At 70.0% G+C, this 57,671-nt stretch carries 43 protein-coding genes and 1 pseudogene; 17 read left to right on the plus strand and 27 right to left on the minus strand.

The window, feature by feature from the left end:
• Nucleotides 1-656 precede the first annotated feature (656 nt).
• The 7 genes from ACZ6S0_RS43450 to ACZ6S0_RS43480 all read right to left on the minus strand — a co-directional run bounded on the left by ACZ6S0_RS43450 (nucleotide 657) and on the right by ACZ6S0_RS43480 (nucleotide 9,190).
• Nucleotides 657-1,493: a transposase family protein gene (locus ACZ6S0_RS43450; RefSeq protein WP_465925190.1), complete on the minus strand. Its 837-nt coding sequence runs from the start codon at nucleotides 1,491-1,493 to the stop codon at nucleotides 657-659.
• On the minus strand, nucleotides 1,423-1,944 hold the full coding sequence (locus ACZ6S0_RS43455; protein ID WP_465925191.1) for a hypothetical protein: 522 nt from the start codon (nucleotides 1,942-1,944) through the stop codon (nucleotides 1,423-1,425). The genes ACZ6S0_RS43450 and ACZ6S0_RS43455 overlap by 71 nt, the downstream gene beginning before the upstream one ends.
• Before the next feature lie 143 nt (nucleotides 1,945-2,087).
• Nucleotides 2,088-4,052, minus strand: coding sequence for a hypothetical protein (locus ACZ6S0_RS43460; protein ID WP_465925192.1), 1,965 nt, complete (start codon nucleotides 4,050-4,052; stop codon nucleotides 2,088-2,090).
• Nucleotides 4,049-5,167 carry a 5'-methylthioadenosine/S-adenosylhomocysteine nucleosidase family protein gene (locus ACZ6S0_RS43465; protein WP_465925193.1) on the minus strand — a complete coding sequence of 373 codons (1,119 nt, stop codon included), beginning with the start codon at nucleotides 5,165-5,167 and terminating at the stop codon, nucleotides 4,049-4,051. Before ACZ6S0_RS43465 ends, ACZ6S0_RS43460 begins: the two co-directional genes overlap by 4 nt.
• The gene (locus tag ACZ6S0_RS43470) at nucleotides 5,167-5,898 is read right to left on the minus strand and encodes an NUDIX hydrolase (protein ID WP_465925194.1); all 732 of its coding nucleotides are present in this window, start codon (nucleotides 5,896-5,898) and stop codon (nucleotides 5,167-5,169) included. Before ACZ6S0_RS43470 ends, ACZ6S0_RS43465 begins: the two co-directional genes overlap by 1 nt.
• A 235-nt stretch (nucleotides 5,899-6,133) precedes the next feature.
• A complete protein-coding gene (locus ACZ6S0_RS43475) occupies nucleotides 6,134-7,021 on the minus strand; it encodes a phosphorothioated DNA-binding restriction endonuclease (RefSeq protein WP_465925195.1) in 888 nt (295 codons plus the stop codon).
• A 168-nt stretch (nucleotides 7,022-7,189) separates the two neighbouring features.
• Entirely contained in the window at nucleotides 7,190-9,190 is a 2,001-nt protein-coding gene (locus ACZ6S0_RS43480) for a hypothetical protein (RefSeq protein WP_465925196.1), read from the minus strand.
• Nucleotides 9,191-9,551: 361 nt separating this feature from the next.
• Between ACZ6S0_RS43480 and ACZ6S0_RS43485 the strand changes: the two genes are divergently transcribed.
• From ACZ6S0_RS43485 to ACZ6S0_RS43505, 5 genes are all read left to right on the plus strand, one after another.
• Nucleotides 9,552-11,684, plus strand: coding sequence for a hypothetical protein (locus tag ACZ6S0_RS43485; RefSeq protein ID WP_465925197.1), 2,133 nt, complete (start codon nucleotides 9,552-9,554; stop codon nucleotides 11,682-11,684).
• A 214-nt stretch (nucleotides 11,685-11,898) separates the two neighbouring features.
• A complete protein-coding gene (locus ACZ6S0_RS43490) occupies nucleotides 11,899-13,107 on the plus strand; it encodes an RNA ligase RtcB family protein (protein WP_465925198.1) in 1,209 nt (402 codons plus the stop codon).
• The gene (gene prfH, locus ACZ6S0_RS43495) at nucleotides 13,104-13,727 is read left to right on the plus strand and encodes a peptide chain release factor H (protein WP_465925200.1); all 624 of its coding nucleotides are present in this window, start codon (nucleotides 13,104-13,106) and stop codon (nucleotides 13,725-13,727) included. Before ACZ6S0_RS43490 ends, prfH begins: the two co-directional genes overlap by 4 nt.
• Nucleotides 13,728-13,876: 149 nt before the next feature.
• Complete coding sequence (locus ACZ6S0_RS43500; RefSeq protein ID WP_465925201.1) at nucleotides 13,877-14,470, plus strand: hypothetical protein; 594 nt, start codon at nucleotides 13,877-13,879, stop codon at nucleotides 14,468-14,470.
• Between the two features lie 264 nt (nucleotides 14,471-14,734).
• Entirely contained in the window at nucleotides 14,735-15,982 is a 1,248-nt protein-coding gene (locus ACZ6S0_RS43505; RefSeq protein WP_465925203.1) for an OmpA family protein, read from the plus strand.
• Nucleotides 15,983-16,006: 24 nt separating this feature from the next.
• Here the strand turns inward: ACZ6S0_RS43505 and ACZ6S0_RS43510 are convergent, their stop codons facing one another.
• Nucleotides 16,007-19,078 (minus strand): AfsR/SARP family transcriptional regulator, encoded by a 3,072-nt coding sequence (locus ACZ6S0_RS43510; protein ID WP_465925205.1) that lies wholly within the window; start codon nucleotides 19,076-19,078, stop codon nucleotides 16,007-16,009.
• A 76-nt stretch (nucleotides 19,079-19,154) separates the two neighbouring features.
• On the opposite strand from ACZ6S0_RS43510, the gene ACZ6S0_RS43515 reads away from it, so the two are divergent.
• Nucleotides 19,155-20,519: an FAD-binding oxidoreductase gene (locus ACZ6S0_RS43515; RefSeq protein ID WP_465925207.1), complete on the plus strand. Its 1,365-nt coding sequence runs from the start codon at nucleotides 19,155-19,157 to the stop codon at nucleotides 20,517-20,519.
• Between the two features lie 10 nt (nucleotides 20,520-20,529).
• Here the strand turns inward: ACZ6S0_RS43515 and ACZ6S0_RS43520 are convergent, their stop codons facing one another.
• Nucleotides 20,530-21,468 (minus strand): zinc-binding dehydrogenase, encoded by a 939-nt coding sequence (locus tag ACZ6S0_RS43520; protein WP_465925209.1) that lies wholly within the window; start codon nucleotides 21,466-21,468, stop codon nucleotides 20,530-20,532.
• 76 nt (nucleotides 21,469-21,544) lie between these two features.
• On the opposite strand from ACZ6S0_RS43520, the gene ACZ6S0_RS43525 reads away from it, so the two are divergent.
• Nucleotides 21,545-22,120 carry a TetR/AcrR family transcriptional regulator gene (locus ACZ6S0_RS43525; protein ID WP_465925211.1) on the plus strand — a complete coding sequence of 192 codons (576 nt, stop codon included), beginning with the start codon at nucleotides 21,545-21,547 and terminating at the stop codon, nucleotides 22,118-22,120.
• A 110-nt stretch (nucleotides 22,121-22,230) separates the two neighbouring features.
• On the opposite strand, the gene ACZ6S0_RS43530 is transcribed toward ACZ6S0_RS43525, so the two are convergent.
• The gene (locus ACZ6S0_RS43530) at nucleotides 22,231-23,892 is read right to left on the minus strand and encodes a caspase, EACC1-associated type (RefSeq protein WP_465925213.1); all 1,662 of its coding nucleotides are present in this window, start codon (nucleotides 23,890-23,892) and stop codon (nucleotides 22,231-22,233) included.
• Entirely contained in the window at nucleotides 23,889-24,239 is a 351-nt protein-coding gene (locus ACZ6S0_RS43535; protein ID WP_465925215.1) for an effector-associated constant component EACC1, read from the minus strand. Before ACZ6S0_RS43535 ends, ACZ6S0_RS43530 begins: the two co-directional genes overlap by 4 nt.
• 340 nt (nucleotides 24,240-24,579) lie before the next feature.
• On the opposite strand from ACZ6S0_RS43535, the pseudogene ACZ6S0_RS43540 reads away from it, so the two are divergent.
• Nucleotides 24,580-25,134 (plus strand): annotated as a pseudogene (locus tag ACZ6S0_RS43540) (MsnO8 family LLM class oxidoreductase); the annotation flags it as partial.
• Nucleotides 25,135-25,262: 128 nt separating this feature from the next.
• Here the strand turns inward: ACZ6S0_RS43540 and ACZ6S0_RS43545 are convergent.
• The 9 genes from ACZ6S0_RS43545 to ACZ6S0_RS43585 form a co-directional block, all read right to left on the minus strand.
• Nucleotides 25,263-27,989 (minus strand): glycosyl hydrolase family 95 catalytic domain-containing protein, encoded by a 2,727-nt coding sequence (locus tag ACZ6S0_RS43545; protein WP_465925217.1) that lies wholly within the window; start codon nucleotides 27,987-27,989, stop codon nucleotides 25,263-25,265.
• A 256-nt stretch (nucleotides 27,990-28,245) separates the two neighbouring features.
• The gene (locus ACZ6S0_RS43550; protein ID WP_465925219.1) at nucleotides 28,246-29,181 is read right to left on the minus strand and encodes an RNA polymerase sigma factor; all 936 of its coding nucleotides are present in this window, start codon (nucleotides 29,179-29,181) and stop codon (nucleotides 28,246-28,248) included.
• A gap of 150 nt (nucleotides 29,182-29,331) precedes the next feature.
• Nucleotides 29,332-30,015 carry an alpha/beta fold hydrolase gene (locus ACZ6S0_RS43555; RefSeq protein ID WP_465925221.1) on the minus strand — a complete coding sequence of 228 codons (684 nt, stop codon included), beginning with the start codon at nucleotides 30,013-30,015 and terminating at the stop codon, nucleotides 29,332-29,334.
• Nucleotides 30,012-30,956: an alpha/beta fold hydrolase gene (locus ACZ6S0_RS43560; RefSeq protein WP_465925223.1), complete on the minus strand. Its 945-nt coding sequence runs from the start codon at nucleotides 30,954-30,956 to the stop codon at nucleotides 30,012-30,014. The genes ACZ6S0_RS43555 and ACZ6S0_RS43560 overlap by 4 nt, the downstream gene beginning before the upstream one ends.
• A 62-nt stretch (nucleotides 30,957-31,018) precedes the next feature.
• Nucleotides 31,019-32,779 carry an outer membrane protein assembly factor BamB family protein gene (locus ACZ6S0_RS43565; RefSeq protein ID WP_465925225.1) on the minus strand — a complete coding sequence of 587 codons (1,761 nt, stop codon included), beginning with the start codon at nucleotides 32,777-32,779 and terminating at the stop codon, nucleotides 31,019-31,021.
• 12 nt (nucleotides 32,780-32,791) lie between these two features.
• Nucleotides 32,792-33,841 (minus strand): hypothetical protein, encoded by a 1,050-nt coding sequence (locus ACZ6S0_RS43570; RefSeq protein WP_465925227.1) that lies wholly within the window; start codon nucleotides 33,839-33,841, stop codon nucleotides 32,792-32,794.
• A gap of 130 nt (nucleotides 33,842-33,971) precedes the next feature.
• The gene (locus tag ACZ6S0_RS43575) at nucleotides 33,972-36,539 is read right to left on the minus strand and encodes a polysaccharide lyase family 8 super-sandwich domain-containing protein (RefSeq protein WP_465925229.1); all 2,568 of its coding nucleotides are present in this window, start codon (nucleotides 36,537-36,539) and stop codon (nucleotides 33,972-33,974) included.
• An 80-nt stretch (nucleotides 36,540-36,619) separates the two neighbouring features.
• Nucleotides 36,620-37,141: a phospholipase gene (locus ACZ6S0_RS43580; RefSeq protein ID WP_465925231.1), complete on the minus strand. Its 522-nt coding sequence runs from the start codon at nucleotides 37,139-37,141 to the stop codon at nucleotides 36,620-36,622.
• 159 nt (nucleotides 37,142-37,300) lie between these two features.
• Nucleotides 37,301-37,942, minus strand: a complete 642-nt coding sequence (locus ACZ6S0_RS43585) for a tetratricopeptide repeat protein (protein WP_465925233.1) — start codon at nucleotides 37,940-37,942, stop codon at nucleotides 37,301-37,303.
• A 171-nt stretch (nucleotides 37,943-38,113) separates the two neighbouring features.
• Between ACZ6S0_RS43585 and ACZ6S0_RS43590 the strand changes: the two genes are divergently transcribed.
• Together ACZ6S0_RS43590 and ACZ6S0_RS43595 are read left to right on the plus strand one after the other, a co-directional pair.
• Nucleotides 38,114-39,427 (plus strand): cytochrome P450, encoded by a 1,314-nt coding sequence (locus ACZ6S0_RS43590; RefSeq protein ID WP_465925235.1) that lies wholly within the window; start codon nucleotides 38,114-38,116, stop codon nucleotides 39,425-39,427.
• Between the two features lie 121 nt (nucleotides 39,428-39,548).
• Nucleotides 39,549-39,986, plus strand: coding sequence for an anthrone oxygenase family protein (locus ACZ6S0_RS43595; protein WP_465925237.1), 438 nt, complete (start codon nucleotides 39,549-39,551; stop codon nucleotides 39,984-39,986).
• A gap of 20 nt (nucleotides 39,987-40,006) precedes the next feature.
• Here ACZ6S0_RS43595 and ACZ6S0_RS43600 read toward each other — a convergent pair whose 3' ends face one another.
• Complete coding sequence (locus tag ACZ6S0_RS43600) at nucleotides 40,007-40,450, minus strand: hypothetical protein (RefSeq protein WP_465925239.1); 444 nt, start codon at nucleotides 40,448-40,450, stop codon at nucleotides 40,007-40,009.
• Between the two features lie 298 nt (nucleotides 40,451-40,748).
• On the opposite strand from ACZ6S0_RS43600, the gene ACZ6S0_RS43605 reads away from it, so the two are divergent.
• Both ACZ6S0_RS43605 and ligA read left to right on the plus strand, forming a co-directional pair.
• Nucleotides 40,749-41,216: a PPOX class F420-dependent oxidoreductase gene (locus tag ACZ6S0_RS43605; protein ID WP_465925241.1), complete on the plus strand. Its 468-nt coding sequence runs from the start codon at nucleotides 40,749-40,751 to the stop codon at nucleotides 41,214-41,216.
• Between the two features lie 98 nt (nucleotides 41,217-41,314).
• The gene (gene ligA, locus ACZ6S0_RS43610; protein ID WP_465925243.1) at nucleotides 41,315-43,408 is read left to right on the plus strand and encodes an NAD-dependent DNA ligase LigA; all 2,094 of its coding nucleotides are present in this window, start codon (nucleotides 41,315-41,317) and stop codon (nucleotides 43,406-43,408) included.
• A gap of 128 nt (nucleotides 43,409-43,536) precedes the next feature.
• Here ligA and ACZ6S0_RS43615 read toward each other — a convergent pair whose 3' ends face one another.
• Complete coding sequence (locus ACZ6S0_RS43615; protein WP_465925245.1) at nucleotides 43,537-44,448, minus strand: class I SAM-dependent methyltransferase; 912 nt, start codon at nucleotides 44,446-44,448, stop codon at nucleotides 43,537-43,539.
• Between the two features lie 370 nt (nucleotides 44,449-44,818).
• Between ACZ6S0_RS43615 and ACZ6S0_RS43620 the strand changes: the two genes are divergently transcribed.
• Nucleotides 44,819-45,481, plus strand: a complete 663-nt coding sequence (locus ACZ6S0_RS43620) for a restriction endonuclease (RefSeq protein ID WP_465925247.1) — start codon at nucleotides 44,819-44,821, stop codon at nucleotides 45,479-45,481.
• Between the two features lie 461 nt (nucleotides 45,482-45,942).
• On the opposite strand, the gene ACZ6S0_RS43625 is transcribed toward ACZ6S0_RS43620, so the two are convergent.
• Nucleotides 45,943-46,989 carry a tartrate dehydrogenase gene (locus tag ACZ6S0_RS43625; RefSeq protein ID WP_465925249.1) on the minus strand — a complete coding sequence of 349 codons (1,047 nt, stop codon included), beginning with the start codon at nucleotides 46,987-46,989 and terminating at the stop codon, nucleotides 45,943-45,945.
• 69 nt (nucleotides 46,990-47,058) lie between these two features.
• On the minus strand, nucleotides 47,059-47,934 hold the full coding sequence (locus tag ACZ6S0_RS43630; protein WP_465925251.1) for a LysR family transcriptional regulator: 876 nt from the start codon (nucleotides 47,932-47,934) through the stop codon (nucleotides 47,059-47,061).
• 103 nt (nucleotides 47,935-48,037) lie between these two features.
• Between ACZ6S0_RS43630 and ACZ6S0_RS43635 the strand changes: the two genes are divergently transcribed.
• Nucleotides 48,038-49,636, plus strand: coding sequence for an SLC13 family permease (locus ACZ6S0_RS43635; protein ID WP_465925253.1), 1,599 nt, complete (start codon nucleotides 48,038-48,040; stop codon nucleotides 49,634-49,636).
• Between the two features lie 30 nt (nucleotides 49,637-49,666).
• Here the strand turns inward: ACZ6S0_RS43635 and ACZ6S0_RS43640 are convergent, their stop codons facing one another.
• A complete protein-coding gene (locus ACZ6S0_RS43640; protein WP_465925255.1) occupies nucleotides 49,667-50,389 on the minus strand; it encodes a Clp protease N-terminal domain-containing protein in 723 nt (240 codons plus the stop codon).
• 64 nt (nucleotides 50,390-50,453) lie between these two features.
• Between ACZ6S0_RS43640 and ACZ6S0_RS43645 the strand changes: the two genes are divergently transcribed.
• Nucleotides 50,454-51,959: a serine hydrolase domain-containing protein gene (locus ACZ6S0_RS43645; protein WP_465925257.1), complete on the plus strand. Its 1,506-nt coding sequence runs from the start codon at nucleotides 50,454-50,456 to the stop codon at nucleotides 51,957-51,959.
• Here the strand turns inward: ACZ6S0_RS43645 and ACZ6S0_RS43650 are convergent.
• Entirely contained in the window at nucleotides 51,917-53,740 is a 1,824-nt protein-coding gene (locus tag ACZ6S0_RS43650; protein ID WP_465925259.1) for an ABC transporter ATP-binding protein, read from the minus strand. The two genes, ACZ6S0_RS43645 and ACZ6S0_RS43650, sit on opposite strands and share 43 nt — an antisense overlap.
• The gene (locus ACZ6S0_RS43655; protein ID WP_465925261.1) at nucleotides 53,740-55,587 is read right to left on the minus strand and encodes an ABC transporter ATP-binding protein; all 1,848 of its coding nucleotides are present in this window, start codon (nucleotides 55,585-55,587) and stop codon (nucleotides 53,740-53,742) included. Before ACZ6S0_RS43655 ends, ACZ6S0_RS43650 begins: the two co-directional genes overlap by 1 nt.
• A gap of 169 nt (nucleotides 55,588-55,756) precedes the next feature.
• On the opposite strand from ACZ6S0_RS43655, the gene ACZ6S0_RS43660 reads away from it, so the two are divergent.
• Nucleotides 55,757-56,371 (plus strand): mycothiol-dependent nitroreductase Rv2466c family protein, encoded by a 615-nt coding sequence (locus ACZ6S0_RS43660; RefSeq protein WP_465925263.1) that lies wholly within the window; start codon nucleotides 55,757-55,759, stop codon nucleotides 56,369-56,371.
• An 80-nt stretch (nucleotides 56,372-56,451) separates the two neighbouring features.
• Nucleotides 56,452-57,516, plus strand: coding sequence for a hypothetical protein (locus ACZ6S0_RS43665; protein ID WP_465925265.1), 1,065 nt, complete (start codon nucleotides 56,452-56,454; stop codon nucleotides 57,514-57,516).
• Nucleotides 57,517-57,671: the final 155 nt, after the last annotated feature.

Below are 57,671 nucleotides of genomic sequence, written 5' to 3' on the forward strand. Positions count from 1 at the left end.
GCTACCTCAGCCCAGTCGACTACGAGCAGCAGACCACCGCTAGAGTGCTGCTCGCCGCATAACAGCCCGGTGTCCACGCTTCGGGGCGAGCCCCCTAACTTAGAGCTGTATGACCTGGTTCGAGCTTCCAACCATGCCGAACACGCATGGCAAGCTCATCAGATATCCGCCCTCTGACTCGGCCAGGAATCGTGATCGTGGCGTGGCAACCGGCGGGCCGACACCGTTCCACGTGCGGCGCATCGGCAACCGCATGCCACGCCCAGCACGGGCGGCCCGCTGTCCGCTCGCCGCCGCTCCCGCCAAGAGGCGCGGGCCGGGGCCAGCTATCAGACGCTGGCAACGGTAGCCCCGGCCTGCGCCTCGCTTCTTGCCGCCTGCCTCAGCGGGCAGGTGGCCCGGAAGATGGGAGAGAAGAAGTCACAACGGCGTTCTCTCCCTCTGTGCTGCTGCGGATCAGGGCCTGCCCTCCGAGGCCCGTGGCCGCAGCACATCCCCCGCTGGGATAGATGAACACCTGGGAGTACGGCCGGGGGCGGGTCGAGGTGGGGAGCACGTTCTCTGAAGGAGTGACCTCGCCGAGAATCTCGATCGTGCCGGCGGCGTAATAGGTGGGGCGGAACTGGGTGCGTTCCGGGTGGAGCAGTGACGTGATCTCAGCGAATTGCCGGTAGGTAGTTGTGCTCGAAGTGGGTGAGGACAAGTGCTGCGCGGGCGATGTCGCCGATTCTGCTGGGGCTGATGGTGATGTGCTGGAGGGTCCGCCAGCGGCCTTTGAGCAGGGCGAAGCCGCGTTCGCCGAGACAGCGCAGGGCTCGTAGAAGCTGGTTGTAGGTGCGGTTGTCCGGGCTGAGGATCTGGTTTCCTTCGGGCTGCTTGATCGGCGTGTGGATGCCGATTCCGGCGCCGTCGTAGCCGCTGTCGGCGAGGGTGGGCAGGCCGGCTGCGGCTGCGGCGTACAGCGCGCCCAGCACGTGCGCGCGGGCGGCGGACAGGTCATGGACGGAGCCGGGTTCGACCTCGCCGATCCACAACGGCAGGCCGTCTGGTGCCGAGAGGGCTTGGAGGTTGCCGGCGTGCTGGTGGGCCTTGCCTGAGTACCAGGCGTCGATGGGTTCACCCTTGACGCTGATGGTCTGCTCGGCGCAGCGGTCGATGGGGATCAGGGTGCCATCCAGGATCACGTAGGCCAGTCCTTCGGTGTGGGCGCGGTCCAGAGCTTCGGAAAGATCAGGGGCTTGAGCTGCGAGAACCTCGATTCCCTCGTGGATGTAGCGGTAGGCGGTGGCCCGGGAGACGCGGTGATCGCGGCCGAGCTTGGGGATGTCGTGCTCGCCACGGAACCAGCGCACCACCATGACCGCTTGCCGGAAGGGGCTCAAGACCTGGCTGTCTTTCGGCGTGCCGCGCAGTCGGCGTTCTTCATGCAGAAGGCGGGCGACGTGCTGAACGAGTGCGCGGGAGACGTCGAGCGTGGCACGATGAGCAATCACGTGGAGCCTTCCGGCGGCTGGGATTTCTTGTGGTGAGAGCTCTTCTACCGGGGGCTCCACGTCTGTTTCCGGCCTTCGGCAGCTCGTGCTCGAAGACCCTCGTCACAAGGCCGACGGATTCGCCGGTGTTGGTGACGATCACCACGCCAACCTGGATCTTCGTACCGCTCAGGAGGGGTACGGCGGCAAGCGTCCCATCGGAGGCGGCGACGATCCCGGTGCGTAGGAGATGCTTGGCCCATTGCATCTTCTCGGGCGACGGACGGCGTATTTGGGCACTTAAATGCGGGTTCTCCGCCAATATCTCGGCACGGAGCTGCTCCCGCCGCGCATGCGAGGCCAGCACGGCCGAATCAACCCGATCCCGCAGGTGGTCGACATACTTTTCGAGCTCCATCCATGGCGCAACCGACAGGATGTCGGCAAGGCTTTGCGCGTCACGCTGTTCCACTGGACCTCCAGCTCCTCCAGTGACGCTTCGCAACCGATCACCACACCCTGTTGCAGGGTAGCCACGAGACCGACGGAGTTCCAGGCCTTATAAGCACCGGGTCACCGTCGGCGGAAGCCACACGCAGGAGTGTTTGCGCTCGCCTATTCGGAGTCATTCAAGGCAGCCGAGAGGTTTCCCGTGCGCAGCTCTTGCTGTTCGACCCATCTCTTTCCCTCGGCGGCGATCCCTTCCAGAACGTGGAGGGTGTGGGGAATGCCTGCGGCGTCCAGGGAGACCTTGGACACCGCGCCGGGGCTCTCGCCCTGTTGCAGCTCCTCGAACCCGGAACTGACCTCGACACTGATTTCATGACCGTTGACGAGCGTGAGCTGGAAGGTGCGTTCGTCGTTGTCCGACTGGCTGACCCCTACGGAGGCGACCGCTTCGAAGCGGTAATTGAGCCTCTGCCAGTCGTGGAAGGTGCCCTTCAAGAAGTCGAGCGTGACGGTGAGCTGGCGAATGCCTTCCTGCGTGATGAGGAAGACCAGGAGCTGGTACTTCTTGTAGCGCCACGGACCGCCACGCAGCCGCGCGCGCTCACTCGACCGAACGGGAGCCTCGATGAAGGCGTGCGCGATGACATCGCTCATGGTCAGCCTGTAGTGCCGCAACGCCTCCTCGAGGAGCACCTTTCTGTCGCAGTCCAGCCAGCCGGCCATCTCCGCGTCGCGGGGCTTGTCCTCCATCCTCGCTCGCCACAGGGCCAGGGCTTCCAGGTCGGACTCCAACGTCCGGTCACTTTCGGCTGCGTCCGCGGTGTACCGGCGGCGCTCCAAGACGAGGTGCAACCACGAGTGGGCGCCGACCCATCCAGAGATCAGCAGGAGAAGGATTGTGACAGTCGCCGACGCAGGCTCGACCGGCACGGAGCTGACCGCTGCCCAGCCGCCTGCGCTCGCGAGGGTGAGGAGTCCAAGAATCGCCAGAGCTTTGGTGCGTCCTGGGGTGACGAGTTCCGTGCGGTAGCTCCACAGCGTGCCTTTCCTGCGGCGGGCGGCGGCCTTATGTGCGCGATGCCGGATGAGCCAGGCGATCTTTTCGATTCCGACCCCTGTCCCTCCATAGACCGCCGCGATCTCGTCGCGCAGGCTCTGGCGGATCCCCTCCGTTTCAGCCAGCCAATTGTCACGGTCCACGCCCGGCGGAACGTATCTGGCGAAGTAGTAATTGATCCGGTGCTCGGCCCTCTTCGCGAAGCTGCCCCGCTCGGCCTTGGTCCTGGGGCCCATGTACTCCCTGTCCTTGGCGCGGCGGCGTACGGCGCAGAAGCGCCAGTCCGTGACATTCCGTACACCGACAGAGGCGCCCGCGATGCCCAGCACGTAGGCGAGCATGAGGAGGATGCGACCGCTCTGCAGGATCAGGTAGCCGAGGTACGCCGCCGCCATACCCAGCACAACCGTCGCCGTCACGGCTTGGGCCCAGATCCCCAGAGGCGTGTCGGGTGACTGCGGGACCCGCTGCCGGGGCTCTGCCGGGGCCGGATGGAAGAACTTCCAGATCCGGTCCTTCCGATCAGCGGCCATCTGATCCGTCTGCGCCTTCGTCAGCGCGAGATGCCACAGATGGTCCTCGATCGGGCCGTCGAGGTACAGCTCCAAATGCTCGAGAATCAGGCTGCGTTGCGGTTCACGGAGCGCGTCGAGGTCTTTGACCACGACACGGATGTCCTCCTCGGTCTTACCCACTGATTCCAGCAGACGGTCGACGATGCGTACGCCGTCCCGCCACGGGTCCTCACCCGCGAGCCGCATGATGACGCGCCGGTCCCGTAGCTGGGCGGTCTCGTCCTTGGTCAGCTCATGCCGTGTCCGGCCGCTCACCATGGCGAGCAACCAGTAGAAGTAGACCTCGTTGGTGGCGTAGCCGACCATGGCCTCGTTGATGAGTTGCCGAGCGGGTGCAGGCATGCGGCCTTTGAGGAAGTGAACACCGGCCCGAAATTTGGTCTCGGGCGGGTCCTGCGGGGTCGTCATGTAGATGACGTCGCCGTGTACTGTCCCTGCCTGCACACCGACGTGGGAGTCTGTGGCCGCGTTCTCGACGCGGTGCCCTGAATCGTTCATGACAGGGACTGCACCAGGGCGATGATGACGGTCAGCTGAGCTGCCAGGTCGGCCACGTCGCCGACGAGCCCACGGAGCTTCTTCAGTGCCAGCGTCAGCGTGTTTCTGCGATCCGGCGTCTTTGTCTCCAGCGCCTGGTCGGCCGTGACGAGCTCCGCCTCGGCCGCCTTGTACGTCGCCTCGTCCAGACGTCCATCCGCCCACGCCTGCCACAGGCGGGTGCGGAATCCGGCCAGTGCCTCGGGCAGGTCCGCCGGCCGGGACGTCTCAGGAGTGATTCGGATACCGCCGTACACGGTGCCTGCCTGTACTCCCACGTGGGCGTTTCCCTTGGCGATGTTCCTCGTCGTCTCGGGCATGGCTGACCTCCCTGTCGCACATTCTTCGGTGGACAATTCCTCGGCCAGAGCCGCGGCGAACGCAGCCGCATTCGCGATAGCTCGCGGCTGCCACTGTTCGCGGTCCGTGACTTCCTTGGTGCCGTCGGCCCGGTCACTGATTGCCCGAATGACGACAACCGGCAGCGCCCGGTTCAGGTGGCCCGCCTGTGCCACACCGGCGCCCTCCATCTCGATCGCACGCGCGTCGTTGTAGTGGTCGCGAATCCATCGGGCATGCTCGGAAAGCCGGGAGTTCAGCACCACCTCCCCCGCGACGATCGGCCCGAAGTGCACTTCCGGGCGCGGGTCGAGACCTTTGGCCCAGGAGCCCGTGCGGTGCAGGTGCCGAGCGATCTGGTCCGCGGCGTGTGAGGTCTCCCAGACCCGCGGACGACTCTTGAAACCGTCGTCCTCACTGGTGCCGCCATGGAACGCGTAGACGTGCGTGGCCACCACGACGTCGCCCAGAGCGATGTGCGTGTGGAGCGCCCCGGCCACGCCCACGAAGAGCAGGGCGGCCGGTCGGAACTCGGCGACGGCACGTTCCGCCAGCACCGCCGCGGAGAGATTGCCCTTGCCGACGTGCCCCAGGACCACCTGGCACCGGCCGTCCGCTATTCGGCCCACCTCGAAAAGGGTGCCTTGAGGATGCCGGTGCCGGCGCAGACCGACCAACTTCTTTCGGACCGCCTGGTATTCCAGGTCTAGTGCGGTGAGGATCACAACTGGGCTCACTACGCCGGCTCCTTTCCGTTCGGCGAGTCGACAGGACGAATCATCGGGGGGTACAGGGCCTCGCGAGGGCCCGCCCTGAACAGCCGAGCTGGTCGCCCGGTCGCGGGCTTGCGGGCTGAACCGGCCGGGATGATGAATCCATCGGTTTTCTTGATCTTCCGGTAGAAGTTCCGCGGGTCGAGCGGCATCCCCCAGACCGCCTCGTACACGTCCTGGAGGTCCGTGATCGTGAACGTCGGCCCGCAGAAGGCCGTGGCGAGCGCGGAGTGCTCGAGCTTGACACGGGCGCGCTCGACTCCGTCCGTGACGATGCGGTGGTGATCGAAGGCGAGCCGCAACTCGCCGGAGAGCACCCGATCCGTGGGCTGCCAGCCGGCGTCGGCGGCGTCGGTGCCGGCGGTGGGCTCGGGCAGCCTTGGGGCGATGGCCAGGAAGGCGACGCTGACCACCCGGCCGCGCGGGTCGCGGCCTGGGTCGTCGTAAACACCGAGCTGTTCCAGCCGGAGTGTCTCGACGTCCAGGTCGGCCTCCTCCGCCAACTCCCGATGAGCCGCGGCGACGAGGCCTTCTTGGGAGTGCTGCAGGAACCCGCCCGGAAGCGCCTGGGCGCCCTTGTACGGCTCGATGCCGCGCTCGACGAGCAGCACATGCAGGCGCGAGTCACGCAACGTGAGGATCACCAGGTCAACGGCGAGCAAGATGGCGGGCGGCTCCCATCGATCATCGCTCATGTACCTGACTCTAGATTTTTGTCAGACTGACAAAAAGTAGCGCCGTGGTTAGCTTCGCCATCCACCGGCGATGCGCGGGGATGAGACTTTTCCGCGCGTGCAGTGTTCCAGGGTCGGCATGCCGGTGACAGTACGCCGCCCTTCCGACAATTTCGGTGTCAGCCGTGCTGACGATCGGCTGGTAGGTCGCGGGATTACGCCAACCCGGCGGTGCGTACGGACTCCACAGTCGGACTCAGCCGCGGGCGGGCGTGCGGAACACCTGGTGACTGTGCCAGTCGATGTGGTCTTGTTCGACTTCGTCCAGGCCGGGCTGGGGAGGTCGAGCGGGCCGGCCTGCCAGGGCGAGCACCATGTCCAGGGCAGACTGCGAGCGGCCGACGAACCTGGCCGAGACGGTGATGGCGCGCTCCGCGGTCAGTCCGAGGACGCCCTTGTCGAACAGTTTGTGGTGGATCGCGCACAGGCACAGTCCGTTCGCCACGTCGTCGGGCCCGTCGAAGGCCCACCAGCGCACGTGCGCGGCGTCCAGGCCCACCGCCGCGCCGTCCAGCCAGCCGTCGTACGAGCAGAACGCGCAGCAGTACTCGTATGCCATGAGCACCCGGTCGCGGAAGCCCGGGTCACGGCGTGCGGCAGACAGCTTCTTGGTCTCTGCGGCGGTTTCGAGGTTCTCCAGGTCCAGGCCGGCCAGCAGGCACAGGTCGGTGTGCAGGGACGGCGCGAAGTTGGAATCCAGGAGATACCGGGCCATCCGCCCCAGCAGACCGGGCTCCTCCGCCAGCGCGCGGGCCAGGTCGGGATGCAGACGGCCGGCGGCCTCGCTCTCGCGCAGGCGGCCCAGCTCCGGGCCTGGGCTGCCAGGGCCATGGCGGGTGTCGACCAACCAGAGGCCGTCGTTCGTCAGGTGATGAAAGGGGTAGCCCGGGCTGGTGTCACGGGGCGGGCCGTACTCCTTGAGCAGTTTCTTCAGCTCGGCCTCGGCGGCGCTGAACGGGATGGCGCGATTGCCGTGCCGCTGGAAACGGCCCAGGGCGTACAGGAGGAGGAGCGGCTTGTGCGGCGCGCGCTCACCGCCTCTGCTCCAACGCCGGATCTCGGCGACCCGCTCGATCCAGTCCACGATCGGCCAGTGTAGGACGATCTTTCCGGTCTCGGCATACGTATTCCGCGTTGGCAGGCCGCGCCTTGTAGTCGCCCGGTGAGCGATCTTCAGCCAGGCGTCTGGTCACTCGTGAGCTGGATGGCCACCGGGTCACACCGCCAGCGTGTGGCGTAAAAGGATCAAGGGTCAGTGCTTGCGCTTCTTCCTGCGGCCTCGGGCTCCCGGCGGCCGAGTGGGGACGAGGCGGAGGGGGTGGTGGCGGGCGGTCTTGCGGAGCGGCTCGGCCACCAGCTCGCGCAGCTCCCGCAATCCCACGACGTCGGGGTGCCCCGACGCCAGGATCGCCTCCACGAACTCGTACGCGTCCCCGCCCCCCATCCTCTTGAGCTGCTCGACAAGCCCCTCAGGCCCCGCGAGCTCCAGCACCGACAGGAAGCTCTCCGCCCCCATCAGCAGGTTCTCCCGCTCACTCAACGACCCGGGCTTCATCTCCCCGGCATCGATGAGCTGCGTCCACACGGCAGGCCCGAGGACCGGGTCGCGACGCAGGTCATGCAGAAGCCGCCTTTCGGGAAGGGCCTCGGCCAGAACGCGCAGCATCGCCCCCACCCGCGTACGGAACGGGCAATCCCGCACGGCCTGCAACAACGTCTCGACGTTATGCCCCGGCCAGGCCAGCCACCCCTGGAGCTCCGCGACGGCGTCCTCCGGCGGATAGTGCTGGGCGAGCACCCCGAGCAGCTCGGCCGGCGGGGCGGTGGCCAGTTCGCCGATGAGGGGAGCGTCGCGACCCTCGGCGAGGAGGCGGTCACGGACGCCGCGCACGCCGAGCGGAGTGAGGCGGACCAGCGGGAGGTCGGGCTGGGCGAGGGCGGTGCGCAGGCGTTCGACCGCGTCCGGTGGCAAGGGCTGGTCGTCGTGGTCGAGGTCGCTCGCGTAGAGGGGGTCGGCGGGGCCGCGGGTGAGCGCCACGGCCCCGAGGTCGGACAGGACCTCGAACATGCGCCCCAGGTCCCGGGCGGTCTCGCGGCGCCAGAGATCACGCAGGCGTTCTTCCTCCTGGTCAAGAACGAAGTGCTCTCGGCAGGCCAGCCACACCGTCTCTTCGAGCCGGGCCACCGGCATCTCGTCCAGCCCGTACATGGAGTTGAGCACGTCCGGCAGGATCTCGTCGAAGATCCCGGCCAGGATGGGCTCGGGCCGCCACGTCGCGGCGGGTACGGTGATCACACGGCCCAGCTCCGGCAGCACCTCGAACGCGCGTCGCCACAGCGCCTGCGGGTCGCGCAGCAGGGGTGCGGCCTTGGCCACGCGGACGAGCCGGCCCTTGCTGGTGCGGGTCAGACGCAGCTTCTTGGCCCAGGCGAGCAGCAGGGTGAGCTGCGGCAGATCGGTGGCGCTGCGGACGCGTAGCTGGTCCTCGCCGGTGCCCAGCAGAGCCGACACCTCGAGGGCGTCGGCGACGCGGAGGTTGCCCGCGTCGGTGAGGACGCGGCCGTCCTTGCCCACCCAAGCCGCCAGGGCGATGAGACGCTGGATGGTTTGGCTGCGCGCGGCGGCCTCCATCAGCTCGGACGCAGGGGGCAGGGAGGCAGGCGGCTGAGGGAAGGCGCGTTCCTCGCTGATGCCGCCGTTCACGAAGCGGTTCTGCATGATCTTGTCGAGCACCTGCTCGTCATACGGAACGCGACCGGCGTCGAGATCGCGTTTGAACTGCTCGAACGCCCCCGGAACGGTGAGATCGACGCCCTGGCCGAGAGCCGTGTGCGCCCAGAACGTCGCCACCCCGCGCAGTGTGGGATCGTCGAGCGCGGCCGCGTACTCCGCCCGCGCCCCGGCGATGATCTCCTCCGCCTCGGCGAGCGTGACGCCGCGCGGGTCGCGCAGGCCCGTGACGTCGAGATAGCGCAGGTACGTGGACAGCACCTCCGGGGCGAGGTCGAGCTCCTCCCGCAGGGCCGTCACCTTGTACGGCACGTACCGCAGCAGGAAGAACCTGATGCGCGCACCGTCCCAGTACGCCAGCCGGCCGTCACGGCTCTCGTGCCGCGCGTCGACGGCGGCGGAGAGCAGCAGGTCATCGACCGGACGCCCGTGCTCGTCCGCCCAGGTCACACACCGCCGGATCAGCAGGTCCTTGGCGGCCTCGAACTCCTCGGCCTCTTCGGGCTCGAACCAGGTACGCACAATCCAAGCCTCCCATCCCTACAGAGTCACCGTCTCGCCTGTCAGACGGGAGTTCTCAGTGGCCCAGGCGATGAGACGGCTGTGCAGGCTCCCGCCGTGCGAGGAGAGGATCGCGGCGCGGTCCCTGGAGGAGACGGCCTTGATCACCGCCCCTACCGTGGCATCGCCCGTGACCTGGTGTCGAGGGTCTCGACCTGGCCAGACACGAGGTCGGTGATGGTCAGCAGGTGCCGTCGCCCTTGCACGTGGATCGCTACCGGCTGCGGTTGGCTCCGGTCCGACCACCAGTCGGCCATGCCGAGCAGACTGTTTCCGGCAATTGGTGAGCGAACCCACGAAACGCCCTGTCACCATGTGGCCCGTGACCTCGCTGGAGCCGGTGATCTCCATGGCGCACGTCGAACGGCTGCGCAAGGACGGCGTGCCGTTCCGGAGTTGTCTGGACGCCGGGCGGCGCCTGGTGCGGCTCGCGCTGCCCGGTCTGCTGGTGCACGTGCCGCTCGCCACCCTGTCCCTGCTGGCGCTGATGATGACGGCCGGCGGCTCGGCGGCCCTGGTCAACCAGCGGTTCCAGCTCATCGGGACGTCCGACGCCCCGTTGCTGACCTGGACGGTCGTGCTGGCGGCGGTCGCGCTCGCCGGGGAGATCGTGGTGTTCCCAGCGACAGTGATCATCGCCGCGGGCGCCCTGGTCGACCGGCACGTGTCGCCCGTCGAGGCGCTGCGGGCGACAGTGCGGCGGCTGCCGTCCCTGCTCGTCCTGCCCGTGGTGGCCGCGGCGGCGTTCGGGGCGGTCTGGGCCGTGCGGGCCGGCGTGCTGATGGCGACTGGTCAGCGGTGGCCGGCCGACGCGGTGCTGGTGGCAGCCGCGTACGCGACCATGCCGGGTCTGCTGGCCGTGCCCGGCATCGTGCTGCACGGCTGCTCGGGACCGGGCTCGATCCGCCGCGCCTATCGCCTGACCGAGCGGAGTTTCCTGCCGACCGCGTTGACGCTGGCCTTTGGGGTCGTCCTCGTTCCCGGCGCGGCGACGTGGGCTCTCGAATCAGGGCTGCGCCTGCTCCCCGGCCCGCTCACGACCCTGGGATGGGGCCTGGCCGGAACCGTGCTGGCACTGGCCATGACGCCCTTCCAGGCCGCCGTGGTCGCGCGCCAGTTCCTCCACCGCATGGCCTGGCGCACCGAGGTGGACGACTCGGACCTGGCGCACGGCCTGCCCGACGGCCCGCCGCCGCGCCCGGTCAGGCCGAGCCTCCTGTCGGCGGCGCTGCTGCCCGGACTGCTGTTCAGCGGAGTCGTGCTGGTCAACCCGTTCGGGTGGCCGGAGATCGCCGAGACCAACGTGACGGAATCCTGGGCACCGCAGGAGTTCTCCGCCTCACCCCGCGAACCGGTGCTGGGTCCCTTCGACCTGCAATCCCTGCACACCGGTCGCGGCGCGCGCCTGATCGTGGTGGTGGACGGCTCCGAGGACCACTCCAGCCTGCTGGCCTGCGCCGACCCCTCGTGCCAGAAGACGAGTTTCGTGTGGGCCGAGCCACAGGACCCCGGCACCCGATGGGAGACCGGCGCGGCCGGCGCCCGACTGCCCGACGGACGCCTCCTGCTGACCACCTGGACCTCCGCCGGGCTCGGACTGCTCACGTGCGAGGCGACCACGTGCGTACGAAGCGGCGGGACCGTCGCGACGACGCGCTCGCGGCCGGAGTCGGTGGGGGTGGCACTGGCCGTACGGCAGGACGGCGGCCTGGTCGTGGCCTACGCCGACGAAGATCCGGCGGACGGTGACAGGCCGACCCACGACCTCGTCTCCTTCGTCTTCTGCGCGGACGCGAACTGCGCGCGCCCGGAGCCCAGGCAGGTCGCCCGCCTGGAGACGACCGCGTATTCGTCCACCGACCACAACCTGGCCGTCGCCGTCGGGCAGGGGGACCGTCCGGTCGCCGCCAGGTACGACCCTGCCAACGGTCAGATCCAGGTGATCTCCTGCCTGGACGTCGCCTGCCACCAGCCGACCGTGACCAGGCCCGTGCCTCCCTCCCCGTCCAGCCCCGACGACCTGCCCTGGACGTTCGGCCTGTCCATGGCGGTACGCCCCGACGGCCGCCCCGTCATCGCCTACCGGGACCTGCGCGACCAGGCGAACAAGCTGCTCGACTGCCGCACCCCAGACTGCGCCCGGGCCGACGTGCTTGCGCTGGGCCCCGGCTCCGAGTACCACGCGGTCCCGGCGCTGGTCCTGGACCGCGCAGGGCGGCCGCTGGTGGCGTTCGAGAGCCGCGAGCACCAACGGCTCATGCTCGCCGTCTGCACCGGCAGCCGCTGCGAGAGCATCCCCGTGTCCAGGAACGGCGGCGGCTTCGGGGAGAGACTGGCCATGACCGTCAACGCCGAGGGAGACCCGGCGATCGCCTGGATCGACCACGAGCTCGCGCCGCCCGGCCTTAGCTGGAACCTGCACGTCACAACCCCGCTCAACCTCACCCCGGACTAGGGAGGACCTCACCCGGACCGGCGAAGGAGGAACCCCGCCGTAGCCCCGAGCCCGTACGGTCGAAAACCACTTGCCTCGCATGGTGGGCTCCGGGGAACGTGGTGTCCATCATGCTCTGACGGACAGCACCCGCTTTTTCCAGATGCCACGGCGCCTGCTCGCGCCGTGATGCCGCCCGCCCATACCTGTTCCGCGAATCAGCGAAGAGAGCGTTTTGTCGCAGCACCACTCCCGGCAGGAGTTCCCGCCACCATCCACCACGGCCACGGGTACGGCCACCGTCACCGTGTTCGCCTCCTCCACAAGCTGGATCGAGTCCGACGCCGTCGCGCAGTGCCACCAGGTGGCCGCCCTCGACGGCATGGTGCACGTCGCCGCCATGCCGGACCTGCACCCCGGCAAGGGCGCCCCCATCGGTGCCGCCATGGCGTCGGCCATCTTGTATCCGTTCCTGGTGGGTTCCGACATCGGATGCGGCATCGCCGTGTTCCCCGTCAAGCTCAAGCGCGCCGTACCCGAGAAGCTGGCCGCCCGGTTTCCCGATCTCGATCGCGCGCTGCATCCGGAGCAGGATGCCGACGACCCGGCCTGGGCCGTGGTGAAGGGTGAGATCCCCGCTGGTCATGTCGACGGCCTCGGGACGGTCGGCAGGGGCAACCACTTCGTTGAGCTGGCGCGAATCGGGACCGTTTTCGAGCCGGGGCACGCGAGCCGTCTCGGACTCGCCGCCGACGACCTGGTTCTCGTCGTCCACAGCGGTTCCCGAGGGCTGGGCGAACGGATCCTGCGGGCGCACACCGAGGTCCACGGCGCCGGTCCGGCCCCCGATCCCGGCGCCTATCTGGCGATGCATGACGACGCCGTACGCTGGGGCTCGCTCAACCGGCGGCTGCTGGCCGCCCGGGTCGCCCATGCCCTGGGGACCGAGCCCACCGAGCCGATCGTCGACCAGTGCCACAACCTGGTCGAGCTCCGCGACGAGATCTACCTGCACCGCAAGGGGGCGGCGCCGGGTGACGGCCGCGACGTGCTCATCGCCGGTACGCGAGGCACCCCCTCCTACCTCGTGGCCGCCCACGCCGGGCCGGACGCCGGCCACTCCGTGGCGCACGGCGCGGGCCGCAAGATGTCGCGTTCGGACGCGCTGCGCCGGGGGCGGGCCAAGCACACGGTCGAGGAACTGCGCCGCACGCCGGTGGGGTCGCTGGTGGTGTGCGGCGACCGGCAGTTGCTCTTCGAGGAGGCGCCGACGGCCTACAAGCGCATCGAGCAGGTGATCTCCGACCTCGTCGACCACGACCTGGCCACGCCCGTGGCCACCACGATCCCTCTGGTCACGTACAAGACGCCCGACCTCGGATCGGCGCCCCAGAAGGACCGCCCGGAGCACCGGGAGCGCCGCCGCAAGCGGGGGCGTCCATGAGCGTCCACCTGCTCCTGTCGGCCGGGCGCGGCCCGCAGGAATGCACCTGGGCGTTGGCCCAGTTGCTGCACCGCCTCGAAACCGACGCCACCCGGCAGGATCTCGAGACCCATCGGGCCCAAACCGTCCCCGGCGACCGGCCCGGCACCTACCGATCGGTCCTCGTCCGCATCACCGGAGCCGCCGCCGACGCGTTCGCCGCCTCGTGGACCGGAACCCTGTGCTGGCAGGCCCCCAGCCCATACCGGACCAGCACCGGCCGGAAGAACTGGTACGTCATCGCCCAGCCGTGCCAGGTCGACACCCCACGCACGCCGTTCGCGGAAGCGGACGTCGACATCGTCGCCTGCCGCACCGGCGGCCCCGGCGGTCAACATCGAAACAAGGCCAGCACGGCGGTGCGGGCGACCCACCGGCCCACGGGGATCGTCGTCGTGGTCGACACCGAGCGGCAGTTCAGCCTCAACCGCCGCATCGCCATGCGGCTGCTGCGCCAACGCGTCGAACGCGGCGACGAGGCGGCAGAACTCGCCGTCACCACAGCCCGCTGGCGCATCCACGACGAGCTGGTACGCGGCAACCCCACCCGCATCGAACGCCCGCTCCGGTCTCCACACTGACTCACGAGCCGGACCGCCAGGCGCGCGGCGGCGGCCTACTCCGAGCCGTGCGCGTAGGCGAGTGCTGCCGCACAGTCGTTGAAAGGTGTCAGGAAGATCTTTTGGCCTTCTCCTGACCGATCGTATTAACGGCCGTCACACTAAAGGCCGTGACGAACGATCTCACCGATGCGCAGAACCGCCTGGTCCCGCTCCGCCAGCTCCACCAGGTGGCGGCTCTGCTCAATATGCCGTACCCGGGTGAGACGGCCATCCACGACGATTCTCCGCAAACCAAACAGCAGGCGGCGCTGTACGCCGGCATCGCCGACTGGGCTCGACTGTCGGCACAGGCGGCCGAACAACTTGGCAAATCGAATATCCCCGAGATTACCGACAAATTCGCCTATCTCGTCGAATACACCGACCGGCACACAAAAGGCTGGCACCAAGCCCCCAGCGAGCAGTCCCAGGGGATCACCCTGGGCGCCACGGCCGAGACGGTCGCGCAGACCGTGCTCCCTCGCTACATCACCCACCTGGCCGAACACCGCGACGAATACGAGCTGTGGCTGGTGGCTACGCTGTCCCTGCGTGCGAGCGTGTGGCACGTGGACACCGCCGTGGTGCGCCCCCGTCGCGGCCGCCCCAGCGCTTCCTCATCAGCGCTCGCGTTCAAAGACGCGGAGGTTCCTCCGCACGCCGTCGAGATCCGCACACCCACCCAAATCTATCGGCTCATAGATCACCAGCTCGCCCTGTAACCGAGAGGGCGGGGGTCGTGAGACTGCCGTGAGACGTCTGTGGAACGTCGGGCTCGCAGGCTGGACGGCATGGCATTGACTGACAAGAGCCGGAGGACGGCGTACGGCGTGGCGCTCGTGCTTGTCCTCTCCGCTTGCGGACCGCGTGGTCAGGCAGCTCAGTATCCGGACGCGGCCCCGGACCCGGTGGAGCCTCGGGCGGCGAGTCCGTCCCCTCCGCAGACCGCTCCGCCCCCGCAGGCTCGTGGGATCGTGGCCGGTCCCGTGTCGACGGCCTTCGCGGTCGAGGGCAGGGACCTGCGCCTGGTCAGGTCGGGCGAGAAGGAGCTGGCGCTGCAGTTCGAGCTGTACAACGGCACCGGCGAGGAGGTCTCGCTCGGCACGCTGGGGCTGGACAGCCGCGAGCAGTTGACGGCGCTGGTGGACCTGCCCAGGGGCACGGCGTACGGTCTGGTCGGCGGTTCGGGCCCGGACGGGCGGATCAGCGAGGACGTCGACGTCGAGCCGGGACAGTCGGCCCCGGTGACGGCGGTCTTCACCGCGCCGCCCGAGGAGGCCACCGAGATGCTGGTCGTGGTGAACGGCCTGCTTCCGGTGACCGTACCGATCACGGAGGGTGAGCTGGACGACGATCCGGCCTTGTCGGGCCCGTACGGTGCGGCCCAGGTGGGCCCGCTGGTCTGCAAGACGGAACAAGGCGGACGCGAGAAGTTCCGGCTGCCCAGCGACGTGCTCTTCGAGTTCGGCAGCTCCAAGCTCTCGACCTCGGCCCGATCGAGCATAGAAGGGCTGCGCGAACGGATCTCCGCCGCGTCGGGTTCGGTGACCGTGAACGGGCACACCGACGGCATCGGCACCGACTCCGCCAATCAGACCCTGTCGGAGGAACGCGCCGCGGCCGTCAGGCAGGTGCTCCAGCCGTCCCTCGGCGACGGCTTCACGTATCAGGTGAAGGGACACGGTGAGAGCGAGCCCGTGGCGCCCAACACCAAACCCGACGGCAGCGACGACTCCTCAGGGCGGGCGCAGAACAGGCGGGTCGAGGTGCAGGTCGAAGGCGACTCGACCGTGCGGCCCGCGGAGACGGGCGGCGAGCTGTCGGACGCGGGGCTGGCGGCCCGGGTGGAGAGCGTACGGCGGCTGTCGGGTTACCTGCTGGCCAGCGTCAAGATCACGAACTCGGGCTCCGAGCCCGCGCCCCTGCCGTACGAGAACCATTTCACGCCCGACGAACTCACCACCGGCCAGCTTTCGATCACGGGCCAGAACGAACAGCACGAGCTGTGCGGCTTCGCCGAGCCCACCTACTTCGACTTCATCGGCACGATGAGCTCCGGGTTCGCGCCGGGCAAGCTCGACTCGGTCCCGGGGGGCGCCGAGGTGACGTTGTGGGGGCTGTTCCCCGCGCCGGTTCCGGCGGCGGCGGGGCAGGGCTCGACGGGGGCGTCGGTGCAGGTGCGGATCGGCGGGTACGCGGAGCCGCTGGACGCGGAGGTCACCGCCGCCGGTTGAGCAGCCCGGCGGGCGCGAGCGGGCTCAGGGTGTGCTGAGGGCGGAACCCACCTCGGCCAAGCGGGCGGCGTATCGGGGCCATCCGAAACCGGAGGCGGCGTAGGCCGAAGCCGTCGACTCCACCAGCTCCGCCGCCCGCCCCGCGTCCCCCTCCGCGAGCGCCAGCGCCGCCGACACCGACCGCGCCGCGAGCCAGGGAGTGCTGTGCTCGGGCGTGTCGGCGTAGACCTCCGCCAGCAGGGCCGCGGCCTCGCTCAGTTCCCCACGCCGGATGAGTACGTCGGCCAGGTCGACGTGCGCCATGCTCGGCCCGGAGCCGTCGGACACGGCGTAGCCGACGGCCACGCGCATGTGCCGCTCCGCCCGCGCCAGGTCCCCCTCCATGACGGCGGCGGCTCCCCTGATCAGCTCGTTCAGCGGGAGGATCTGGCGGTCGTCCAGGCGTTCCGCGTAGTGATCCGACTCGGCGGCGCAGGCCACCGCCTCCTGGACGCGTCCCATTCCCAGCAGGGCCTGCGCCTGGTTGCTGAGGCCGCGCGCCAGCCCGTGCTCGTCGCCCTTCTCCAGGTCGAACGCGTTGGCCGCGGCGTAACGTTCGAACGCCCGCCGCGCGTCGCCGCAGAAGAGGTGGAGGGTGCCGAGCGCGTCGGCGAAGGCGGACCTCCGCTGCGTGTGAGCGAGCCTTTCCGCCTGCTCCATGCCCTGCAGCAGCGGTGGGAACGCGTCGCGAAAGCGGCCCCGTTCGATCTCCACGATGCCGCGGTAGTACAGGACGTTCATGGTCACGAGGTCGTCCGACGCGATCTCGGCCAGTGGCGCGGCCCTGGTCAGGAACTCGGCCGCCTCGTCGAACCTGCCGACCATGGTGGCCACGAAGGCGTGATCGCTCAGCGCGGTGGCCTGCTCGGTCGGCGTGCTGCCCGGCGCGTCGGTCAGGGCCGAGAAGTGCCGTCGCGCCTCGCCGTACCAGCCGCGGATGAGCCACGGCGTGTGCAGTTCGAGCGCCAGCCGCAGCCCGTCGGCGGCCCTCTCGGTGGACGGGGCCCGTTCCAGCGCCTCCAGGAGGTTCGGCCACTCCGCGAACACGGCCGTCACCTCCTCCGCCGCGGCGAAGTCGCTCGGCTCGCCGATCCGGCGGACGAACGCCAGGCACCAGTCCAGATGGGCCGCCAGCGTCCGCTCCGTCTCACCTGCGGCGGACAGTTCGGCCCAGGCGTAGTCCTTCACGGTCTCCAGCAGCCCGAACCGTCTTCCGCCGCCCGACGCCTCCACGGTGACCAGGCTTCGGTCCGCCAGTTCGGCCAGGGCGGGGGCGACGTCCGCCGTGACCACCATGGCGTGGCCCGTCGCGTCCGGGACGACGTGTTCGGCCGCCTCCAGGTCGAAGCCGCCGCTGAACACCGACACCCGCCGCAGCACCGCCCGCTCGCGTTCGGCCAGCAGGTCGTGGCTCCAGTCGAGCGCGGCACGCAGGCTCGTGTGCCTGCCGCCCGCGTCGCGGCCGCCGCCCACCAGCAGGCGCAGCCGGTCCTCCACCCGGGCGGCCAACTGGGCCACGGTGAGGGTACGGGTGAGACCGGCCGCCAGTTCGATCCCCAGCGGCAGCCGGTCGACGGCGGCGCAGATCGTGGCGACGGCGGCGGGCTCGGCACCGGCCTGGTCGGCGGCACAGCGCTGGGTGAACAGCGTCGCCGCCGCCCCCGCCGCCAGCGGCCCGACCCGGATCAACCGCTCCCCCGCCGCCAGCAGCGGGCGCTGCGAGGTGACGAGTACGGCCAGCCCCCGGGTACGGCCCAGCAGCCCGATGACCAGCTCGGCCACCTGGTCGACGAGGTGTTCGGCGTTGTCGAGCAGGAGCAGCCCGCCCTCCAGCCGTGCGGCCAGCTCCGGCACCGGGTCGTCGGAATCCGACTCCAGCCCCACGGCCGCGGCCACCGCCGCCTGTACCGCTCCTTCCCTGCGTAACGGCGCCAGCTCCACCACCGTCACCGTCACCGTCCTGACCGCGACACCGGAGCCACCGGACGTGGTGAACGCGGTGCCCGAGGCCACGGCTCTGGCCGCCTCGATGGCCAGCCGCGACTTCCCGCTGCCTGGCCCGCCCGTCAGCGTGACGAGTCCCGGCCGGCCGAGCCGCGCCAGCAGCGCGGCCAGCTCACCGTCCCGGCCGACGAAGCTCGTCGCGGGACCCGGGAGCCGGATCGGCCGCGGACCCGGGTCCGTCGCACTCGCCTCCGGCTCGATCGGGCCCGCCGCCGCGCCGGCCCCCTCGCCCTGCGCGACCCGCGCCACCCGCGCCACGCCGCTCAGCAGCAAGGACGGATCCTGGCGGAGGATGCGCAGCTCCAAGGCGGCCGTCTCCGGGACCGGGTCCACGCCGAGCCCGTCGGCCAGCCTGCGGCGTAGCCCGGACAGCCGGTCGAGCGCGTCGGCCTGGCGTCCGGTGCGGTACAGCGCGAGCGCGAGCAGCCCGGACAGCCGTTCGTGCAGCGGGTGCTCGGCGGCCAGTCGTTCCAGCTCCACCACCACCTCGGCCGCCGCGCCCAAGGCCAGGTCGGCGGTGAGCCGCCGCACGAGCAGGTCCAGCCGCCACGCCTCCAGTCGTTCCCCCTCCGCCTCGGCGTAGGGGATCGCCCGCAGGTCGGCCAGGGCCGGCCCACGCCACAGGCCGAGCGCCCGCGCCGCCGCCGCGCGAGCGCGTTCGTGGTCACCGGCTCTGGCGGCGGCGTGCGCCTGCTCGGCGTCCGACCTGGCCGCGGCGAGGTCGGCGGCGTGCGCGTCGAGCGCGTACCCGCCGGGCTTCCTGACCAGCGGCGACGGGCCCCGCTGCGGACGACCGCCATCCTGATCGGAGCCGGACAGCAGGGCGGCACGCAGGCGGGAGGCGAGGACCCGCAGGCGTTCGGCGGGACGGGCCAGCTCCGCCTCGCCCCACAGGTCCGCGGCCAGCCGTACGTCGGGAACCGCGGAGCCGCCCGCGAGCGCGAGCCGGGCCAGCATGGCGCGCTCCAGGAGACGATCCACCGCGATCGTCGCGTCTCCGGCACGGACGGTGATCGGGCCAAGCACGAGAACGTCGAGGCCGAAGGGGGACATGGAGGAAGTATCGCAGCAGCGACCATGAGATGCCCGTGAAATAGGCGTGCAAGGTCACCCGCCCAGGCTCGAGGTCATGGAACGAGACATCACAGGCTTGCGTACCGTCGTACAAGGCGAGGTTCTCACCCCGCGCGACGGCGGTTACGAGGACGCGCGGGCCCTGCACAACAGCCTCATCACCCGCCGGCCGGCCGCGATCGTACGGGTCAGCGGCACCGCCGACGTCGTCACCACGCTGGCCTACGCACGAGAGCACGCCCTGGAGGTCAGCGTACGTGGTGGCGGGCACGGCCTGTCCGGGCGAGCGCTCGGCGGCGACCTGGTGATCGACCTGTCGGCGCTGCGCGGCGTCACCGTCGACCCGGACGCCCGGACCGCCGTCGTACAGGGCGGCGCGACCTGGGGCGACGTCGACCAGGCCACGCAGGCACACGGGCTGGCCGTGCCCGGCGGGCGGATCAGCCACACCGGTGTCGCGGGGCTCACGCTCGGTGGCGGCGAGGGCTGGCTGTCCGCGAAGCACGGGCTGAGCTGCGACAACCTGATCGCGGCAGAGGTGGTGACCGCCGACGGCAGGGTAATCGTCGCCGACGACCGGAGTGAGCCCGAGCTGATGTGGGCGTTGCGCGGCGGGGGCGGCAACTTCGGGGTGGTCACGGCGTTCACGTTCCGGCTGCACCCGGTGGGGCCGCTCGTGCTCGGCGGCTTCATCGGTTACCGGGTGGCCGACGCGCCCGCCGTGCTCGGCGTACTGGATCGCGTGCACTCCGCCGGGCACGACGCCTTCGCCGGCGCGGCGGTCTTCCTGACGGCGCCTGCGGCCCCGTTCGTGCCGGGGCACGTGGTCGGGCGGCCGATCCTCGCGATCGCGCCCGTCTGGCTCGGCCCGCTGGAGACGGGCGCCGCCGTGGTGCGCCCGATCCGCGAGGCGGCCACGCCGCTCTTCGACGCCGCCGGGCCGATGCCGTACCTGGCGCTGCAGTCGATGCTGGACGATGGCGCGCTGCCGGAACGGCGCAACCGGTGGTCGGCGGAGTACGTGCCCGACCTCACGCCACGCCTGATCGCCGACCTCCAGGACGCCGCCATGACCGCGCCGAGCCCGCTGTCACAGGTGATCGTCTCCCCGCTGCCGGACGCGGTCAGAACGGCACCGGACTCCGCGTTCCCGAGCCGCGACGGCGGGCGCTGGCTGGTCCACCCGGTGGGCGTCTGGACCGACCCGGACGACGACGACCCCAACTTCGCCTGGGTGGACAAGGTCACGTCCGCGGTACGGGAGCACGAGGTCACCGGCACCTACCTGAACCTGGAGGCGCCCGACGACGACCGGGTGCGCTGGGCGATGGGAGAGGCCAGGTACCGCAGGCTGCGACGGGTGAAGGCGGCCTGGGATCCGGACGACGTGTTCCGGCACTGCGCCCACGTGAGCCCCTAGCATCCCGGGTTCACCCGGAGCCGGCCGGGCCCCCGGCGACGACGTCGAGTACGGCCTTGCCGGGAACGCGACGGCCGAGGAGGGCGGCGATCGCCTCCTCCACCCGGTCCCAGGGACCACGCCAGCCGATCTGCGGATCGAGTTCGCCCTTCTCCAGCAGGCGAACCAGGTAGGCCGACCCCGGCCCGAAGGGGGCGGCCACCGTGAAGGGTTCGACCCGCTTGTGAACGCCTCTCATCCGTTCTTCCTCGAAATCGATGACGGTCGGCTCGCGGGACGCCCATCCGACGGACAGGGCGACACCGCCGTCCTCCAGGATCCCGAACGCCTCGGCCAGCAGCTTGCCGCCCACGTTGTCGAGCACGCCGAACACGGGCTCGGCAGGCATGGCAGGCCCGACCAGGATGTCGCGGGCGCCCAACCCCCGCAGTCCGGCGGCACGTTCGGCACTGCCCACGGAGGCGATCACGTACGCGCCTGCCCGCGCGGCGAGTTGCACGGCGAATCGTCCGACACCACCCGAGGCCCCGGTCACCAGCACCCGGCGGCCGAGCACCGGGCCCAGCCGGCGCACCGCCTGCAGAGCGGTGACACCGGCCGCGGGAAGGGCGGCGGCGGCGGCGAGGTCCACCGAAGGGGGCACGACGGCCAGGTCCGCCGTGTCGACGGCGCGCAGCTCGGCCCATCCGCCGGTGCCCGCGAACGAGGTGACACGCGCACCCTCCGGCGGCCCCGAGCCGTCGGCGGCGGCCTGGAGCACCGTCCCCGCCGCGTCCTTGCCGAAGACCGCGCCGGGAGGGAGCTGCCGGGCGGCGAAGGCGAGTTCGCCGAAGTTCAACGAGGCGGCCTCCACCTTGATCAGCGCCTGGGACTCACCCGGCCGGGGCTCGTCCACCTCACCGAACCGCACGCCGCGTGCGGCGTCGGGATCGTAGATCAGGGCACGCATCTCGGCTCCATTCTGAACTAACCAACTAGTTAAGTGGGGAGCATAACAGACTGAACTAACCAGTTAGAATGCTTCCATGCCGCGCACATCACCCGCTCGCGACCGCCTGCTGAAGGCGGCCCGTGAGCTGTTCTACGCCGAGGGCTACGGCGTCTCGATCGACGCCGTCACCGAACGCGCGAAGGTCGCCAAGCCGACCGTGTACGCGCACTTCAAGTCCAAGGACGAACTCATCGGCACCATGCTCACCGCGGCGGGCGAGGAATGGTTCACCGAACTGGACGCCGAACTGGACCGGCGCGGCGGCGACCCCCTGGCGCAGCTACTGGCGCCGTTCGACCTGCTGGCGGCGAGCCTGCCCGACCCCGCCTATCACGGTTGCATCCTGGTGAACAGCGCCGCAGCCTTCCTCGCCGCCGACCACCCCGCCCATCGGGCTCTGGCCGTACACGACGAGCGCATGCTGGCACTCTTCGAACGGCTGGCCGCCAACGCGGGCGCCGCACGACCGTCCGATCTGGCCCGGCAACTCCTGGTGCTCTACGACGGGGTCAAGACCCGCGGCCTGGTCGACCACACCGGCAGCGCAGCCCACGACGCCCGCACAGCAGCGACCGCCCTCCTACACGCCCACGACGACGCATCTCCGTGAGAGTCGAGGTCGTTTCCCACGTGGTGATAGGCACTTCGTCGCCAGATGTTCAGTGATCTTGGTCCGGCACGCGGCATGGCTATGAACGTACTTTCTGAAATGCGCCCTAGCTAGTAGTCCAGTTCGTCGGTGAGTTTACGGTGGCTGAGGGTGTGATGCTGACGGTGGTACTGAATGTGGGCCCGATCGAGGTCATGCTTCAGCGTGAGCTTGCCGATCAGCTCGCCATCCGTTTGATCTATCACACGGAAATCGTCCTCAATGACGATCGCGCCGTATTTGAACAGGTCTCGATGATTAGGGCAAAGGCACAGCATGTTGGCGTGGTTGTCGGGTCCCAAGTGAGGCTGCTCAAGCCCGCGGATGTGGACGGTGGCGGCAAATCGCAGACCGCCTGGCACTTCGAGCACGGTCCCACACACCTGACAGGCGTGGTCGTAGACGTGCTTGAGCTCGGTTGCTAGCAACCTGTCCGCATAGACCCCAGGAGCAACCTCTTCCCGACGTCCAGGGGGAAGCTTGCGACTCAGATGGTGTGCTGTGGTCTTCTTCGGAGAACCATCATCTATCTGCTCAAGCCGGAACTGAAGCACCGTAGGCCCATCGGTACCACGTTTGGTCCAGTAATCGGCAACCGTGAAGAGCCCGTCGTAGCTATAGCCGGCAGGTGGCGAGAATCTCTCGTTACCCCCAGATCCACGAATAACCCGAACTGGCAGGCCGGTCATAATGCTCTTAATGAGAGCAGCGTTACCTGAATCGTCCGCCGACTGATCCTTGACCTGCACACCGGTGTTGGGGTCGCGCCCACCATGACCGGTATAGATGATCACGTCCCCGTAATCTTCATCATCCTTGTAACCGCCCGAAACGACGATGGACTCCGCGCCACCCCGCTCAGCAGTGCCACAGATGCCTGCCTGAAGCGGCCGATGCACACCCGCGTCATGCAACGCCCGACGGTTATCGAAGATGGTCCCCGACTGGATTCCCTGGATAGGGCCGTAGAACTCTTTGACCTCGAAACGCTTCTGGCTCTTATGCGCACGGTTACGCACCAGCGTGATTTGCGCGGCGAAGTTGGACTCACGCTTTTGCGGGACGGGGAGACCTTTTTCTCGGAGCGAAGCACACGCGTGCTGAAAGATTGTGTCCAGCTCTAGAAACTCTGGCTGCTCTGGAATTCCGTCACGGATGAGCTGGATCAGCTCACCCGTAAAAGCCGTATAGGTATCTAGGCCACCGAGCGCGGTGTTGTTCTCGGCGGTCGCCGTCATCAGAAATGTGCCAGCGACGCGGGCGCTGTTCGCAACGCGGTCCGTTGGATCCTCGGCACTCATCAGACCGAGTGCGAGCCCGCTGTAGCAGCAGTCAAGGATAACGATCTTGCGTCGCGCCAAACTCGACCGAATCTCATTTCGTACGGTGTCGTAGGCCACCGCGCTATACATGCGCTCTTTGTGCGAGTCGACCAGCGTAAGGTACAGATCACTCTCCACGGAATGCATCAATCCGTGGCCAGCGAAGTACACAATGAGGGTATCTTTGGCCTCTTCCCGAGCCTGCCACAGCGGATCCATCATGGCGTCTATGGAGGTGGGATTATGGACAATCGTGCAGTGCTCTGCCGGCAGGCCCCACAGGTCAGATCGCTGCAGAAGCTTACTCAACGTCTGCAGGTTGTTTTCCACGGCAGGAAGAGAGCTGAGATGAGTGTACTCACTCGTGCCAATCAGTACGGCACGTGACGTTAATGGGTCAGGCAGACTCACTCGTGATCCTTTATCGCCTCGATGATCCGCATGACGAGCTCCGACTCCGCCGCAGATACCACAACGGTGGTCTTCCCACGCTCAATGGTCACCTGCGGAAGATGATGCCGCGTGCCACGCCACCGCGATAGTGTCTCGATGAATGCCGGCCACTGCAAGGAGCTAGTCACAACCAGGGAAATGAGATCGAGCGTGTCACCCATCTCGCCGGGTTCTGGATCCTTTGATTGTAGGCGAACATCCATATAGTCAAGAGCATCAAGGTCTCTCATCAGCCACTCGTAGAGCGACCGAAGCTCTTGCTCAGCAAAATCTCCGCCCATGCGAAGTTTGACCGTTTCGGACACCGCAATACCTACCAATCCCGCTACGAATCCGCATGGGGGATGCTACCGCCACCGACCCCAACACGCGCATCCAAACACCAGAAATCGGGCACCTCGTGAGGCCCACCCGTGACCAGCATTCACTCACCGACAATCGTGCGCGCACAAGCACACGAAGGGAAGGTCGATCCGCGACGATTTCCTTAGGTGATGGCCCAGCAAGCTGCGCATACGGGCCTGACGGTGGGCGGCTTCACGCTCGGAGCGCACGCCAAGTAGCGGGCGGCAGGTGCGGGGGCTTGGCATGCTGGGGTTGAGCGGAGGGGTGTTTCGCGGGGTGGTGTGATCGGGGAGGGTGGGTATGCGTGGGTGTCTGGAGGCTGAGGTACGCGTTTCGGTGCTGGACACCTCGCCCATCGTGCAGGGGTCCACGCCGAGGCAGGCGTTGAACGACACGGTGGATCTCGCCATGCTGGCCGATGTGCTGGGTTATCACCGCTATTGGCTGCCTGAGCATCACGGCATGCGGGGCGTCGCCGGCTCTGCCCCGGCCGTCCTCGTCGGCCATCTCGCGAACGCCACCCGGCGCCTTCGCGTCGGGGCGGGTGGGGTGCTGCTGCCCAGCCACGCTCCGATCGTGGTGGCCGAGCAGTTCGGTACGCTCGCCGCACTCCACCCGGGACGGATCGACCTTGGGCTCGGGCGCGCGCCGGGCGGGTCGCGGTCTGCCGCGGACGCGGTGCGGCCCGAGAGGGAGCGGACCGCGAAGAGCTTTCGTCAGCAGCTCGACGAGTTGCTGGCCTACCGCTGCCCGTCCCACGACGCGCCGGTCAAGGCGATTCCCGTGCCCGGTGGGAACGTCCTGCCGGTCTGGGTGCTCGGTACCTCGGTCACCAGTGCCGAGCTGGCCGGTGAGCTGGGCCTACGCCTTCGCCCACCACCTCAGGCTGAAGCGGGGCATTCGGGCCGTCGGCCGGCGCGGTGCGTGGGCACCGCGCCGGGTCGCTCGCTGGTTCTCGTCCGGGCCGTGGGGCGGTGGGTTGGTCAGTTGGTGATGAGGTCGAAGGACTCCCAGGGGCCGATGGCGTCGCGGTTGGCGATGAGTGGTGCGGCGCCCGCGTTGTCGGCGCAGACGTACTTGCCGTTGGCCTGGGCTTTGAGGCTGATCGTGCCGTCGGGGTTGTTGATCTGCTGGAAGGTTTCCCAGGGGCCGATGGCGTCCCGGTTGGCGATCAGCGGTTGCGCCCCGGCGGCCTCCGCGGCCACGTACTTGCCGTTGATCCGCGCCCTCAGGGCGATGTTGCCGTTGCCCAGGTCGACGCGGTCGAACTGCTCCCACGTGCCGGCCGTCGGACGGTTGGCGATCAGCGGCTGGGCGCCGGCGTTCGCCGCGGACACGTACGAGTTGTTGGCGCGCGAGCGCAGGCTGATCGTGCCCGACGGCGCAGAACCGGTCGGCAGGCCCAGGGTCGAGGCGGTGCCGCTCAGGGACTTCACGCCCTGGTTGGCGGTGCCGGTGAGCCGGGTGGTGGCGTAGGAGCTGAGCGGTTTGGCGGTGCGCTCCACCACGTAGACGGATCCGGCGGCGGTGGCGAAGCCGATCTCCGCGTTCGAGCTCGTCGTGATGATCGCGTTGTCGGACGTACGCCGGACGCGGACCTGCTGGGTGCCCCACGGGTTGACCACGGTGGCCTGCTTGCCGTGGACGCTCTTCACCCCGACGTACTTGACCTCCCCGGCCTCACGCTCGGAGCTGACCAGGAACCCGTCCTTGGCCAGCAGCGTGAACTTGCCGACGAACGAGGAGTGGGCCGGCACGGCGGGGAACACCCGGATCTTGCCGTTGTAGCTCTGCAGGAGCGACTCGTTGAGCGCCGTGAGGTGCACGCCGAGGTACTCGAAGACGCCGTTGGTGTTGTTCGTGAAGCCGTTCGGGTAGTTCTGGTACTTCTGCAGCATGGTCTTCATGCCGTTGTACGCCTGGTCGCCGAGGCCCAGCCGGGCGGCCTGCACGGCGTCGTTGGACCACACGTTGCCGTAGGGGAAGGGCCGCTGGTTCCAGGTGTTGACCGCGGTCTGCTGGTCGGGGTAGCCGATGCCGGTCACCTCGTACGGCCAGATCAGCTCGGCGGAGACGTTCTCGTTGTTCCTGGTCTGGGAGATCGGCGGCTGGTGTGGCTGGTAGGCGCCGTTCGAGACCACGTAGGGCACGAGGCGGTCGAGCACGTTCTGCCAGGTCGACCGCAGCCCCGCGTCCACGCCGAGCTGCTGGCTGACCTGGATCGCCAGCGGGAACATGCTGCGCACGGCGGCCAGGTCGGTGATCGCGTTGCGCACGTTCCAGTACGTCTCGTGGGAGTGGGAGTTGGCCATGTAGTACGTGTTCGTGGCGGCGTCGTGGGACAGCATGGCCGAGTAGAACTTGGCGGTCTCGCGCATGTACGGGTAGGCCACGTCGCGCAGGTAGGCGGCGTCGTCGGTGTACCGGTAGCGCATGTACATGCTGTAGGCGGCCTCGTAGCCGGTGGACAGGATGTTGTTGGTGTAGTCGCTGTTGACCGTGCCGCGCGCGTTGCCGTCCCAGCCCATCGTCTCCGGCACCCACAGGCCGTCCACGCCGTAGCGCGTCTGGGTGTACGCCTTCAGCGCGCCGTAGTTCCGGCTGTACAGGTTGTTGTGCCGGTCGGTCAGCTCGGGATGGTTGGAGGCGAGGAACGACAGGTAGACGTCACGTTGGTTCCAGTACCAGTAGGCGTTGCTCCACTTGGTGTTGTCCTGCGTCGCGCGGAAGACGCCGTTGATGAAGTGGAACGGGTAGTTGCCGAAGCCGCCGGCGGCGACCAGGTACGTGGACAGGTAGTACACGTTCTCCAGGTAGTCGGCGTCGCCGGACAGGCCCGAGTACTGCACGAACGACCTGGCCCAGAAGGAGTGCCACCAGTTGCGGTAGTTGTTGAGCGTGGTGGCGTACCCGGTGGACTTCACCGAGGCGAGCTGGTTGCGGGCCTGCGTGACGGAGTCCCTGTTCGGCGCGTTGACCCGGCTGGCCGCGGTGAACCAGATCGTGTAGCTGGAGGTCGGCGTGATGGTGAGCCGTACCGTGCGGGAGTCGACCACCTGCGTGGTGTAGTTCGCGCCCTCGACCGTGGCGGCCAGCGTGTAGCCGAACCCGTTGGCGTCGCTCTGTCCCCTGCTCAGCCCGGCGGCGTTCGCGTCGGCGAAGGTGGAGACGGTCTTCCAGGTGTTCAGGTCGGGCACGTCGCCGCTGTTGGGCAGGTTGGCGGTGTCCCACATGCTGAGGTTCAGCGTGACGTTGGAGACTCCGCTGCGGCCGTCCTCGACGTGGATGCCCATCACCTCGGAGTTGGGCGAGCCCATGACGGTGACGGTGCGGTTGGAGTCGTACTTGGTGGTGAGGGTGCCGTCGTAGAGGGACAGCCGCTGCTGGAAGGTGGTGTACCCGCTGTCCATGGCGGGGCTGGTGGCCAGGTTGACCAGGCCCGCCGCGAACGCGGACTGCTGGGACAGGTCCACCCCGGAGGTCTGCATCGTCAGCCCGTTCTGACTCCAGACCATCGCTCCGGTACGGCCGTTGCCCACGGTCATGCCGTACAGCGGGTTGGTGTTGGGCCGGTTGTAGACGATGTCGTGCTTGGACAGGTAGCCCGCGTAGTCGACGCCGAGCGTTCCGGCGGACTGGTCGAACGCGGCGTCGGTCGGGGCGGCCTGCGCGGGCGTCCCGGACAGCACCGCGCCGACAAGCGCCAGCAAGGGAAAGGAGCGTAACAACCTCTTCACCATGCTCACCTTTGGGGGGTTAGGAAGTGGCATGTCACGCGCAGTTAACATTGGATGTTTCTGCCGGTCAAGAGGCAATCAATAGCAAACAACCCTACAAAATCCGCCAAGATCCCTCAGGTATGCCCTGCTAACAGCGAGGTTACCTGGGAGGAGCTGCCCGGCCATCCGACGCAACGGTCCGGAGCAGTGATCGGAGGTCTGCCCCCCATTGCGGTGATCGACTCGGTCATCCCGGCTGGGGGTGGAAGAGCCGTAGCAGCCCGACCTGGTCGCCGGACAGGCGCTGCAACCACACCACCGCGGGCATCACGCAGTACGGGTCGTCCGGCGGGCTGGTCAGCTTCGCCTCCCAGATGAGCAGGCCGCCGCTGGCGACGACGTTCACGAGCCGCTGCCGCACGCCGTGTTCCAGGTCGGTGTCCATGGCCCGGATGATGAAGTCACGGCCGTGGCCCTGCTCGCCCTTCGGGCCGATCGTCCGCAGGTCGGGCGACCAGCTCTCCCGTACCACGTCGCCGAACCGTCCGGCGGCGGCCAGCGCCAGCACCTCCTGCGCGTCGCGCCGGCGCGTGGCGGCGTGCGCGGCGACGTCGCCGTGCCGCGCGGCGGCGGTGCTCCGCAGCGACTCGTTGAGCTTGGCCTTGGCCTGGTTGAGGCGGCTGCGCACGGTGCCGACCGGGACGCCGCACAGCAGCGCGATCTGCTCGTACGAGGTGACGTCGCTGAAGTAGCGCAACATGGTGACCAGCCGCACCGGTTCGGAGAGCCCGGCCATGGCCTGCCAGATCCAGTCGCGGGTGGCGTGGCCGTCGAGCAGTTCCTCGGGCGTGGGCTCACGAGCGGGCAGGTCCAGCTCGTCCGTCGGCGTGGCCGTCTCGGGCCGGTGCGCACGCAGGCGCATGCGGCAGCCGTTGCGCACGATGGCACGCAGCCATGGCCCGGCCGCGGCCGGGTCGCGCAGGTCGCCGATGCGCCGCACGGCGGTCAGGGCGGCGTCCTGCACGGCGTCCTCGGCGTCGGGGCCGTAGCCGAGCAGGGAGAGCGCGATGGCGTACATGGGCGCGCGGTGGCGTTCGACCAGCGCGCCCAAGGACGCGGCGTCACCGGACCGCGCCGCGAGCACGAGGTCGGTGTCGGTGTCGGGGGTTGTCGTCGGGGTCACGCCTCTCCTCCGCCGTGCCCGCGCCGTCGCGGGCACGCTGTCGTCGCCAAGGTGCCGTCATATCCCAGGATGCGGGGGTGCGCCGGAAGTTCGATCCGACGCACCCCTTTTTTCACCCTTTTTCGTGACGTGCTCCTCGGCGTCCGGCGCCTACCCGGCGGCGGCCTGCTTGACCAGGTCGGCCACGGCGGCCGGCTGCGACACGTAGACGGCATGGCTGGCCGCCGTCTCGGCGACGGTCGATCCGGCCCGCTCGGCCATCGCCCGCTGCGCGGCCGGTGGGATCATCCGGTCGTCGGTCGCGACCAGGTACCAGCTCGGCTTCGTCCGCCAGGCCGGGCTGCTCACCGCGCCGCCGAGCGCGTCGACGCCCCACGGCACCTGCGCGTCGGCGAGGAACGCGGCCTGTCCTGCGGGCAGGTCGGCGGCGAAGGACTCGTGGAACCGCACGCGGTCGAGCAGGAGGAACCCGTTCTCGGGCGGCAGGATCGGCGGCACGGGCGCGCCGGGCGGCGGGTCGGCGATCAGCGTGCTCACCGACTCCCCCGTGTCCGGCGCGAACGCCGCGACGTACACCAGCGACGCGACCCGGTCATGCGTGCCCGCCTCGGTGACGACCACCCCGCCGTAGGAGTGGCCGACCAGCACGGCCGGCCCGTCCTGGCGGTCGAGGACCTGCCGGGTCGCGGCCACGTCGCCGTCGAGGGACAGCGTCGGGTTCTGCACGACGCTGACCCGGTACCCCTCCGCGGTGAGCAGGGCGTGGACCGACTCCCAGCCGGAGCCGTCCACGAACCCGCCGTGGACCAGGACGACGTTGCGGATGGCGCTCATGAGTTTCTCCCTGTCTGTGCTGTTTCTGGTGTCGTGTCCGGGTGGTCGAGGAGGCCGATCGATCGGGCGAAGCCCGTGACGGCCGCGGCGAAGGCGTCGGGCTGTTCGAGGTGCGGCATGTGCCCGCTGTTCTGGAGCAGCACGAGCCGGAGGTCGGGGATGGCCCCGTACAGGTGCCGGGTCCAGACGGGGCCGCAGATGAAGTCGTGGACGCCGGTCAGCGCGAGCACCGGCGCGGTCAGGGAGGTCAGGGAGTCACGGGTGTCGAACGGCCGCGGTTCCCTGCCCCGCTGCGGGTCGACCCACGCCTGGATGCCCGCCCGTACCGTCGCGAGGCCCGGGTTCCACGGGTCGGCGAAATAGAGGGGCAGGACCCGGCGCAGGGCGTCAGTGTAGTCGGCGTCGGTGCCGGCGGCGAGCGCGGCCGTGAACGCCGCCGGGATCTCCGCGGCCTCCGGCCGGGCCGGGTGCCGTTCGGGGAAGCGGCGTACATTGTCCACCGCCGCCTGCCAGAACTCCTCGCCGACGACGGGCGAGGTGGCGTAGAGGACCAGGCCGCCGAGGCGGCCGGGGTGCGCCAGGGCGTAGCGCTGCGCCACGAAACCGCCGTGCGAATGGCCCAGCAGCAGCGGCGACGGCACATCGAGGCCGTCGATCAGCGCGGCCAGGAACTCGGCGTAACGGTCGACGTGGTAGTCCTCGGGACGGGCGAGCCGGGCCGAGCGGCCGGTGCCGATGGGCTCCACGTAGACCATGGTCAGGTGACGCCCCAGCGCGGGCAGGCGCAGGTACTCCCGGCCGATTCCCGGCCCGCCCGGGTGTACCACGCACACCGGCCCGCTGCCGGCGACGTGGTACCACTGCGCCGCACCCCCGACCTCGATGACGTGATCGCCCGGCGCGAGCCGGTCGACGTCCGAGATGTGGTGTTTCTCCTTCATACCGGTCCAGATGCGCGGCGAGGTGAAAAGTTCGCTCGCCCTCGCGTGAATCCGCCGGCTCCTCAGGTGAGGCCGACGACCGTGGTGCCGTCCTGGTAGGCGACCACGACCGCGTCCGAGACCGGCAGCAGGTACAGCTCCCGCGACCCGAAAGCACTGGTCCGGTCGTAGCCCATGTCGAAGGAGAGGTTCGTCGGCCGGGTAGCGCCCCAGCCGACCATGCTGGTCTCGATGGTCACCGTGTCCCCCTTGACCGTTCTGGTCACCACCCTGGCCGCGAGCAGGCCGTCTTCGAGGCGTAGCGCCTCCCAGGAATCGCCTTCCAGCGCCGGCTCGGCCGTCTTCGGCTCACCGCCGTCGTACGGCGTCCAGCGGTACCACTCCCACACGTTCTCGAGCGACCTGGTCAGGTAGCCGTCCGCGGTGAACGTCGCCGGCGCGTCCCGGGACGAGCCGGCGGGCCCCAGGTCCTCCCCGTGCTCCTGCGCCAGGACCACCTCCTTGGAGGCGTCCTCGTCATCGTCCGTGAAGGTCACCCACAGGACGCTGCCGTCCGCCGCGCGCTCGGCCTCGACGTCGGGTGTGCCATAGAGCCACGGCCACTCATAGCGCCACACCTCGTCCCCGCTCCGCGGGTCCAGGGCGATCACCCCGACGCCCTGGTCGCAGAACACCGGCAGGGCGATCACGTCACGAAGGTTCACATGCCAGCGCTCCGACCGGAGGGAGCCCACGTGGCACTCCTCGGGCAGGCGATACGTCCAGGCGATCCGCCCGATGTCCCGCAGGTCCCATCCGACCACCGCCTGGTCGTCGGCGTTGGACGTGACGAAGCCGGACGAGGTCATGGTGGCGTTCAGGTGCAGCCCGCGGGCCTGCTCGGAGATGACCCCGCCGGTGTGGGCGTCCATCAGCACCGTCCGGTCCCTGACCGCCTGTATCCCGCTGCTCCCCGTGCCGAACTCCACCGCGACCAGGTCGCCGTCCGGGGCGGTCAGGAGCCGCACGGCCGCCGCTCCTGGACGGCGGTAGTGCCAGCGTTCGCGGCCTGTGACGGAGTCCAGGGCCACCACGCCGTCGGACAGGCGCACGACCACGTGCCCGCCGGCGGCCACCGCCTGCCGGACCGTGCCGCCGTCCGGCGGGCGCCACTGCCAGGCGATCTTGCTCACCGAGGCGGGAACGGGGTCCTCCGGGGCGGGGCCCCGGCCCGTCCTGGAGGGATCGGTGGCCACTGCGGTGGCGGCCTCGACCGGCAGCGTCTCGGCGGCCAGCAGGCCCGCCTGCGCCACGGCCGCCACGGTGAGCAGCCCAGCGCACAGGCTCGTCAGCGACCGGGCGGTCAGGTCGGCCGCGCCCTTGCCCAGCGCGGCGAGCCCGGCCGCGGCGAACGTCAGGCCGAGGCCGAACAGGACGTCGCCGGGCTCGGGCAGCCCGCCCATGAAGCCGCGTTGCAGACGGACCAGGCCGTACAGGGCGAACGGGCACACGACCAGCGCCGCCAGGACGACCCGCACGCGTACGCTGTACACCGCGTCCGGGACGGCACGCGGGTTCTCCTCGGGAGGGGCGGCCAGGCGAGCGAGCCTGACCACCGCGACCACCGGTGCCGCCAGCAACCCGGCCGCCACGAGGAGCATGACGTTCATCCCGGTCGACGGCTCCTCGACCAGCGACCAGCGCAGGGCGTGACCCCACCCGGCCGCCGCCACACCCGCGATCATGAGCCCCGCGCCGAACCAACCCCAGCGCATGCCCGCCACCCGGCGCTCGGAGAGCCGTCCAGAAGGGGCCTCGTCGGGATCACCGTCGGAGTGCGTCATGAAACTCCCACCTCATACGGCGGCGTCGCACTGCCGCTTCCGTCGCGGATCGGCGTCGCAGGCGGGGATCTCGCCCCCGCCCGCGACGACCAGCCGCCGGTCACCGAGCGGTTCGCCGAGCGTGATGCCCAGTTGTCGCGGAATGGTCAGGTACTCGTAGCGGCTCGTGCACTTCTCGGTAAGACGTACGCCGCCACGGCCCGACTCCTCGAAGAGGCCGACCGCCACCTCGCGAGCCTTCTCCTCGACCACGCCGTCGCCACGGTCAGCGCACGGCGACAACGAGTAGACGATCACCAGGCGCCTGCCGTTGACGTTGCCCTTGCTGTCGGAGTAGGGCCGGTAGCCGATGATGCGCCCGGAGAGCCGATCCGACTCGGGCTTCAGCCCGAGCCGGCGAACCTCGCCGTTGCCGATCCTCGAAGCGCGTGCCAGGGCGACCACGTCGCAGGCTTTCGCGCGCTCCGGGTCGGCCTCGCACTTGGGGATCTCGGTGCCGTCCCAGGTGGTGACCCGCCGGCCGCCGATCGGCGCGTCGAGCGCGAGAGGGTTGATCGCGGGCACGGACACGTCGGCCGGGCCACTCCGGCATTCGAGGTCCTCCACGATGCGCACCCTGATCCGGGTCCCGTTCTCGTCGGACTTCTCCTGCAGCAGACCCGCGCACGCCGAGACCTTGAAGACGACGCGCACGTCCCCCGTGTCGGCGTCGGCGCGGTAGCCGATGATGTGGCCGGTGTGCTGGTCCGAGCCCGGTTCGACGCCTAGTTCGCGCGCGCCGCCGCTCTTGATCAGTTTTTCCGTCTCCTGGTCGCGCTCCGCCTGCTCCGCGGCGTGCTCCCGCTGCCTTTCCGCCAGGCGCCACGCGGGGTCGTACGTGACCGCGTCCCGGTACAGGAACATCCCCGCGGCCAGGACGGCCAGCGCCGCGATCGACCACAACCGGGCGGAGCCGAGGGAGAGACGCCTCCAGACGAACAGCTTCTGACCGAACTCAGGACTGATCGCGGACGCGACCAGGGCGACCACCAGAACGATGATGATCAGCCACAACAGATCCATGAAACCACGCTTCGTACGGGAGCCGACGCCGGAAGCGGGCAGCGTAGCCCCGAGGGCTGAAAGGGCGCTGAAACGGGAGGTGAGCGCCCCTGTCAGCCCGTGACCGACCGGATCTCCGGTTGACGTCCGTTCAGCGGAGGGTGGCGGTGAAGGTGCGGCCGTAGGCGTGGCGGGTGGTCGCCTGGACGAGGACGCCCCCCGGTACGCGCCGCACCGTCACCCCCTCGTCGGCCGTCTCCAGCCTGAGCCGCGGACCGTGCAGGACGACACTGACGCGGTCGCGCCGCATCGTGGGATCGGACACGGCGACGACCGTACGCTCCCCCGACCTGACGATGACCGAGGCCGGCCCGTCGACGAGCAGCCGACCGGCGTGGCGGGGGCCGTCGGTGAAGACGTTGGCGGCCACGAGCCCGAGCGTCTTGTGCTCGATCGCCTGCACGTGCCGGTTGTTGACCAGCACGGACAGCGGGCCCCGAGGGTAGGCGCGCAGGCGGGCCTCGGTCGCGTTCGGCACCAGGGCGTAGGCCAGGGCGGCGGCGCCGCCGGTGACGGGGTGGGCGATCGAGGCGGTGAAGACGTTCTTCGTCACGCTGGTGTCGGGGTTCGACGTACGCACGACCCGGCGGCTGCGCGTCACCGTCTCCAGCCCTGCCGTCACCGGCTGCCTGGTGAGGAAGGCGTAGCCGATCGCGGTACGGCGGGTGCCGTTGGCGTAGCGCAGCCAGCGCGGCGGCGCGGTGTCACCGGCCCGCCAGGCCCCGCCGTCCCAGCCCTCGCCAGTGAGCGCGACCGCGTCGGCGGGCGCGGCGATGCGGCTGTCGACGGTGGTCACCGCGGCGCGGCCGCCCTGCCCGGAGACGTCCGCGGCGAGCACCACGATCTCGTCGTCGAGCATGAACCAGGACTTGGTCGCGCGGGCGTTCCGGTAGGCGACGAAGTCGTCGGGCAGGAGGCCGGCCTGCTTGGCGGTGTAGGCGGCGTCGTCGGACTGCACCATCCCGGCCACGCCGTACGCGCCCAGCGTGGCGCCGCCGGAGAAGGCGTTGCCGGCGCGCGGGAAGTACACGTAGGTGTTCTGGGACTCGGAGGAGGAGGTGAAGTTGAGCGGGTGGGAGGGGTTGTCGTACCAGAACCGGCCGTACAGGTCGGGCACCGTCCGCCGCTCCTCGACCGGCGCGGTGATCCCGGCCAGCCGGTACGGCGAGACGGCCGTGTAGTAGTCGACGCCGAAGACCTCACGCTGGTCCTCGCCGGCCAGGTAGAGGTAGTAGGCGCCGTCGCCCTGGAACCAGGGCATGAGGTTCTCGCCGTTCATGTACTCGTACTTGCTGATCCGCTCCGAGCTGCGCGCCAGGGCGAAGGCGTAGCCGGGGCGGCGGTGCACGGTCTTGTCCATGGCGTTGTACGCCACGCTGCGCTCGGGCGCGTTGAGGTCGGCGGCCGGTACGGCGGAGTCGGCGCGGATGGCCGCGTACCGGGCGATGCTGACCGGGGAGACGAAGGCGGCGGTGTCGGCGGCCGGCAGGAACCTGACGTACTTCCTCAGCGCGAGCGCCTCGGCGGCCCCGACGTGGTCGGCCAGGTCGGCGATGGCCTCCACGATCACCCCGACGTCGGCGTAGCCGGTGACCGTACGCGAGGCGGCCCGCCCCTTGACGATCTCCATCATCCAGCCCTCGAAGATCAGGGGGGCGAAGCCGTCGGCGATCCAGCGGTACACCACGGCGGGCAGGTCCTCCGCGGCGGTGCCGCTCACAGGGCCGCTCGCCGTTCCGCTCGTCGCGCCCTGGAGCGTCTTGAGGGTCTGGACGACGCGCGTCAGCAGGAGTCGTCCGTACGAGCCGGTGTAGGCGACCGAGTGGTGCTGGATGAAGGAGCCGTCGCGGTAGTAGCCGTCGGTGACGCCGTGCTGGAGGTCGTACGGGTCGATGGTGGCGAAGACGGTGGCCTGGTCGGAGATGGCCTTGGTGACGCGGGCGTCGTCGCCGGTGAGCGCGCCCTGCAGGATGCGGTTGGCGGCGATGTCGGCCAGGTTCGCGCCGGTGTGGAAGCGCGAGTCGAGGTCGACGTCGCCGTTCTTGCCGTTGCGCAGGTAGGCGTCCATGGAGGCCAGGTAGGGCGCGGTCAGCCCGTCGCGTAACTGCTCGGCCAGCAGGACGAGCGTCCTGCTCACGTGGGTGGGGATGCCGATCTCCCAGGTGTGCCAGTTTCCGTAGTAACCGGCCTGCTGGTCGCCGAAGTAGCGCTCGTGCAGCCACAGCAGGCCGTCGGCCACCCTGCGCTGGACGGTCGCGTCGTCGATCAGCCCGCTGCCCGGTGTGCGGGTGGCGAGCGCGATCTCGTACAGGTACTGGTAGGCCAGGCGCAGGTTGGCGTCGTCGGTGCCGAGCCGCAGCCCGGCGAACAGCTCGCCGTCGCCCGCCCGGTCCATGGCGGTCAGCCGCTGCCCTGCGGTGGCGACGATGGCCGCGAGCTTGGCGGCGACCTCGGGACGGGCGTTGACCTCGGGGGTGCCCGCGAGCATCGAGACGGTGTTGGCGAGCAGCCGCGCATGGTCGATCCCCGCCGCGGCGCGCGAGGGGGTGGCCATGGTGAGCAGACCGGCGGCGGGGAGCAGGGAGAGAACCTGGCGACGGGACATGTGCGGCACGGCGGGCTCCAGGCCGTTGGAGGATATGCCGCGCTCACCATACATGATCTTTATTTTCAGGCACAGGGCATCGCGCGGCACTTTTTTCCACCGGCCGGCCCCGGCCCGGCACGGCCCGTCACGGCTCAGAGTGGAGCGCGGGGGTCCTCCGAGTCGCGGCCCACGAGCCCGCCCAGCCGCCGGACCGCCTGGTGGTACGACCACGCGAGACGGTCGCAGGCGGTCTTGCGCGCTCCGGCGTACTCGACGCACACCTGCCGCATGTCGAAGAGGAAGGCGCTGTCGACGTGCTCCTTGTTCGCCGGGAACCGCTCCAGCGCCTTGTAGTTGCGGTAGCCGAAGTCGTGCCGACGGCAGGCCGGGCGGAAGTCGAAGCCGAGCGGCCGGTCGGGGCTGCCCGAGCAGAGGTCGGAGGACCAGTCGAAGCCGTACGCGCCCCACGACGCCCGGCTGTCCCAGGCGTCGCGCCAGGCCGCGGCGCTGGGTTCGGTGGGCTGGGTCAGGGCGTCGAGCGCGGCGAGCTTCTGCTCCAGCGTCACCGTGGACTCCAGCGTCACCGTGGACTCCAGCGCCGCTCCTGCGGAGGCCGCGGCCGGGCACGTCAGGACGGCGACGAGGGGCAGGGCGGCGAGCGCGCGTCCGACCATGGGCAGAACCTGCCTGTCTTGCCAGGGGAAACCTGTCCTGGCCAGCTTCACCCGCTCGCCCGGCGGCGGGCCCGGCGGGCGCTGCAGTGTCGGACCAGGTCTCGCCCAAGTTTCCCCAAGCGCGCGGCGGGGCCAGGCGCTACTCGCCGCGGAACGTGATCACGTAGCCGCCGCGGGGCGGCTGCCCGGCCCCTGCCCCGGCTCGGCCTCCTCCTCCTCGCCCCGCAGCGCCCGCAGGGCCTTGCGGGCCACGGGCGCGGCCTCCGGGTGACCGGTGGCGACCGCCCGCCGGTACAGTTCGGCGGCGGCGTCGGGGTCGTGCTCCGCGCGCAGCTCGGCCAGGCCGGTCATGGCCTTCGGGGCGGTCTGGGGATCGCCGGTGTCGATCGCCCGCTGGTAGAGGTCGGCGGCGAGCGTGCGGTCGCACTCGTCGTCGGGCAGGTCGTACCGGATCAGCTCCGCCAGGCACAGCAGCGCGTTGGCGGCCAGGTCGTGGCCGGAGTCGATGACGAGCCGGTACGCCTCGGCCGCCTCCCCGTAGCGGCCACCGGCCGACAGCACCCCGGCCAGCAGGAACGCGGCCACCGGCGCCTTACCGGGCCGGCCGGTGAGCATGGCCGCCCGATAGGCCACCTCCGCCCCCGCCCGGTCGCCCGACTGTTTGAGCAGGATGCCGAGCTTGATGCCCGCCTCGGCCGTCGCGAGGGAATGGCCGGAGGCGATCGCCCTGCGGTAGTGCGCGGCGGCGGCGTCGAGGTCACCGCGGAGCGCGAGCTTGTTGCCGCGTTCGAACAGGGCCATGGGGTCTTTCCGCCGGGTGAACCACATGCCTCATGCTCACCCGCCCACCCGGGGACCGGTCCCGGAGGCGACCTCACCGATGCTCCAGGACCGGCGGCGACGGCCCGTGCCGGGTGCGGGCGAGCCGTGGCGAGGGTTGCGATCCCGGCGCGATCGAGAGACCGTGGCGACGTGCGCGAGATCCCTGGACCACCCCACCAGGCCGACTCCGGACGTGACGCCATCGCGGCCGCCGGCGGCCTGCACACCTACCAACTCCACCTGCACGAGCAGTACGGACCCGTCGTACGCTTCCAGCTCCCCGGCACCCGGGCGGCCGTCTCGGTGGCCGATCCCGTGCTGCTGGAGGCCACCGCCGCGGTCAACAAGCGGCCGGACAAGCCGTTCGAGTTCCTGGCCCCGCTGTGCGAGGCGGGCAACCTGCAGACGCTCCCGGCCGACGAACACCGGCCGCTGCGCCGGGCCCTGCTGTCGGTGCTGGCCGGGCGGCCCTCGCACGAGGCGCACTTCCCCGAGTTCGCCGCGCTGGCGACCGACCTGGCCGACCGGTGGGCGGCCCGCGCCACCGCGGGCCCGGTGGACCTGCAGCACGACCTGAGCGAGCTGTCGCTGCGGATGATCTGCCACTACGCGCTCGGCGGCGGCATCGACGACCCGGCCCACGTGGTCGACGCCTTCGAGACCGTGCTGACCGTGTACCTGGGCCGCGCCGACGCCCGCGCCGACGCCCACGGCGACGGTCGGGCGCGGGCCGCGCGGGAGCTGGCGTACCTGCGCGAGGTCGTGGACGGCGTGCTCGCCGCGGGTGCCAGCGACCTGGTGTCCGCCCTGGTCAAGGCCGACATGAGCGCGGCCAGGGTGCGCGACGCCGTACTGATGATCATGATGGCGGCGCACCACACGACCGGCGTGGCCGTCTCCTGGACGCTGCACCTGCTGACCCGCCACCCCGAGGAGGCCGCGCGCGTCGTCGAGGAACTGGACGAGGTCCTCGGTACGCGGCCCGCGCCCACGTACGCCGACCTGCGCCGCCTGCCCCGGCTGGAGATGGCGCTCAAGGAGGCGATGCGGCTCTACCCGCCCGGCCCGTACGGCGCCCGCGAGACCACCGAGGACCTCACGCTCGGCGCCTACCACATCCCGGCCGGAACGACGATCTTCTACCCGTTCTGGGCCGTGCACCTCAATCCGTCGTACTGGCCCGACCCGCACGCGTTCGTCCCCGACCGGTTCACCGCCGAGGCGCAGGCCGAACGCCCCCGGTACGCCTACATCCCCTTCGGCCTGGGCCCGCGGAGCTGCGAGGGCGCGGGCCTGGCCATGGTCGAGGCCGAGCTGGTGCTCGCGGTGTTGCTCAAACGGTTCCGGTTCGAGCCGGTCGCGGACCATCCCGTCGTACCTGTGGAGCGTTTCGTCCTGTGGGCCGAGCACGACATCCGGATGCGCCTGAGCGCCAGAGACGCCGCCGAGCCGGGCCGTCCGTGACGGCGTGGGCCACGATCCTCCGCCGCACCGGCGGCGTGGACGATCGCACATGGACGATCGCACATGGCCTTGAGCGCGCGGGCCATGGACCCGCGCGCCTCCTCGGCGGGACGATGGGGCCATGTTGATCCTGGCTCTCATCACCCTCGTCCTGCACGGCGCCCTCACGGGCCTGTTCTACGCGTTCTCCATGTCCGTCATGCCGGGCCTGAACGCGATCGACCCCGCTCAGGCGGAGGCCGCGATGCGCAGCGTCAACCGGAAGATCCTCAACCCGTGGTTGTTCGTGGTCTTCCTGGGTTCGCCGCTCGCGGCCCTGGTGTCCGGGTTCCTCGCGGGCGCTCCGGCCGCCGTGTGGTTCTTCGCCGCCGCCGCCGTGAACTTCGTCGGCTCGTTCCTGGTCACCGTGGCGATCAACGTACCGATGAACAACGCGCTCGACGCCGGGACCATGCCCTTCAAGGAGTACTCGCCGCGGTGGACCACCTGGAACACGGTGCGCACCGTGGCGTGCGCGGCCGGTCTCGTCCTGGTCGGGATCGGACTGACCGGCCTGTGACCGCCCCCTGAGAGTTCCGCCTAGTAGATGCGGTACTTCTTGCCGCAGTTGTCGAACTTGCCGGCCCAGCAGGTGAAGGTGTAGACCTTCGAGATCCCCCGGCCGCTCCACGAGCCGGCGACCTTGCCGTCCCACGACTTGTTGAACTTGTGCCAGCTACCGTTCTGGTAGTACTCGAACCAGACCCAGCCCTTCTTACCGCCCTTCCTGTCCACGCCGTACCACTTCGTGAACACCTTGCCGCCCGACTTCCAGGTCTTGCCGAACGTGTACGCCTTGTGGTCGCTGGAGAAGAACTTCCCCCAACTGCCCCCGTAGGCCGCGGTGAACTGCGTGCTGGGCTGCGTGCCGGACTGCGTGGTGGAGCGAGTCTCCTGAGCCGCCTGAGCCGTCGCCGGGCTGAGCGCCAGGCCGGTCAGGGCCGTCGAACCGGCCAGGGCCGCGATCGCCAGAGTCTTGCGCATTGTGGGTTCCTCCCCGTTTGTCGGTCGGTGCCGCCGGAGTGCCCCGGCAGGACAGACGGTACGGAGACCGCAAGCGAACTACTGTGGAGGAATCCACACATGAAGCGTGATCGGTGCCACACGGGCGAAAGTCATCCAGAACGCCTCCTCGTACGAAGCCGCCCGCCGGTCGGCACGAGACGTCCGAGAGGGTCGTGCACCTCTGAGGCCGACCATTGTGGTACGGCTGGTACGCCCCCTCGGTTGCCGTTTCAGCGCCGATGCCGGGGCGGACCGAATCTGATCCGAAAGGCTTGAGATGGCTCCCAGCATCGCCACCGCGCGCCGCGTCGAACTGCCCGAACTGCTCGACTTCCTGCGTCCCAGACACCACGGTCTGCTCTCCACCACCCGTGCGGACGGACGCCCCCAGCTCTCACCGGTCTCCTGCGGCGTCGACGAGGACGGCCGGATCGTGGTCTCGACCTATCCCGACCGCGTCAAGGCCGTCAACGCCCGCCGCGACGACCGGGTGTCGATCTGTGTCCTGTCCGACGACTGGAACGGGCCGTACGTGCAGGTGGACGGGCACGCCGAGGTGCTCGACATGCCCGAGGCGCTGGAGCCGCTGGTCGAGTACTACCGTTGCATCGCGGGCGAACACCCCGACTGGGACGAATACCGCGAAGCCATGCGCCGCCAGGACAAGTCGCTGATCCGCCTGCACATCGACCGCTGGGGTCCCATCGCGACCGGCGGCTTCCCCGCCCGCCTCGTACAGGACTGACGGCCCGGCCACGCACCGGCACGGACCTGCGCGTCGGCTCCCGTACGAGCGCGTCGCCTGCCAGGGGAATTGTCGGTGGCGCACGACATGATGGCGCCATGACCGAGACACCCCCCATCACCGCCCTGGCCGACGACGCCGCCTACGCCAAGGCCGTGCGGCTCGCGGTCGAGTCCGCCGCCGCCTACTACGCCGACGGCACCTCCACGCTCGACGACGACGCCTACGACCGGCTGGTCCGCGACATCCAGGCATACGAGGAGGAGCATCCAGCGGCGGTGCTGCCGTCCTCGCCCACGGGCAAGGTGGCCGGTGGGGCCGTGGTGGGCGACGTGCCGCACACGGTGCCGATGCTCAGCCTCGACAACGTGTTCGGGGCCGAGCAGCTCGCCGACTGGGCGACCGGGCTGGAGCGCAGGCTCGGCCGTCCCGTCACGGTGTGGAGCGTGGAGCCCAAGCTCGACGGGCTGGCCATCTCGGCCCGCTACCGGCACGGCCGCCTGGCGCAGCTCGTCACGCGTGGCGACGGCACCGCGGGCGAAGACGTCTCCCACGCCATCGGCACCATCGTGGGCCTTCCCGACAGGCTGGCCGACGCGGTCACGGTGGAGCTGCGCGGTGAGGTCATGATGACCACCTCCCAGTTCGAGGCGGCCTGCGAAAAACGGCAGGCGCACGACGGCACCTCGTTCGCCAATGCGCGCAGCGCCGCCGCGGGCACGTTACGCGCGCAGGACCGGCCCTATGTGTGCGAGCTGACGTTCTTCGGCTACGGCGTTCTGCCGTCGCCCGACGACGACTCCGCACTCGCCGTCCGGCTGCGCGAGCTGCCGCACAGCGGGGTCATGGAGTGGGTCGCCGCGCAGGGGGTGCAGACCACGGCCGCCACGCCGGTGGCCGGGATCGTCGCCGAGACGCTGGAGCGGGTGCGCGAGCGGGTCGACGAGATCGCGGAGTTGCGCGCGGAGCTGCCGTTCGGCATCGACGGCATCGTGATCAAGTGTGATCTGGCCGCCGACCAGGCCGCGGCGGGGTTCAGCTCGCGGGCGCCGCGCTGGTCGGTGGCGTACAAGCTGCCTGCCACCGAGAAGATCACCAAGCTGCTCCGCGTGGAGTGGAACGTCGGCCGCACCGGCGTCATCGCCCCGCGCGCGGTGCTGAAGCCGGTCAAGCTCGACGGCAGCACGGTCACCTACGCCACCCTGCACAACGTCGCCGACATCACCCGGCGCGGCCTGATGCTGGGCGACAGCGTGACGGTCTACAAGGCCGGCGACGTGATCCCGCGCGTGGAGGCGCCGGTCGTGCACATGCGCACCGGCGACGAGCGGCCCATCGAGATCCCCGAGGTCTGCCCCGCGTGCGGCGACACCATCGACAAGTCGCAGGAGCGCTGGCGGTGCGTGCGCGGGCGCGAGTGCCAGGCGGTCGCGTCGATCATCTACGCGGTCGGCCGCGACCAGCTCGACATCGAAGGGCTGGCGGGAAACCGCGTCAGGCAGTTGCTCGACACCGGCCTGATCGCCGACTTCGCCGACCTGTTCTTCCTGACGCGCGAGCAGCTTCTCGGTCTCGAGCGCATGGGCGAGACCAGCAGCGACAATCTGGTCGCGGCCATCGAACAGGCCAAGACGCGGCCGCTCAGCAGGGTGTTCGCGGCGCTCGGGGTGCGCGGCACCGGCCGTTCGATGAGCCGCCGCATCGCCCGCCACTTCGCCACCATGGACGCCGTCCGCGCCGCCGACGCCGAGGCGATCCAGCGGGTCGAGGGCATCGGGGGCGAGAAGGCGCCGGTCGTGGTGACGGAGCTGGCCAAGCTGGCGCCGCTCATCGACAAGCTCGTACGCGCCGGGGTGAACATGACCGAACCCGGCGCCACGCCCCCGTCCGTGGAGAGCGTGGAGAGCGCGGAGCCGACGGTCGAGCGGCCGCTCGCCTCGATGTCGGTGGTGGTCACGGGCACGATGACGGGCCCGCTGGCGGCACTGTCGCGCAACGAGGTCAACGAGCTGATCGAACGGGCCGGGGGGAAGGCGTCCTCCAGCGTGTCGGCCAAGACGTCTCTGCTGGTGGCGGGGGAGAAAGCGGGGTCCAAGCGGGCCAAGGCCGAGACGTTGGGGGTGCCGATCGTGACCCCGGAGGAGTTCGCCGACCAGGTCGGCGCGTTCATGCCGAGCGCCCAGCCCGGCTGAGCACCGACGGCACCGCCACGTCCGAGGTGGGCGCGCGTCCCATGTGGGCGGGTTCCCTGTGGACGGCCTCTGTGTGGGCAGGTCCCACGTGAGCACGTTTCGAGGTGAACGGGCTCGCGGTGAACGGGCTACTTGCCTGGGGTGGTGCGGCGGCGGAGCCATCCGGCGGCGCGGTGCGCGACGGGGCCGAGCACGCTGACCTCCTTGGTGGCCTTCTTCAGGGCCTGGACGGCGTTCCGCGACTCCGCGGTGGCCTTCTTCAGCTCCGCGGTCGTGTGCCGCAGCTCGGTGGTCAGCCGTTCGAGGTCGCTCGTGGGTGAGGCGGCGGGCTTGGGCTTCTTGCGCTGGTTGATCCGTACGAGGATGCGCTCGCCGAGCACGTCTGTGGTGTGCCACAGGTCAGGACGCGACCCGAGCCAGTCGAGCAACCGCTCCTGCACGGGGGACGGGTCGCCCCATGTGGCGTACAACTTCTGGGTGCTGACGCAGATCGGCGCCAGCCCGTGACCGGCGACCGCCTCCCACACGGCGAGTGCGACGCCCGGGGTGTGCTCGCTGCGGTAGTCGTCGAAGGCGACCACCCCGTCCTCCTTGAGCACCGTACGCGCCGCCAGCACGTCGCCCTTCACGTGCGTGTAGAGGTGGGAGGCGTCGACGTGGACGAACCTGCACGTGTCGGCCCCGACGTGGTCGAGGATGATCGACGTCGGACCGTGCACGATCTCGGGCAGGGTCTCGTGAACGCTCAGGTAGTTCTGCTCGAAACGGTCACGGGTGAGCGTGGAGTAGGACCTGGTGGTCTCGGCGTCGTTGTGGGCGTCGGGGGCGTCCGACTCGAAGAGGTCGCAGACGGTGAAGGTCTCGCTCTGGCGTACGCGGGTGCCGATCAGGACGGCGCTCTTGCCGAGATACGTCCCGAGTTCGAGGACGTCACCCCGGTTGTCGCCCTCCGACAGGAACCACTCGAACAGGCGCTGATCCGTCGGCCAGAACCAGCCGGGGATGCGCTCCAGCGCAGCAGTGAGGTCCGGAGCTGACATGCCGGGACGCTAACAGGCCCTTTATACCGACTTTAAGCGAGTTTCCATGATGGCCATCGGGAAGTAACCGAGAGTTCGGCCACTTCCGCCACCACTCCTTCGCCAACTGGCCGTATTCGGCTTCCCATCGCACGAAGCGGCGAGGCGACATCTCTTCACCTTTCTGCCGGACGAGGATTACCCCTCCTCTCCCTTTTCCCGCTCTCCTCATCCGCCCCAGATCGCACCACGCCCGCCGAACTCTCGGCACGCCAACCACTCATCACCGGTCAACTACCGATAAGGGCGTTATGCGAGTGACCGTGGGCACGGATTCTGTCGGTCGCGTCGGCCATACTCGCCATCACCAACGGCCTTCTGGAGGGGTGCGATGGCGAGACGATCCGGTCGCGGCAAGCGTCGGCGCAAGCAGGGCGACGACCGTGCGTTGTGGTTGGCAGGGCTCGGATGCACGACCATTGCGGTCGTCATTTCGGCCAGATTTGTCATGGAAAATCCGGGATGGGCGATAGGCATCGCCTCCGTGGCCATCGCCGCCTTTGGTGCTGGCCTTTTCCTGCGCTATCGGGTCCTCCAAGCTCGCCGTCAACGTTTTCTCGCGGCCAACACCGAGTTGACGAAGGTCGATCTCATGACCGGCACGCAATTCGAGCACCTGGTCGCCGAAAGGTTGATCACCGAAGGGTTCCGGCGCGTTCGGGAAAGGGGGCGCAGCGGTGACGGCGGCGTCGACATCACCGCCGTCGCACCTGGCGGCACACCGTACGCGATCCAGTGCAAGCGCTACGGCGGCAGCGTCGGAGCCCCGGCCGTCCGCAACTTCCTGGGGGCGCTGGCCAACGCCTTCAACGGGCACACGGGGATCCTCATCACGTCGGGCCGACTGACCGATCAGGCACGCACCGAGGCCCTCAACGCCCGCCAACCCCTGATCCTCCTCGAACGCGACCACCTGGCCGACTGGCTGATCGGCCAACGCACGATCCTCACCCGACCGATGCGGTTGGCAGAAGCGGACGACCCCGCAACCTGACCTCCCCCTGCAACAACGACACACCGACCGGGCAGGGCCAACCCGAGCGGGGCCGGGCCGAACCGAGGGAGACCGGGCCGAGCGGGCGGGACCGGGCCTGCCGGGTGGGTAGGCAGGCAAGGCGGGGCGGGGCGAGCCCGGACAGGCAACACTAGGTGGGTGGCCAAGGCCGGACGGACAAGGCCGGACGGACAAGGCCGGACGGACAAGGCCGGGTGTCGCGGGAGGCGTACTGATCGGGCGCGGGGACCACCGGCCGGGCGCGGGGACCACCGGCACGGGCGGGGGAACCACCGGCACGGGCGGGGGCCAAGCGGCCGGGCGGGAGGATGGGTCGACCGGGTGGGGGGCGGGACGCAGGGCGGGGGTGGCGCGTCGGGTGGGCGGGGGCGTGGGGCTGGCGTTTTTGGTCTCCTGGGTGGCGTCGAGGTGGCGCGTGGCGGGGCAAGGAGCGCGGGGCGTCAGCTCAGGTGGGCGAGGACCGCTTGGGTGAACTCTCGCGTCCCGGCCGTGCCTCCCAGATCGCGGGTCCGTACGTTCCCCTTTGCGAGGACGTGGGCGATGGCCGCCACCATCTCCGCCGCCGCCGCCTCGTGCCCCAGATGTTCCACCATCATGGCCGCCGACCAGATGGCGCCGATCGGGTTGGCCACGCCCTGGCCCGCGATGTCCGGGGCAGACCCGTGTACGGGTTCGAACATCGACGGGAAGTCGCGTTCCGGGTTGAGGTTGGCCGAGGGGGCGATGCCGATGCTGCCCGCGACCGCCGCCGCCAGGTCGCTGAGGATGTCGCCGAACAGGTTGGAGCCCACGATCACGTCGAACCGTCCTGGCTCCAGCACCAGTTTGGCGCAGAGCGCGTCGATGTGCTCCTGGTCCCAGCGCACGCCGGGATGTACGGCGGCACGTTCCTTGACCAGTTCGTCCCAGAAGGGCAGCGTGTGCACGATCCCGTTGGACTTGGTGGCCGAGGTCAGGTGACCGTGGCGGCGACCGGCCAGGTCGAAGGCGTAGTCGAGCACCCGGGTGACGCCCGCCCGGGTGAACACCGCCTCCTGCACCACCATCTCCTCCGGGAAACCGCGGTTCATCCGGCCGCCGATCTCGCTGTACTCCCCCTCGGTGTTCTCCCTGACGACGACGAGGTCGATCTCGGCGCGTACGGGGCTCTCGACGCCCTCGAAGAGGCGTACCGGGCGGAGGTTCACGTACTGGCGGAAGGCCCGGCGGATCGGGATGAGCAGCCCCCAGAGCGAGACGTGGTCGGCCACGCCGGGCGCGCCGACCGCCCCGAGGAAAATGGCGTCGTGGCCGCGCAGCCGGTCGAGGCCGTCGAACGGCATCATCGCGCCCGTGCTCAGGTAGCGCGCGCACGACCAGTCGTACTCGGTGAGCCGGAGCCCGAAGCCGTGGCGCCGGCCGGCCGCCCGCGTCACTTCCAGGGCCGCCGGGGTGACTTCGAGGCCGATGCCGTCTCCGGGGATCACGGCGATGTCATGCGTCTCCATGGTCCCGATTCAAGCGGTGGCCTGCGAAGACGTCCAAGACCGGCAAGTGATGCGACCTATAGGCGGCGCCTATAGGTCGACCGAGAGCTCCAGGAACTCGGCCGCCGCCGGGCTGAGCCAGCCCTTCCTGCTGACCAGGGCCAGGTGCAGCGACGCGGGCGGATCCAGGTCGAACACCAGCGCGCCGGCCCGTTCGGCCAGCGTCCGCCACGCCTCGGCCAGCACGCCGATCCCCACGCCCTTCAGCACCAGCGGCAGGAACGCCTCCCGGTGCTCCGACTCGACCGCGATCGACAGTTCCACGCCCGAGGCCCGGATCTCCTCGACGAGGCGGCGCAGCCCCGTGCCGTGCTCGCCGACGATCAGCCGCTGACCGGCCAGGCGCTCGCGGGGCAGCGACGGGGCCGGTTCGAAGGGGCCGCCGGGCGGGGCCACGAGCACGAACCGCTGCTCCTCGACGGGGTGCAGCTCCACGTCGGCGACCGTGGGCAGTTCCCAGGCCGACAGCAGGCCCAGCTCCGTGACGCCCGTACGGACGTGCTCGATCACCGAATGCGGCACCGGCGCGTCCTTGACCACCACCCGCACGTCCGGGTGGCGGTCGCGGAAGCGGTCGATCATGCTGCTCAGCGGCTCCACCGCGGGCGAGGGCATCGACGCGATGGCGACGCTGCCGCACACCATGCCGTGCACGGCAGCCACGCTCGCGCGGGCCGCTTCGAGGCTGCGTACGACCTGCCGGGCCGGCTCGATCAGCGCCCGACCGGCGTCGGTGAGCACCACGCGCCGGCCGATGCGGTGGAAGAGCTGGCCGCCGAGGTCCTTCTCCAGGGTCCTGATCGCCTGCGACAGGGAGGGCTGCGCCATGAACAGTGCTCTGGCGCCCTTGTTGAAGCCACCGTGATCGACGACGGCCAGGAAGTACTCGAGCTGCCGGACATCCACACAACGCTCCTATAGGAGACACCTATGACTCAAGTAGCTAACTCGTCTTGGACCTGCGCGCCACCCAGATCTTGAATGACGGCGAAAACGTTAGGAGCAGGCGATGAACTCCGGCGGCCCGAGAACCGACGTCGACCAGGCCCTGCTGGGCCACGCGACCTACCGCAGCCTCGGCGAGCAGAAGCTGTCCGCCGCCGAGGAGAGATTCGAGAAGGCCCGGCGCACCACGGGCATGTGGCTGGCGCCGCTCGTCACGGTGGCCTTCCTGCTGCTGCCCCTCGACATGGAGGGCACGCAGCAGACCTTGGCGGCCGTGCTGCTCGGCGTCATCGTGCTGTGGGTGACCGAGCCGGTGCCCATCCCGGTCGGAGGTCTCATCGGCGTCGGCGCGATCGTGCTGCTCGGCGTGGTCTCCGCGACGGACGCGCTGTCTCCCTTCGGCTCGCCCACGATCTTCACCTTCGTCGGGGCGTTCATCCTGGCGCAGGCCATGCTCAAGTACGGGCTGGCGCGCCGCTTCGCCTTCCGGATCCTGTCGTTACCCGGGGTGGGGCGCTCGACGTTCCGGCTGATCGTGGCGTTCGGCGCCATCACGTGCCTGTTGTCGGCGTTCGTCTCCAACACGGCCACCGTGGCGATGCTGCTGCCCACGGCGCTCGGCATGCTCGCCGTGATCGCCAAGCTCCTGCAGGACCGCGGGCTGGTCCCGGCCGACTTCAACCCGCTGCGGCTGCGGGTGGGCGCGGCGCTCGTCCTGATGCTCGCGTACGGGGCCAGCGTCGGCGGCCTGCTCACCCCCGTCGGCACCCCGCCGAACCTGATCGGCCGCGGGCTCATCGAGGAGGCCACCGGTCAGCGCATCTCGTTCGCCGAGTGGGTGATCACGGCGCTGCCGATCTGCGCGCTCATGTTCGTCGCGCTGGCGGTCGTGCTGCTCCTGGTGAACCGGCCGGAGATCCGCGAGATCGAGGGCGTCGAGGAGTACGTGCGGCGCGAGCGGGCCGCCCTGGGCTCGTTGTCGCGCGCCGAGAAGAACACCCTCGTCGCCTTCGGCACCACGGTGTTCCTGTGGATCTTCCCGGGCGTGATCGCGTTGTTCGCCGGCACCGAGTCGGCCCTCTACACCGCCGTCAGCGGCCGGCTCAACGAGGGCATCGTGGCCGTGCTCGGCGCCGCGCTGCTGTTCGTGCTGCCGACGGACTGGGGCAAGCGCGAGTTCACCCTCAACTGGAGCGACGCGGCCCGCATCGACTGGGGCACGATCGTGCTGTTCGGCACCGGCATCATCTTCGGCTCCCTGCTGGAGGAGACGGGGCTGGCCGAGACCATCGGCTCGTCGGCCGCCTCCGCGCTGGGGCTGAGCAGCGTCTTCGCCATCACCGCCTTCGCCGTGGTGCTGGCCGTGGTGGTCTCGGAGACCACCAGCAACACGGCCTCGGCCGCCGTGGTGGTGCCGATCATCATTCCGATCGCGGTGGCGGCGGGGATCAATCCGTTCGTGCCGGCGCTGGCGGCGACGTTCGCGGCGTCGTTCGGGTTCATGTTGCCGGTGTCGACGCCGCAGAACGCGATCGCGTACGGGTCAGGGGTGGTGCCGATCACGACGATGATCCGGTCGGGGGTGAGCTTCGACGTCATCGGCGCGATTCTGATCATCCTGCTCCTGCCGCTGCTCATCGGGATGACCGGCATCGGCGGCTGACCCGCGGGACGGCCGGGTTCCCCTGATCTGTCATGCCTCCCTGGCTCGCAGGAACGCCTCCAGGGCGGCGCGTACGGCGGCCCGCGTCGGTTCGAGCGCCAGCCCGTGCCGCCGCGGCAGCGGGTTCGCCCGGTCGTGCAGCAGCCCCAGCAGCAGGTGCTCGGTGCCGATGTAGTTGTGCCTCAGCTCGGCCGTCTCCACCAGCGTCGCCTGGAGGGCGCGGCGGGCCTCGGCGCCGATCGGCAGCGTCGCCGGGGAGCCGGGGCCGGCGGAGAGGTGCCGTTCCAGGTCCGCTCGGAGGGCGGCGGGATCGATGCCCTGGGCGGCGATCGCGCGGACGGCGAGGGTCTCGTGGTCGTCGAGGATGCCGAGCAGCAGGTGGTCCACGCCGACGGTGGCGCTCCGCGTACGGCGGGCGTGGGCCTCGGCCCGTTCCAGGGTCTGTTTGGCGCGGCCGGTGTAGCGGTCGAACGCCCCCGACTGGGCGAGGTCGGCGACGGTGAGGCTGGACCAGCGGCGGCCGTAACGCTGCTGGGCCGCCTGGCGGCTGATGCCGAGGTGGTCGCCGATGTCGGACCACGAGCAGCCCTCGGCCCTGGCCAGTTCGACGAGGTAGCCGAGCAGCCTGTCGCCGATGCCCTGCAGGTCGCTCAGCACGCCTTCGGCGACGGACAGGCGGGTGAGGGCGTCGGCGTCGGGGCTGCGTTCTTCGACGACCGACAGCAGGGCGGCGAGATCGGGTAGCTCAGGCACCGTACCATTATGGCTGTCAACGAATGGCTTGACAGTTTCCAGACGTCAATGCCAGCGTTGACGCATGGATGTGAAGACGTTGGCGGAGGCGCTCGACGCGCTGGCGCCGGAGATCATGGAGCACTGCGGGACACCGGGGCTGTCGATCGCGGTGGGCGTGGGCACGGAGGTGGCGCTGGCCCGCGCGTACGGACTCGCGGACCTGGCCACCGGGCGGCCCATGACGGCCGACACGGTCGGGCCCACCGGCTCCGACTGCAAGCCGTACACCGGGGTCGCGGCCATGCAGCTCGTGGAGCGCGGCCTGATCGGGCTGGACGACCCGATCGACGACCACCTGGACGTACGTGTCGTCAACCCGCACGGTCCACGGCCGATCACGCTGCGCGACCTGCTCACCCACCGCAGCGGCCTGGGCACCAACATGGGGAACTGGGATCGGGTGCCCCCCGCCCCGCTGGGCGAGCACCTGCGGCGGGTGCTCGGCGCCGGGCGGTCGGACGCGTACGACGGCACGGTGCTGCCGTTCTGGGCCGGCCCGGTGGGCGGACAGTACGCCTACAGCAGCGTGGGCATCGCCCTGACCGGCTACCTCGTCGAACGGCTCAATCCCGACGGGCTCACGTTCTCCGAATGGGTGGAACGCCGGGTGCTGGCGCCGCTCGGGATGGGCTCGACCGTGTTCCCGCCCGCGCAACATCCCGACCACGTGCCCGCCGAGCTGCTCGAACGCCGTTCGACCGGCTACGCGACCCTACCCGGACACCACTTCCCGCTGCCGCCGCTGTATCCCGGCGACTACCCGGCCGGGTCCGCGCTCAGCACGCCGTCCGATCACGCCCGGTTCCTGCTCGCGATGGTCAACGGGGGACGGCTGGGGACGGGATCGGTCCTGGAGCCCGGGACCGCCCGGCAGATGATCACGGCGCAGGCGTCCGGCGGCACGCTCACCGGGCCGAGCGCGGAGGCGTCCGTCGGGCTGGTGTTCAACGTCTTCGGCGGCGAACACCCCTACGTCGGCCACGGTGGCGAGTATCTGTGGGGCTGGAGCCACTTCAGCCGGGCCTGGACCGAGGACCGGGTCGTGCTGGTGATCTCCACGAACCAGTACGACCTCGGCGACTTCGGCCTGTCCGACCGTACGAGGCACGCCGCCGCCCGGCTGGTCGCCGGGATCGTCACCGCCTGGGTGCACGGCGCCGACCCCCGTCCGCGGCGCGATCCGGCGGCCGGGCGGAGCTATCTGGCCGGGCTGCTCGTCGGCGACCGGCTGACCACCAGGCTCGGCATCGCCGCGCGACCCGACCCCGCCGAGGTCGCGCGCGTCGCGGAGGCGGCCGTGGTCGCGGGCCCCTGGGATCCGCGGGCGTTCGAGGAGGCCGTGGGGCAGGTGCGGCTGACCGCCCACCCGCTGGCCGACAACGCGCGTACGGTGGCGCGCGAGCTGCCCGTCCACGAGATCGAGCTGCTCAAACGGCAGCTCGGCGTGCCATGCCTGGGCGCTCAGGCCGGGCACCGCGCGACCGGTCACGGTGAGCTGACCGGGACGAAGCCGGAGCCCGCGCGGTAGTTGGGCGACTGGTGCCGGAAGTAGGTGTTGTAGACCTGGCAGTAGCGGCCGCCGCGCCGGAGCAGCGTGGCGTGGTCGCCCTCTTCCACGATCTGTCCGTGGTCGAGCACGATGATGCGGTCGACGTGCTCGATCGTGGACAGGCGGTGGGCGATGACGATCGAGGTGCGCCCGGCCAGCACCACGTCGAGGCCCTCCTGGATCTGGGCCTCGGTGAGCGGGTCGACGCTGGCCGTGGCCTCGTCGAGGACCACGATCGCCGGGTCCTGGATGAGCAGGCGGGCCAGCGCGACGAGCTGGCGCTGGCCCATCGACAGCGCGCGGCCGTCTTCGCCGACGTCGGTCCGCAGCCCGTCGGGCAGGGCCTCGATCCAGTCGCCGCCGCCCACCGCCGAGGCGGCGGCCAGCACCTCTTCGTCACCGGCCTCGGGGCGCGGATAGCGAATGTTGTCGGCCACCGTGCCGCTGAACAGGAACGGCGACTGCGGCACGGCCCCGATCTGCCTCCGGTAGGAGGGCAGGTCGAGCGTGCGGATGTCGCGGCCGTCGATCAGCAGGCGGCCGTCCTGGAACTCGTAGAAGCGGGTGATCAGCTTGCTCAGCGTGGACTTGCCCGCCCCGGTGTGCCCGACGAGCGCGACGGTCTCGCCCGCCTCGATGCGCAGGTCGAAGTCGCGCAGCACCGGGTGGGCCGGATCGTAGCCGAACGTCACGCCCTCGAACTCGATGCGGCCGGCCGGCCTGCCGGCGGGCAGGGAGTCGGTCTGCACGACCCGGGGAGGCGCGTCGATCAGGGCGAAGACCCGCTCGGAGGCCGACAGGCCCTGCTGGAACTGCGACCAGAACGCGGCGATGGACGTCAGCGGGAACCAGAAGAGCGAGACCCCTTGCAGGAACAGGTACCAGTCGCCGGCCGACAGCCCGCCACGCAGCACCGCCGAGCCGCCGAACTGGACGAGCGCGACCGTCGCCAACCCGGCCACGAGGAAGAGCACCGGGAAGATGCTCGAGAACACGAACCCCTGCCGCAGCGTCACCTGGTAGCTCTGCCGGTTGATCGGCCGGAACTCGTCGTAGACCTGCTGCTCCTGCCGGAAGTTCTTGGCCACGGCGATGCCGGCCATCGTCTCCTGCAGGTTGGCGTTGACCCGGCCCAGCGAGCGCTGCGCCCGCCGGGTGCTGGCCCGCGCCATGCGCCGGAACAGCAGCGCCAGGCCGGTCACGATCGGTACGACCAGCAGCGTCAGCAGCGCCAGCTCCACACTCCGCAGGAACAGCAGCACCGTGACGAAGCCGACCATCAGCACCTGGCTGATCAGGTCCATCGTCAGGGTGGAGACCGTGGCGAAGTCGTCGGTGTCGGAGGTGACCCGGCTGACGATCCTGCCGGACGGCGTCTCGTCGTAGAACGACAGGTCGCGCTCGAGCACGGCGTCGAACGCGTCTTCGCGCAGCTTGAGCACGACGTCGCCGGTGACCCTGGAGCTGAACCACTGCCGGACGAAGTTGAAGCCCCAGCCCAGCACGCCCGCGACCAGGAGCCCCACCACGAACATCCAGCCCACCTGGGCGATAGTGCCGTCGGCGATGGCGTCGACCACGTGGCTCGCCAGCAGCGGCACCGCCGCCTGGCTCGTGGACGACAGCACGATCATGCCCGCGACCAGGAGCATCGAGCCCGCCTTGGGCCGGAAGTAGGACAGGATCCGGCGCAGCAGGTCACGGTCGCGGTAGGTGCGGTCGTAGTCTTCGGCCTCGAGGCCGTCCATGAGGAAACCCATCAGCGCGCGCCTCCCTGCTCGCTCGCCAGGACCGGGGCGTCGTCGCCCGGTGTCACGGCCGGTGTCACGCCCGCCTCGTCGTAGTGGGCGAAGATCCGCCGGTAGAGGCGGCTGCGCCCGATCAGCTCGTCGTGCGTGCCGATGTCGACCAGCTCGCCACGGCGCAGCAGCAGCACCTTGTCGGCCCAGCGGATCTGCGAGAGCCGGTGGGTGATCAGCAGGGTGGTGCGCCCTTCGAGGATGCGGCCGATGGCCTGCTGGATCAGGTCTTCGGTGGCGGAGTCGATGGCGCTGGTGGAGTCGTCGAGCACCAGGATCGCCGGGTCGGTGAGCAGCGCCCGCGCGATGGCCAGCCGCTGGCGCTGCCCGCCGGAGAGCGTGACGCCGCGCTCGCCGATGACCGTGTCGTAGCCGTCGGGCAGCTCGGACACGAACTCGTCGGCCTGCGCGTCTCGCGCTGCCCTGACCACGGCCTCGCGGTCGGCGCGCTGGCCGCGGCTGAAGGCGATGTTCTCGGCCACCGAGCGCGAGAACAGCACGATGTCCTGCTCGATGGTGGAGATCTGGGAGCGCAGCGAGTCGAGGTCCCAGTCGCGTACGTCGACGCCGTCGACCAGGATGCGGCCCGAGGTCACGTCGTGGATGCGCGGCACCAGTTTGGTCAGCGTGCTCTTGCCCGACCCGGTCTCGCCCACGATCGCGACCGTCTCGCCCGGCTTGACGGTGAACGTCAGCCCGCGCAGCGCCGGTTCGCCGCCGTCGTAGCCGAACGTCACGCCGTCGAAGACGATCTCGCCGGTGATGCGGGCGGCGTGGCCGTCGGCGCGCTGCCTCAGCTCGGCCTCGGAGGTGACGATGCTCAGGATCCGGCGGGCGGAGGCGATGCCGATCTGCACCAGCGAGAAGGTGAAGATGGAGATCTGGGTCGGGAAGCCCAGCATGGCCATCAGGCCCATGAACGCCACCAGGTCGCCGACCGTGATCGCGCCGATGCCCTGGAGGTGGAGGGCGTGCCACAGCGCCCCGGCGAGCGCGCCGGCGAACAGCAGCGTCGGCAGATAGCGGGCCTGCTCCAGGCCGTTGCGCACGAAGGAGTCGCGGTAGAGGCGGGCGTAGGTGCGGAAACGGCCCCTCTCCTGCTGCTCCTGCGCCATCACCTTGATCACCTCGATGCCGCGCACGGCCTGGCTGAGCCCCGCGTTGAGGTCGCCGAACTGCTCGCGCATCCGCGTGGCCACCGGGTTGAGCCGGCGCATGTAGTGCCGGAGCGCGACCGCGAAGACGACCGCGAAGACGCCGGGCACCAGCAGCAGGCGCGGGTCGATGGCGGCGATGAAGAACAGCGGCACGAGCCCGGTCAGGCCGGAGTCGACGATCAGGTCGAGACCCGGCGTGACCATGATGTTGAGCTGCCGGATGTCGTTGGCGGCGCGGGCCATCAGGTCGCCGACGCGCTGCCGGTTGTGGAAGGTCTGGCTCTTGCCGAGCAGGCTCACGTAGAGCTCTTCGCGGGCGTCGCGCTCCAGCCGCTTGGCCAGGACCTCGCTCGACATGCGGGCGACCAGGTCGAACAGGCCGCGGGCGGTCACGATGGCCAGCAGGACCAGCGCGATCGGCGCCAGCACGGCGCCCGGCTCGCCGCGCGCGCCGAGGACGGCGTCGAAGGCGGCCCCGGTGAGCTGCGGGACGGCGGCGTTGAGCGCCGTCATGACGAGCGAGCCGCCCAGGAAGCCCAGCAGGTGGACGGGGTGACGGCGCAGGTGGGACCAGAGCCAGCGCACCGGGCCGCGCCGGTCGGCGCGGACGCCGGAGACGGAGAACTCCGAGCTGCTGGTGGTCACGGACATGGGTCTCCCCGGCCGGAGGTGGGTGGGACGTCGAGATTGGTTTCTACCACCGGGGTACGACAGTTTTCCAACAGAATTTCGACCGCCCCCGGCGTCGGAGCCCGGGGGGCCGGCCGAGCGTTCGGGGTCACCGACCGGACCGGCGGGACCGCCTGGCACCCTGGGCAGGGTGACGAGCGATTCGGCGGTGGCCGACTTCTGGTTCGACCCGTCCTGCCCCTACACGTGGCTGACCTTCCAGTGGCTGCTGGAGGTGCGCGAGGTCCGCCCGGTCGAGCTGCGCTGGCACGTGATGAGCCTGTCGGTGCTCAACGAGGGCCGCGACGACGACCCGGAAGGGGATCCGGAGGGCTATCTGTGGGTCCCCGTACGCGTCTGCGCCGCCGTACGGCGTGAGCACGGTCAGGAGGCTCTGGCCAGGTTCTACACCGCCCTGTGGACGACCGGCACGGGCGACTGGATGGGCGACCTGCGCGGGGCGCTGGCCACGGCCGGGCTGCCGGTGGAACTGGCCGAGGCCGGGCTGCGCACCGACCACGACGACGAGGTACGCGCCTCACACGCCGAGGCCATGGCCCTGATCGGCGGCGACCACGTGGGCACCCCGATCGTGGCCGTCACCCGCGACGGCGGCGAGCGCGTGGCGTTCTTCGGCCCGGTCGTCTCCCGTGTGCCCACGGGCGAGCGGGCCGGGCGCCTCTGGGACGGGACGCTGCTGGTGGCGGGCACCCCGGGCTTCCACGAGCTGAAGGGCAGGCCACACGAGGAGCCCCGGCTCACCTGAGCACCCGCTAATCATGTTCCGGCATGCCGGGTTGATGAGCCTCGCGGGCCTTCTCACGACACAAGCGGGAGCATAGTCAGATGGATAACGACGACTCGGTCGTGGCGGCGGATGACGTGTGGGAGTTGCTCGACGAGGCCATCTGCGTCATGTGGGTTCGCGGGGGCGAAACCGAGGACGTCGTTCGGGCCTTCAACGGCGAGTCCGCCGACGCAGCCCAAGGCCAGGTCACCAGTGTTGGCAACCATCTGGCGCTCCGATCGGCCGAGGAGCCAGAACCGGTGGTCCTGCTGCGCAGGCAAGGCGAATGGATCATCGTGCTGGAGACGGACAGCACCATCGACGCGCGCGATGACGTCATGCTCGAGGCCTGCGGCTCCGGGGAGGGGCTCAACCTGACCTGGTGCGTCAACGCGAGCTTCTCCTACGCCACCGGTTCGGCGATCGCCGTGGCCTTCGACCCCGCCAGCATGGGTGACGACCACGAGGGTCTCGACGACGCCCGCCGATGGAGCAGGTCCCTGGGGATCGATGACGGAGACTGGCGCACTTCGTGGAAGGCCACCGCCTTCGCACTCGTCGAGGCGGTCACCGGCATCGAGACCGACGACACGTGGATGGATCCGGTGTGGACGCCCATCCGGATACGGCCGTCCCGGCCTGCGCGTCAGGGCGCCGTCCGGCTGCCGTACGCGGACATGCGGGAACTTCTGACCCGGGCACCGCAGATCCGCGACATCGTCGATCACCCCGGGCCAGAGCAGGTGCCCAGGATGCTGCGGATGTTCGTCACCATCGGCCTGTCCACCGCCGACGTGCGCACTCCCCTCACCGAGGCAGCGTTGGCCGCCATTGATGCCAGACCGCCGGAAGCGGAGATCGAGCTCCTTGTTCAGCGGCTGCGGACCCTGTCCGATGAGTACGACCGCCAGATCGGCTCAGCTGGTACGCAGGCACAGGTGGATGACCTGTACCGCAAGCGCAACGCGCTGTCGGCCGCCATGATTGCGCTGGGTCCCGACCCCCTGGATGCCTTCCCTCAGGTGGCCAGCCTCACCTGGGGCCTCGGGCCACGCCGGGACAACGACGATTATCTGAGTCTCGAAGTATTGAACATCTGCTACAGGCACATCGTCTCTGCCTGAACCTGCGCCTGCGTGCGGGTCAGGGACTCGGCACTGAGCTTTGCCGTGCGCCCAGCAGAGCAGGAGGTGAAGCCGTGGCATAGCGGTGGATCTTGTTGTTCGTAAGCTCGTCGTCGTTTGCCGGTGGAAGTCCGGTCCGGGTAGCTGCCAGGAGG

This window comes from Nonomuraea sp. NPDC051298 (assembly GCF_055586305.1).

Excerpts from the sequence above, each read along its gene's own strand:
- ACZ6S0_RS43585 (WP_465925233.1), bottom strand. The coding sequence starts at position 37,942 with ATGGCCCTGTTCGAACGCGGCAACAAGCTCGCGCTCCGCGGTGACCTC.
- ligA (WP_465925243.1), top strand. The coding sequence starts at position 41,315 with ATGACCGAGACACCCCCCATCACCGCCCTGGCCGACGACGCCGCCTAC.
- ACZ6S0_RS43520 (WP_465925209.1), bottom strand. The coding sequence starts at position 21,468 with ATGCGTGCCCTGATCTACGATCCCGACGCCGCACGCGGCGTGCGGTTC.
- ACZ6S0_RS43555 (WP_465925221.1), bottom strand. The coding sequence starts at position 30,015 with ATGAGCGCCATCCGCAACGTCGTCCTGGTCCACGGCGGGTTCGTGGAC.
- prfH (WP_465925200.1), top strand. The coding sequence starts at position 13,104 with ATGAGCGTCCACCTGCTCCTGTCGGCCGGGCGCGGCCCGCAGGAATGC.
- ACZ6S0_RS43605 (WP_465925241.1), top strand. The coding sequence starts at position 40,749 with ATGGCTCCCAGCATCGCCACCGCGCGCCGCGTCGAACTGCCCGAACTG.
- ACZ6S0_RS43575 (WP_465925229.1), bottom strand. The coding sequence starts at position 36,539 with ATGTATGGTGAGCGCGGCATATCCTCCAACGGCCTGGAGCCCGCCGTG.
- ACZ6S0_RS43525 (WP_465925211.1), top strand. The coding sequence starts at position 21,545 with ATGCCGCGCACATCACCCGCTCGCGACCGCCTGCTGAAGGCGGCCCGT.
- ACZ6S0_RS43645 (WP_465925257.1), top strand. The coding sequence starts at position 50,454 with ATGGATGTGAAGACGTTGGCGGAGGCGCTCGACGCGCTGGCGCCGGAG.
- ACZ6S0_RS43470 (WP_465925194.1), bottom strand. The coding sequence starts at position 5,898 with ATGAGCGATGATCGATGGGAGCCGCCCGCCATCTTGCTCGCCGTTGAC.
- ACZ6S0_RS43565 (WP_465925225.1), bottom strand. The coding sequence starts at position 32,779 with ATGACGCACTCCGACGGTGATCCCGACGAGGCCCCTTCTGGACGGCTC.
- ACZ6S0_RS43460 (WP_465925192.1), bottom strand. The coding sequence starts at position 4,052 with ATGAACGATTCAGGGCACCGCGTCGAGAACGCGGCCACAGACTCCCAC.
- ACZ6S0_RS43580 (WP_465925231.1), bottom strand. The coding sequence starts at position 37,141 with ATGGTCGGACGCGCGCTCGCCGCCCTGCCCCTCGTCGCCGTCCTGACG.
- ACZ6S0_RS43650 (WP_465925259.1), bottom strand. The coding sequence starts at position 53,740 with ATGGGTTTCCTCATGGACGGCCTCGAGGCCGAAGACTACGACCGCACC.
- ACZ6S0_RS43620 (WP_465925247.1), top strand. The coding sequence starts at position 44,819 with ATGGCGAGACGATCCGGTCGCGGCAAGCGTCGGCGCAAGCAGGGCGAC.
- ACZ6S0_RS43560 (WP_465925223.1), bottom strand. The coding sequence starts at position 30,956 with ATGAAGGAGAAACACCACATCTCGGACGTCGACCGGCTCGCGCCGGGC.
- ACZ6S0_RS43515 (WP_465925207.1), top strand. The coding sequence starts at position 19,155 with ATGGAACGAGACATCACAGGCTTGCGTACCGTCGTACAAGGCGAGGTT.
- ACZ6S0_RS43665 (WP_465925265.1), top strand. The coding sequence starts at position 56,452 with ATGGATAACGACGACTCGGTCGTGGCGGCGGATGACGTGTGGGAGTTG.
- ACZ6S0_RS43570 (WP_465925227.1), bottom strand. The coding sequence starts at position 33,841 with ATGGATCTGTTGTGGCTGATCATCATCGTTCTGGTGGTCGCCCTGGTC.
- ACZ6S0_RS43625 (WP_465925249.1), bottom strand. The coding sequence starts at position 46,989 with ATGGAGACGCATGACATCGCCGTGATCCCCGGAGACGGCATCGGCCTC.
- ACZ6S0_RS43595 (WP_465925237.1), top strand. The coding sequence starts at position 39,549 with ATGTTGATCCTGGCTCTCATCACCCTCGTCCTGCACGGCGCCCTCACG.
- ACZ6S0_RS43510 (WP_465925205.1), bottom strand. The coding sequence starts at position 19,078 with ATGTCCCCCTTCGGCCTCGACGTTCTCGTGCTTGGCCCGATCACCGTC.
- ACZ6S0_RS43635 (WP_465925253.1), top strand. The coding sequence starts at position 48,038 with ATGAACTCCGGCGGCCCGAGAACCGACGTCGACCAGGCCCTGCTGGGC.
- ACZ6S0_RS43615 (WP_465925245.1), bottom strand. The coding sequence starts at position 44,448 with ATGTCAGCTCCGGACCTCACTGCTGCGCTGGAGCGCATCCCCGGCTGG.
- ACZ6S0_RS43600 (WP_465925239.1), bottom strand. The coding sequence starts at position 40,450 with ATGCGCAAGACTCTGGCGATCGCGGCCCTGGCCGGTTCGACGGCCCTG.
- ACZ6S0_RS43655 (WP_465925261.1), bottom strand. The coding sequence starts at position 55,587 with ATGTCCGTGACCACCAGCAGCTCGGAGTTCTCCGTCTCCGGCGTCCGC.